43 protein-coding genes (1 of these 43 cut by a window edge) are annotated in these 57,671 nt (G+C 35.1%); 22 read left to right on the top strand and 21 right to left on the bottom strand.

Features of this window, described 5'->3' with window-relative positions:
• Positions 1-40: 40 nt before the first annotated feature.
• Positions 41-1,228 (top strand): serine hydrolase domain-containing protein, encoded by a 1,188-nt coding sequence (locus tag FJOH_RS21795; RefSeq protein ID WP_012026193.1) that lies wholly within the window; start codon positions 41-43, stop codon positions 1,226-1,228.
• Between the two features lie 62 nt (positions 1,229-1,290).
• Here FJOH_RS21795 and FJOH_RS21790 read toward each other — a convergent pair whose 3' ends face one another.
• Both FJOH_RS21790 and FJOH_RS21785 read right to left on the bottom strand, forming a co-directional pair.
• The gene (locus FJOH_RS21790; RefSeq protein ID WP_012026192.1) at positions 1,291-2,694 is read right to left on the bottom strand and encodes a DUF1254 domain-containing protein; all 1,404 of its coding nucleotides are present in this window, start codon (positions 2,692-2,694) and stop codon (positions 1,291-1,293) included.
• 272 nt (positions 2,695-2,966) lie between these two features.
• Positions 2,967-4,007 (bottom strand): GntR family transcriptional regulator, encoded by a 1,041-nt coding sequence (locus tag FJOH_RS21785; RefSeq protein WP_012026191.1) that lies wholly within the window; start codon positions 4,005-4,007, stop codon positions 2,967-2,969.
• A 393-nt stretch (positions 4,008-4,400) separates the two neighbouring features.
• Between FJOH_RS21785 and rhaT the strand changes: the two genes are divergently transcribed.
• From rhaT to FJOH_RS21740, 9 genes are all read left to right on the top strand, one after another.
• Positions 4,401-5,450 (top strand): L-rhamnose/proton symporter RhaT, encoded by a 1,050-nt coding sequence (rhaT, locus tag FJOH_RS21780; RefSeq protein ID WP_012026190.1) that lies wholly within the window; start codon positions 4,401-4,403, stop codon positions 5,448-5,450.
• Between the two features lie 27 nt (positions 5,451-5,477).
• On the top strand, positions 5,478-7,619 hold the full coding sequence (locus tag FJOH_RS21775) for a bifunctional rhamnulose-1-phosphate aldolase/short-chain dehydrogenase (RefSeq protein WP_012026189.1): 2,142 nt from the start codon (positions 5,478-5,480) through the stop codon (positions 7,617-7,619).
• A gap of 314 nt (positions 7,620-7,933) precedes the next feature.
• Positions 7,934-9,208 carry a TIM barrel protein gene (locus FJOH_RS21770; RefSeq protein WP_012026188.1) on the top strand — a complete coding sequence of 425 codons (1,275 nt, stop codon included), beginning with the start codon at positions 7,934-7,936 and terminating at the stop codon, positions 9,206-9,208.
• A gap of 86 nt (positions 9,209-9,294) precedes the next feature.
• Positions 9,295-10,656, top strand: coding sequence for an FGGY-family carbohydrate kinase (locus tag FJOH_RS21765; RefSeq protein ID WP_012026187.1), 1,362 nt, complete (start codon positions 9,295-9,297; stop codon positions 10,654-10,656).
• 98 nt (positions 10,657-10,754) lie between these two features.
• A complete protein-coding gene (locus FJOH_RS21760) occupies positions 10,755-11,495 on the top strand; it encodes a (Fe-S)-binding protein (RefSeq protein ID WP_012026186.1) in 741 nt (246 codons plus the stop codon).
• 165 nt (positions 11,496-11,660) lie between these two features.
• Complete coding sequence (locus tag FJOH_RS21755) at positions 11,661-13,064, top strand: lactate utilization protein B (RefSeq protein ID WP_012026185.1); 1,404 nt, start codon at positions 11,661-11,663, stop codon at positions 13,062-13,064.
• Positions 13,054-13,641: a LutC/YkgG family protein gene (locus tag FJOH_RS21750; RefSeq protein ID WP_012026184.1), complete on the top strand. Its 588-nt coding sequence runs from the start codon at positions 13,054-13,056 to the stop codon at positions 13,639-13,641. The genes FJOH_RS21755 and FJOH_RS21750 overlap by 11 nt, the downstream gene beginning before the upstream one ends.
• Positions 13,642-13,952: 311 nt before the next feature.
• Positions 13,953-14,396 carry a hypothetical protein gene (locus FJOH_RS21745; protein WP_012026183.1) on the top strand — a complete coding sequence of 148 codons (444 nt, stop codon included), beginning with the start codon at positions 13,953-13,955 and terminating at the stop codon, positions 14,394-14,396.
• Between the two features lie 197 nt (positions 14,397-14,593).
• Positions 14,594-14,983 carry a helix-turn-helix transcriptional regulator gene (locus tag FJOH_RS21740; protein WP_012026182.1) on the top strand — a complete coding sequence of 130 codons (390 nt, stop codon included), beginning with the start codon at positions 14,594-14,596 and terminating at the stop codon, positions 14,981-14,983.
• A 42-nt stretch (positions 14,984-15,025) separates the two neighbouring features.
• Here FJOH_RS21740 and FJOH_RS21735 read toward each other — a convergent pair whose 3' ends face one another.
• Positions 15,026-15,358, bottom strand: coding sequence for a YegP family protein (locus FJOH_RS21735; RefSeq protein WP_012026181.1), 333 nt, complete (start codon positions 15,356-15,358; stop codon positions 15,026-15,028).
• Positions 15,359-15,547: 189 nt separating this feature from the next.
• Between FJOH_RS21735 and FJOH_RS21730 the strand changes: the two genes are divergently transcribed.
• From FJOH_RS21730 to FJOH_RS21720, 3 genes are all read left to right on the top strand, one after another.
• The gene (locus FJOH_RS21730; protein WP_012026180.1) at positions 15,548-16,033 is read left to right on the top strand and encodes a copper resistance protein NlpE; all 486 of its coding nucleotides are present in this window, start codon (positions 15,548-15,550) and stop codon (positions 16,031-16,033) included.
• 112 nt (positions 16,034-16,145) lie between these two features.
• Positions 16,146-17,285: an XdhC family protein gene (locus FJOH_RS21725; protein WP_012026179.1), complete on the top strand. Its 1,140-nt coding sequence runs from the start codon at positions 16,146-16,148 to the stop codon at positions 17,283-17,285.
• A complete protein-coding gene (locus tag FJOH_RS21720; protein ID WP_012026178.1) occupies positions 17,263-17,877 on the top strand; it encodes a nucleotidyltransferase family protein in 615 nt (204 codons plus the stop codon). The genes FJOH_RS21725 and FJOH_RS21720 overlap by 23 nt, the downstream gene beginning before the upstream one ends.
• A 47-nt stretch (positions 17,878-17,924) precedes the next feature.
• On the opposite strand, the gene FJOH_RS21715 is transcribed toward FJOH_RS21720, so the two are convergent.
• On the bottom strand, positions 17,925-19,073 hold the full coding sequence (locus tag FJOH_RS21715; protein ID WP_012026177.1) for a cysteine desulfurase family protein: 1,149 nt from the start codon (positions 19,071-19,073) through the stop codon (positions 17,925-17,927).
• A gap of 333 nt (positions 19,074-19,406) precedes the next feature.
• Between FJOH_RS21715 and FJOH_RS21710 the strand changes: the two genes are divergently transcribed.
• Genes FJOH_RS21710 through FJOH_RS21700 form a run of 3 tightly spaced genes read left to right on the top strand, consistent with a single transcriptional unit; the run spans position 19,407 to position 23,232 of the window.
• Positions 19,407-20,045, top strand: coding sequence for a (2Fe-2S)-binding protein (locus FJOH_RS21710; protein ID WP_044047992.1), 639 nt, complete (start codon positions 19,407-19,409; stop codon positions 20,043-20,045).
• Positions 20,042-21,022 (top strand): FAD binding domain-containing protein, encoded by a 981-nt coding sequence (locus tag FJOH_RS21705; RefSeq protein WP_012026175.1) that lies wholly within the window; start codon positions 20,042-20,044, stop codon positions 21,020-21,022. Before FJOH_RS21710 ends, FJOH_RS21705 begins: the two co-directional genes overlap by 4 nt.
• Before the next feature lie 8 nt (positions 21,023-21,030).
• The gene (locus FJOH_RS21700) at positions 21,031-23,232 is read left to right on the top strand and encodes a xanthine dehydrogenase family protein molybdopterin-binding subunit (protein WP_012026174.1); all 2,202 of its coding nucleotides are present in this window, start codon (positions 21,031-21,033) and stop codon (positions 23,230-23,232) included.
• Positions 23,233-23,388: 156 nt separating this feature from the next.
• On the opposite strand, the gene FJOH_RS21695 is transcribed toward FJOH_RS21700, so the two are convergent.
• The 11 genes from FJOH_RS21695 to FJOH_RS21645 all read right to left on the bottom strand — a co-directional run bounded on the left by FJOH_RS21695 (position 23,389) and on the right by FJOH_RS21645 (position 43,484).
• On the bottom strand, positions 23,389-23,952 hold the full coding sequence (locus tag FJOH_RS21695; RefSeq protein ID WP_012026173.1) for a DUF2911 domain-containing protein: 564 nt from the start codon (positions 23,950-23,952) through the stop codon (positions 23,389-23,391).
• A 155-nt stretch (positions 23,953-24,107) separates the two neighbouring features.
• Positions 24,108-25,904 (bottom strand): glycoside hydrolase family 2 protein, encoded by a 1,797-nt coding sequence (locus tag FJOH_RS21690; RefSeq protein ID WP_012026172.1) that lies wholly within the window; start codon positions 25,902-25,904, stop codon positions 24,108-24,110.
• A gap of 199 nt (positions 25,905-26,103) precedes the next feature.
• Positions 26,104-28,428, bottom strand: coding sequence for a glycoside hydrolase family 2 protein (locus FJOH_RS21685; protein WP_235023059.1), 2,325 nt, complete (start codon positions 28,426-28,428; stop codon positions 26,104-26,106).
• 160 nt (positions 28,429-28,588) lie between these two features.
• Complete coding sequence (locus tag FJOH_RS21680) at positions 28,589-29,779, bottom strand: glycoside hydrolase family 88 protein (protein WP_012026170.1); 1,191 nt, start codon at positions 29,777-29,779, stop codon at positions 28,589-28,591.
• Positions 29,780-30,048: 269 nt separating this feature from the next.
• A complete protein-coding gene (locus tag FJOH_RS21675; RefSeq protein WP_012026169.1) occupies positions 30,049-31,569 on the bottom strand; it encodes a RagB/SusD family nutrient uptake outer membrane protein in 1,521 nt (506 codons plus the stop codon).
• A 15-nt stretch (positions 31,570-31,584) separates the two neighbouring features.
• Positions 31,585-34,587, bottom strand: coding sequence for a SusC/RagA family TonB-linked outer membrane protein (locus FJOH_RS21670; protein WP_012026168.1), 3,003 nt, complete (start codon positions 34,585-34,587; stop codon positions 31,585-31,587).
• Between the two features lie 215 nt (positions 34,588-34,802).
• Complete coding sequence (locus FJOH_RS21665; protein ID WP_044047991.1) at positions 34,803-38,894, bottom strand: two-component regulator propeller domain-containing protein; 4,092 nt, start codon at positions 38,892-38,894, stop codon at positions 34,803-34,805.
• A 254-nt stretch (positions 38,895-39,148) separates the two neighbouring features.
• A complete protein-coding gene (locus tag FJOH_RS21660; RefSeq protein WP_012026166.1) occupies positions 39,149-40,783 on the bottom strand; it encodes a hypothetical protein in 1,635 nt (544 codons plus the stop codon).
• Between the two features lie 142 nt (positions 40,784-40,925).
• Positions 40,926-42,110 carry a mannonate dehydratase gene (gene uxuA / locus FJOH_RS21655; protein ID WP_012026165.1) on the bottom strand — a complete coding sequence of 395 codons (1,185 nt, stop codon included), beginning with the start codon at positions 42,108-42,110 and terminating at the stop codon, positions 40,926-40,928.
• Between the two features lie 30 nt (positions 42,111-42,140).
• Entirely contained in the window at positions 42,141-42,953 is an 813-nt protein-coding gene (locus tag FJOH_RS21650) for an SDR family oxidoreductase (RefSeq protein ID WP_012026164.1), read from the bottom strand.
• An 81-nt stretch (positions 42,954-43,034) separates the two neighbouring features.
• Positions 43,035-43,484: a YhcH/YjgK/YiaL family protein gene (locus FJOH_RS21645; RefSeq protein WP_012026163.1), complete on the bottom strand. Its 450-nt coding sequence runs from the start codon at positions 43,482-43,484 to the stop codon at positions 43,035-43,037.
• Positions 43,485-43,719: 235 nt separating this feature from the next.
• Between FJOH_RS21645 and FJOH_RS21640 the strand changes: the two genes are divergently transcribed.
• Positions 43,720-44,718: a LacI family DNA-binding transcriptional regulator gene (locus FJOH_RS21640; protein ID WP_012026162.1), complete on the top strand. Its 999-nt coding sequence runs from the start codon at positions 43,720-43,722 to the stop codon at positions 44,716-44,718.
• Positions 44,719-44,814: 96 nt separating this feature from the next.
• On the opposite strand, the gene FJOH_RS21635 is transcribed toward FJOH_RS21640, so the two are convergent.
• Positions 44,815-45,984 carry a DUF4861 family protein gene (locus tag FJOH_RS21635; protein ID WP_012026161.1) on the bottom strand — a complete coding sequence of 390 codons (1,170 nt, stop codon included), beginning with the start codon at positions 45,982-45,984 and terminating at the stop codon, positions 44,815-44,817.
• A 186-nt stretch (positions 45,985-46,170) separates the two neighbouring features.
• On the opposite strand from FJOH_RS21635, the gene FJOH_RS21630 reads away from it, so the two are divergent.
• The 3 genes from FJOH_RS21630 (at position 46,171) to FJOH_RS21620 (ending at position 48,354) form a co-directional block, all read left to right on the top strand.
• Positions 46,171-47,091, top strand: coding sequence for a YybH family protein (locus tag FJOH_RS21630; protein ID WP_012026160.1), 921 nt, complete (start codon positions 46,171-46,173; stop codon positions 47,089-47,091).
• Between the two features lie 65 nt (positions 47,092-47,156).
• The gene (locus FJOH_RS21625; protein ID WP_012026159.1) at positions 47,157-47,621 is read left to right on the top strand and encodes an NUDIX domain-containing protein; all 465 of its coding nucleotides are present in this window, start codon (positions 47,157-47,159) and stop codon (positions 47,619-47,621) included.
• Between the two features lie 94 nt (positions 47,622-47,715).
• Positions 47,716-48,354 (top strand): HAD family hydrolase, encoded by a 639-nt coding sequence (locus FJOH_RS21620; RefSeq protein WP_012026158.1) that lies wholly within the window; start codon positions 47,716-47,718, stop codon positions 48,352-48,354.
• Positions 48,355-48,429: 75 nt separating this feature from the next.
• On the opposite strand, the gene FJOH_RS21615 is transcribed toward FJOH_RS21620, so the two are convergent.
• From FJOH_RS21615 to FJOH_RS21595, 5 genes are all read right to left on the bottom strand, one after another.
• Complete coding sequence (locus FJOH_RS21615; protein WP_012026157.1) at positions 48,430-49,368, bottom strand: ring-cleaving dioxygenase; 939 nt, start codon at positions 49,366-49,368, stop codon at positions 48,430-48,432.
• Between the two features lie 253 nt (positions 49,369-49,621).
• A complete protein-coding gene (locus FJOH_RS21610) occupies positions 49,622-49,972 on the bottom strand; it encodes a cupin domain-containing protein (RefSeq protein ID WP_012026156.1) in 351 nt (116 codons plus the stop codon).
• Positions 49,972-50,592, bottom strand: coding sequence for an alpha/beta hydrolase (locus tag FJOH_RS21605; RefSeq protein WP_012026155.1), 621 nt, complete (start codon positions 50,590-50,592; stop codon positions 49,972-49,974). The genes FJOH_RS21610 and FJOH_RS21605 overlap by 1 nt, the downstream gene beginning before the upstream one ends.
• 13 nt (positions 50,593-50,605) lie before the next feature.
• Positions 50,606-50,902 (bottom strand): GNAT family N-acetyltransferase, encoded by a 297-nt coding sequence (locus FJOH_RS21600; RefSeq protein WP_012026154.1) that lies wholly within the window; start codon positions 50,900-50,902, stop codon positions 50,606-50,608.
• Positions 50,903-50,992: 90 nt separating this feature from the next.
• On the bottom strand, positions 50,993-51,808 hold the full coding sequence (locus tag FJOH_RS21595) for an alpha/beta fold hydrolase (protein ID WP_012026153.1): 816 nt from the start codon (positions 51,806-51,808) through the stop codon (positions 50,993-50,995).
• Between the two features lie 616 nt (positions 51,809-52,424).
• Here FJOH_RS21595 and FJOH_RS21590 point away from each other — a divergent pair.
• Together FJOH_RS21590 and FJOH_RS21585 are read left to right on the top strand one after the other, a co-directional pair.
• Positions 52,425-55,355 carry a triple tyrosine motif-containing protein gene (locus FJOH_RS21590; protein WP_012026152.1) on the top strand — a complete coding sequence of 977 codons (2,931 nt, stop codon included), beginning with the start codon at positions 52,425-52,427 and terminating at the stop codon, positions 55,353-55,355.
• 436 nt (positions 55,356-55,791) lie between these two features.
• Positions 55,792-57,671, top strand: partial view of a family 16 glycosylhydrolase gene (locus tag FJOH_RS21585; RefSeq protein ID WP_012026151.1) — the 5' portion only. It continues 2,071 nt past the right edge of the window; the window shows 1,880 of its 3,951 coding nt (coding positions 1-1,880); the start codon lies at positions 55,792-55,794; its stop codon lies off the right edge, out of view.

Genomic DNA, 57,671 nt, shown 5'->3' with positions numbered 1-57,671 from the left:
CGCACAGTAAATAGTAAACAGCAATATAATAAAACTGAATATGAAACACTTTTTCTTACTTATTTTTTTTGCAGGCATTTTTGGTGTTCACTCACAAAATGCAGCTTTGATTAAAAGGCTTGACGGAAGCACTATTTCCCAGGACAGCTTAACATCGGCCATAAAATATCTTATGAATAAAGCCGATGTAAAAGGACTTGCCATTACGGTTTTTAATTCTAAAAAACCGGTTTATATGAATGCCTTCGGCTTTAGCGATGTCGAAAATAATAAAAAATTAGATCTGCATACCAATTTATACGGAGCTTCTTTTAGCAAAGCAGTATTTGCTGTTGTAGTTATGAAACTGGTTGACGAAGGTGTAATTAGTTTAGACAAACCTTTGCAAAGCTATCTTCCAAAATCAATTTACGAGTATGAACCTAAAGTATGGCACGAAGATTTTAAAGAATTAAAAGATTATCCCGAATACACTAAAATTACAGCCAGAATGTGTCTGGACCACACAACCGGACTTCCTAACTGGCGCTGGTTTGAATCTGACGAAAAATTACGCATTAAGTTTGAACCGGGAAGCCGTTACAGTTATTCTGGAGAAGGATTGACATATCTTCAGGTAGTTTTAGAAAAAATAACCAGAAAACCTTTAGAAGAACTTGCTCAGGAAAGAGTGTTTAAACCTTTGGGAATGACAGCTTCCAGCTACAAATGGCAGGAAAAATTTGAGAAAGATTATGCGTACGGATATGATGAAGAAGGAAAAAAACAGGAAAAAGACAAAGACAATGCGCCAAGAGGAGCAGGAACACTGGAAACTACTATTGAAGATTACAGTAAATTTTTAACTGCTATCCTGAATAAAAAAATACTAAGTTCAAAATCATACAAAGAATTGTTTAGTCCGCAGATTCGTATTCATTCTAAAAACCAATTTGGACCCGGCGCGTTAGAAGACGGTAATTGGTATGACAATCTCGAACTTTCATACGGTTTAGGCTGGGGACTCGTAAAATCACCTTACGGACCAGGAGCATTTAAAGAAGGGCAGGGTTCTGGGTTTCAGAATTACAGTATCGTATTTCCAGATAAAGGAATTGGAATGCTTATAATGTCAAACAGCTACAGCACAGGAAAAATAATTAAATACCTGTTAGAAACAGGAATTCAGGACAAATACACACCATGGGAATGGGATCAGTATATTCCTTATGATAAAGTGATTAAATAAGAGCTTTTAAAAAAGTAAAAAGCCTGAAATTTTAATATTTCAGGCTTTTTTATGGACATATATTATTTGACAATTTCTGGCAATGGCATTTTCCATGAACCATTTATTACTTTTTCATTTGGACCGTAAATTCGAATAACAAAATTAAAGTTTTCATTTTTAGGAGTCGGAAGCCAGTTACTCTCTTTATCTTTTCCCGGTGAAGAAGCCTGCAGGTAAATAATTAAATCTCCATTTGACTCATATTTTAAGCCTTTTGATTTGTTGCCTATCGAATATCTCGAAATTGGATTTCGAACCAATAAGCGTTTAGGAAGATTATACATGGTTATGCTCCAAAAATATTTCGCCTCAGGAAGCTGGTTTTTACTGAATTTTAAAATATAATTTTTATTTCCGGCTAAAGGCTGGTTATCTTTATCAACAGCGCTTCCGGTATAAACAGCTTCTTCTTTCGTGTTTCCGTAAATTCCGGCTGCAGCGGCAATGGCACGGTTCATATAATTGTTTTCAAGAGCTTTTCTTGTACCAAACAGATTTCCGAAATCTCTAAGATTAGTAACTCCGGATTCTAGTTCTTTTTTGGCTTCGATAATTCCTTTTTCGATAGCTATTATAGTCTCAGGAGAATATTTTGAACTGTCAAAACGTTTGCCCGGAATAATCCCAATTTTAGCAAAACGTTCCCGAAGTTTCGTTTCACTGCTGTCTACGTTTGCATATTGTAATAATGCGTTTAAAACATTGATAAACTCAGGCGTACTGTAATCATCTTCTTTCCAGACAGGAAGCGGTAAATCATACTTTTTAACTTGTGGGACCGGCTGTTTTGTATATTCATGAAGCGGCATTAATTTATACTGTTCTTGTATTTTTTTTAGATTTGACACATCCTCTGGAGAATGAAGCTGTGTACGGCCGACAAGAAAAATTAAGTTGGTTTCAGATTTTAATACTTTATTAATGCCTTTTGGAGTTTCACCTTTCCAGTCAGGACCAGCGATAAGATATTTTCCTGGATTATTTCCTGACACGCGCGACCCAAGATATTCAAAATTAAAGGTATAAAGATCTACAAACTGCATAACATAATATCTGTTTTCCTCAACTTTTGGAAGCTCAATTACAACTGGCTCATCAGAAACATTTAATGACGCCATCGAATAAGGGGTATCATTATTTATCGTAACAACCAATGTGTCAGATGGTGTAGCACTCATAGCAATGTTTTTGAATTTATTAAAACCAACAAATTCTCCGGATTGTTTATTGAGGGCAGTAGCATAAATCATTTTATAATTGTAAAAAACAGGATAACCGTAAATCCATGCTTCTTTTGCAATGGCTGTTACAGAATCGGGTGAAACAGAGTTATCTGCCGTATTTGTTTTATCTAAAGGAGTTTCTTTTTTGCAGGCCGTAGTGATTAAAAATACGATTACTGCCAGGAAAATGATTTTTTTCATAATTCAATGGATTAATTGTACAAAAGAATCGTCTGGTATTTTTAAAGGGCTTAAAATTAACTTTTTAAGAAAAAACTTATGCTTTACAAAGAGCAAATATGGTTGCAAATTATAATATGAAACCATTTCATAAACAACATAAAAAAAGGCTTTAGCCAAAACGGTAAAGTTTGACTAAAGCCTTTTATTTGACTTTAATATAATCGATAAAAAAACGCAGTGCCTTAGTATCTTAGAACCTTAGTACCTTAGTATCTTAGCATTTCAGTACCTCAAATAGAATTTCTGTCAATAAAATTAAACGGTACTTTAAAATGTCCTTTTTCTTTATTCAAAATAAGCCTTGCTGCAGTTTCTCCCATTATATTAAAATCAGTAGACATAACCGTTATGCCCAGCAATTCTTTTAAAGGTGTATCGTTATAAGAGATAACGCCGATATCTTTTCCTAAAACAAACTCTTCATCGCGAATCTGCTTCATTAAATTCACCAGATCAGATTCTTCAATGGTAATAAACAGATCTCCTTTTTTTAGAATCATATCGTCGTAAACTTCACTTAAAATCTCAAAATTGATTTCGTGTTCAACACAGAATTTCCTGAATCCGTGGAGGATTCTTCTCGGATATGGATAAACTGCTTTATCCGGATAAACTAAAATAAGACGTTTGTATTTGGCTATTTTTTCTAAACCTTCTTTTAATGCATTGTAAATGTCGTTTTCAAAATCCTGATAGATTTTAATAACATCATCTCCCGTTCCCAGTTTTATATTATCCAGAATTACCAGCTTTTCCTGCGGAATTCTTTTAATGGCGTCTACAACTTCATCTGTAAAACTTAAATGTTTCAGTTCATCGGTTTTAAAATGGGTTGTTATAACATAATAATCATAAGCGCCTTCAAACTTGTCGAGAATATTTAAAAAGAGCGTTTCATCACAATGATAAATTTGAAGATCGACATGCGCATTAGCTCCTAAAGTGTTAATAAAAGCACTGTAGGTTTTCATTTTATACGAGCTCAATTTATTGGTCAAAAACAAAATATTGACTTTAGACTCCAGTTTTGTTCTCGTAATATAATATCCTTTTCCTCTAATTGAAGAAATGATTTTTCGTTCTTTTAAAATATTATAAGCTTTTTCAACCGTATCACGAGACATATAAAACTCCTCGCTGAAACTGTTTATAGAGGGAATTTTTTGATTTATTTTTAAATTTCCGTTAGCAATATTCTGCAAAATCGAGTCTACAATCTGTTTGTATTTTGGAACCCTCGAATCTTCGTCTATTTTAATTAATTTAATCATGCTTGTATGTTGCAAATTGGATTCATGAGAAACATGCAGCCAATTTTTTTAATTGTATTTTTTAAAAAAGCAAACTTGAAAAAACGCTTTATGTGTTGATTTTGCTACTTTCCTTACAAAAAAGATAAATTAAATAAAGGCTTACTTTATTTTCAGGCACTTAGGTTAATTTAATATTAAATTATCGGAAATATAATTACGAAATCGATTGCTAAAATAGGGTTTTTTAATTTATTTTTCCAATATAAACCAATCGTTCTTTGCAATTAGTGCGCATTTTTAACATAAAATACACAAATCATAAAGGATAGTACAGGACAGTTTTAATTTTTACATTATATTATTTTACAAAACCAAACTAACTATCACAATTAACCAAAAACAAATTATTAAATGGAATCATTATTAGGAATCATTTTTCATTCTATCGGAGGATTTTCTTCAGGTAGTTTTTATATGCCTTTTAAAAAAGTTAAAGATTGGGCTTGGGAAAGTTACTGGCTTGTGGGCGGTTTCTTTTCTTGGTTAATTGTACCGCCGATTGCGGCTTATTTAACGATTCCAAATTTTACAGAAATTATCATTGCCGCTTCACCTGCAATTAAATCCTTTACTTTTTTAATGGGATTAATTTGGGGAATTGGCGGACTTACTTATGGTCTTGGCGTTCGCTACTTAGGAATGTCTTTAGGAAATTCAATTACATTAGGATTTTGTTCTGCATTTGGAGCTTTAGTTCCTTCAATTTATTATGATATTGTTCCAACAGAAGGAAAAATTTCATTTACACACATGCTTTCTACTTCTGGCGGACAGCTGGTTTTATTTGGAGTTGTAGTATATCTTATAGGTATTGCTATTTCTGGAAAAGCTGGAATGCTGAAAGAAAAGGATTTTGCAACAGGTCATGAAGATAAGGACAAAGACTTCAATTTGGTAAAAGGTTTAATTGTAGCTGTAATTTCAGGAATTTTAAGTTCATTTTTTAATTACGGAATCGAAGCCGGAAAACCAATGGCAGAACATGCTATAGTAAATGGTGCAAATCCGTTATTCCAAAACAACGTAACCTATGTTGTACTGCTTTGGGGAGGATTAACAACCAATTTTATCTGGTGTCTTTATTTAAACTTTAAAAATAAAACAATTAAAAACTATACCGATAAATCTACTCCAATTACTAAAAACGTTTTGTTTTCTGCACTTGCCGGAACGATGTGGTTTTTACAGTTTTTCTTTTACGGAATGGGAGAGAGCAAACTAGGGAATGGTGCCAGTTCATGGATTCTGCACATGGCAACCATCATTTTAACTGCAAACTTTTGGGGTTTTTATTTAAAAGAATGGAAAGGAGTTTCGAAAAAAACATTAAGAACTTTTTTCTGGGGAATCGGGCTTATTATGCTTGCGATCATTTTGGTAGGAATTGGTAACTCATTATAAATAATACAAGAAATAATTATAAAGTATATGTCGAATACAAAAACAATTAATACAAATTTTAAGCACGTAAGCTACCTTTGGGATGATGCTAAAGCCGCAGAACTATCGGGAGATGAAGTAGCGCTTTTCATTTATCGTTCTAATTTATTAGGAGCCGATTTAAGACTGACAAACTATGGAGGAGGAAATACTTCTGTAAAAATTACTGATAAAGATCCTTTAACAGGAGCAAGCTCAGAAGTTATGTGGATTAAAGGTTCTGGAGGAGATATTGGAACTTTAACAAAATCTGGCTGTGCGGCTTTGTACTTAGACAGACTTCGTAATCTTGAAAATGTTTACAGAGGAATTGAGTTTGAAGATGAAATGGTAGAATTGTTCAACCACTGTATTTTCGATTTAGCTTCAAAAGCACCTTCTATCGATACACCTTTACACGGTTTTCTTCCATTCAAACATATCGATCACTTGCATCCTGATGCGGCAATTGCAATTGCTGCTGCAAAAGACGGAGCAAAAATTACTGAAGAATTATTTGACGGAGAAATTGGCTGGGTAGGCTGGCAGCGTCCGGGCTTTGACTTAGGACTTCAGTTAAGAAGCTGTTTAGAAGAAGCTGAAAAGAAAGGCAAAAAACTAAGAGGAATCATGTTAGGTTCTCACGGTTTATTTACCTGGGGAGATACAGCATACGAAAGCTACATCAACACATTAGAAGTAATCGAAAAATGTGCTGAATATTTAGAAAGCAACTACGGAAAAAAACGTCCGGTTTTTGGAGGACAAAAAATTGAAAGTCTTCCAGAAGCAGATAGAAAATTAAAAGCTGCAAAAGTGGCTCCAATTTTAAGAGGTTTCTGTTCATCAGAACGTCAAATGATTGGACATTATACAGATGATGCAAGAGTATTGGAATTTATCAATTCTAATGATCTTTCAAAATTAGCTCCATTAGGAACATCTTGTCCGGATCACTTTTTAAGAACTAAAATCAGCCCGCTGGTTTTAGAATTAGATCCAAACGAAGATTTATCAGATGTTGATGCGGTTAAAGCAAAACTGGCTCCGGCTTTTGAAGCTTACCGCGCAATGTACAAAGACTATTATAATGCCTGCAAGAAATCAAATTCTCCTGCAATGCGTGACCCAAATCCGGTTGTGATTTTATATCCTGGAGTGGGAATGTTCACTTTTGCAAAAGATAAAACAATGGCACGTCTGGCATCAGAATATTATGTAAATGCAGTAAACGTTATGAAAGGCGCTGAAGCCGTTTCAGAATATACTTCACTGCCTCATCAGGAAGCTTTTGATATTGAATATTGGTTATTAGAAGAAGCAAAATTACAACGCATGCCAAAACCAAAAGCATTGTCTGGAAGAGTAGCTCTTATTACAGGTTCTGCGGGTGGAATTGGGAAAGCTATCGCTAAAAAATTCGCTCAGGAAGGTGCTTGTGTTGTAATCAATGATATCAACGAAGAGCGTTTAGAAGGTGCATCTGCTGAGTTTGTTAAAGCATTTGGTAAAGATGCAGTTTCAAGCACTTTATTAAATGTTACTGACGAAGCAAGTACAGAAAAAGCATTGGACGAAGCTTCTTTAGCTTTTGGAGGTGTTGACATTGTAGTAAACAATGCCGGAATCAGTATTTCGAAATCTATTGCAGAACATACTCTGGAAGAATGGGACAGATTATACGATATCTTGGTTAAAGGACAATTTATTGTTTCTAAAGCCGGAATCGAAGTAATGCGTAAACAAGGTTTTGGAGGTGATATCGTAAATATCGTTTCTAAAAATGCTGTTGTGGCTGGTCCAAATAACCCTGGTTATGGTTCAGCAAAAGCTGCACAGGCGCACTTAACACGTTTAATGGCTGCAGAACTTGGAGCTGATAAAATTCGTGTAAATACAGTAAATCCTGATGCTGTAATTTCAGACTCAAATATTTGGTCTGGAGGATGGGCAGAAGGCCGTGCAAAAGCATACGGAGTTACAGTAGAAGAACTTCCGGCTTATTATGCAAAACGTACGTTATTAAACGAAATCATATTGCCGGATGATATTGCAAATGCTTGTTTTGCTTTTGTTGGAGGTTTACTTGGTAAATCTACAGGAAATGCGCTAAACGTAGACGGCGGTGTTGCAATGGGCTTTTATAGATAAAAATTATTTAAGTTTTTTTATAAGTTTGTTTAAGCAAAAGTGGTTTTTTGTGGTCTAACGTTCGATATTTCGAGCGTTAGATTTTTTTTAGACATAACATTTTGCACACAGACCAGAATATCCAAAAATAAAGTTAAACAAAGAGTTTAGGAATATAATTTAACCAGTTCAGAATTATTTGCGCCACATATATTTTTACTTGAAATAAAGGAGTAAAAATGCCTAAATTACGCAATCGATTTTTTTATGTGTTAAAAACACACGAATAAAGTTAAATTGCATATCTTGTAAACGCTATTAAAATATAAAGTATTATGATAATCGGATCAAACCATATTGAATCTCATAACGAGGGATTATTAAAAAAACACCAAAATAAATTGGTTTTTACAGCATCAGAAATTGATAATACAGAGGCGATTATCCAAAAATTAATCGACTTTCAAATTGCTATTCCATCTTGGGCTTTAGGAACAGGAGGAACAAGATTTGGACGTTTTGCAGGCGGAGGAGAACCTCGTTCAATCGAAGAAAAAATCGAAGATGTTGGATTACTTCACAAATTAAACAGCGCTTCGGGAGCAATTTCGCTTCATATTCCGTGGGATATTCCGCAAGATTACAAAGCTATTAAAGCACTTGCAGCACAGCACAATTTAAAATTTGACGCCATGAACTCGAATACATTTCAGGATCAGGCAGACTCAGAACATACTTATAAGTACGGTTCATTACAAAACGTAAACAAAGCAGTCCGCAAACAGGCGATTGCACACAATATAGAAGTTATTAAACACGGAATCGAATTAGGATCTGAGTCATTAACAATCTGGCTTGCCGATGGTTCTAACTTTCCGGGGCAATTAAACTTTAGAAAAGCATATCAAAATACATTAGAAAGTTTAGAAGAAATCTACGATGCCCTGCCTTCAAACTGGAAATTATTTTTAGAATACAAATGTGCTGAGCCTAACTTTTATTCAACGACCGTAGCAGATTGGGGGCAGTCTTACTCGTATGTTAAAAAGTTAGGCGATAAAGCGCAGACATTAGTCGATTTAGGACACCACCTGCCAAATGCCAATATCGAGCAGATTGTTTCCTTATTATTAATGGAAAACAAACTGGGCGGATTCCACTTTAACGATTCAAAATACGGCGATGACGATTTAACTGCCGGAGCTTTAAAACCTTATCAGTTATTTTTGATTTTCAATGAATTGGTTGAAGGAATGGACGCAAGAGGAATGAACCACGCCAAAGATTTAGGCTGGATGATCGACGCATCACACAACATCAAAGATCCGTTAGAAGATTTGCTGCAGTCTGTAGAAGCTATTATGATTGCTTATGCACAAGCACTTTCTGTAGACAGAAAAGCATTAGAAAAAGCACAAGAAGAAAATGATGTGGTAAAAGCACAGGAAATTCTTCAAAATGCTTTCCGTACAGACGTTCGCGCATTAGTTGCTGAGGCACGTTTACGTTCTGGTGCAGCTTTAAATCCGGTAGAATTGTACAGAAACCTTTCTGTAAGAAAAAATCTAATTGGAGAAAGAGGATTAAAAACATTGGCAACAGGACTATAAGTTATGAATGTGAGTTGTGAATTATGAGTTAATAAAAAGACTGAACAAAAATCACAATTCACAACTTACAATTTACAATTAAAAAAATGAATGTAGTTGCAATTTTTGATATTGGTAAAACAAACAAAAAAGTATTTTTATTTGACGAAAACTATAGAATTGTCTGGGAAAAATCAGTTAATTTCGACGAAACAGTCGACGAAGACGGTTTTCCCTGCGAAGATATAGAATTGCTTAAAAACTGGATTTTTGAGCGTTTAGAAGAAATAAAAGCTTTAACCAATTATGTTTTAAAAGCCATCAATTTCAGCACTTATGGTGCAAGTTTTGTCTACATTGATAAAGAAGGAAAAGTTTTAACTCCTCTGTATAATTATTTAAAAGATTATCCGGAGGATTTAAAAAATGACTTTTACAATAAATACAAAGGAAAAGAAGCATTTGCTGTAAAAACAGCTTCTCCGGTTTTGGGAAGTTTAAATTCAGGAATGCAGATTTACCGTTTAAAAGAAGAAAAACCAGAATTATTTGAAAAGGTAGAATATTGTTTACACCTGCCTCAATTTTTGAGTTTTCTTTTAACCAATGAAGCTTATACCGATATTACAAGCGTAGGCTGTCATACCAATCTTTGGAATTTCAAAAAAATGAAATACCATAAATGGCTCAAAAGCGAAGGTATTTCAAATAAAATTCCGCCGTTTTATTATGGAAAAGATGTTATAAAAACAAAAGAAGGTCTGGCAGTAGGAGCAGGGCTTCACGATAGTTCATCGGCCATTATTCCGTATACCATAAACTTTACAGAACCGTTTGTATTATTATCTACAGGAACCTGGAGTATTTCCTTAAATCCGTTTAATAACAAAGCACTGACTTTTGAAGAACTGCAAAATGATTGTTTATGCTATTTGCAATACACAGAAAAGCCTGTAAAAGCAGCAAGACTTTTTGCAGGAAACGAACACGAAGTACAAACCAAACGTTTAGCAGAACATTTTAACGTTCCAGTTGATACATACAAAGAAGTTTACTTTGATAAAAACATCGTATCAAATTTAAGAGCTTTAAATTTCCAGATTATTTACCCTAAAAAGTATAATTTTGATATACTGAAAGAATGCCCTTTTCAAAAAAGAGACCTTTCGACATTTAAAAGCTACGAAACTGCCTACCATCAATTAATGCTGGATTTGGTAGAACAACAAGTATTTTCAACTAATTTAGTCATTCATAACAGTCCGGTAAAGAAAATTTTTGTAGACGGAGGTTTCAGCAAAAATTCTATTTTCATGAATTTACTGGCAGAAGCATTCCCGGATGTAGAAGTTTACGCCGCATCAATGGCACAGGCAAGTGCTTTGGGAGCTGCATTGGCCATTCACCAAAACTGGAATCCTAAACCAATCCAGAATGACTTAATTGATTTGAAATTTTACAAACATTAAAATGTATGCCGCAGATTACAGCAGATTTAATTTTAGAAAATCTGCAAGTGTCGGTTTAATCTGTCAAACCTGCGGACAAAAAATAAAAAAAATAAAAAATGAAAATCGGGCTATTTATACCGTGTTATGTCGATCAGTTTTACCCAAAAGTGGGTATTGCGACATACGAGCTTTTGCAGAAATTAGGCTGTGAAGTTTATTTTCCGATGGGACAGACCTGTTGCGGCCAGCCAATGGCAAACAGTGGTTATGCGCACTTAACAAAAGGCTGTGATACCAATTTTATAGCTAATTTTACCGGATTCGATTACATCGTATGTCCTTCCGGAAGCTGTGTTCTGCATGTAAAAGACCATTTACATGACGAAAAACAGGAAGAAAAAGCAACAGCAATTCGAAACACAGTTTATGAACTGACAGAATTTATAACTGATGTTTTAAAAATTGATCACATTGACGGAAGATTTCCTTATAAAGTAGGAATGCACGTAAGCTGTCACGGACAACGCGGTTTAAAACTTTCGCAGATGTCAGAACTAAACGCACCGTTTTTCTCAAAACCAGAGCAATTGCTCCATAGTATTAAAGATCTTGATTTGGTTGCTTTAATGAGAAAAGACGAATGCTGCGGTTTTGGAGGAACATTTTGTGTTACCGAAGAAGCCGTTTCTGTAAAAATGGGACAAGACCGAATTAAAGATCACGAAAGTCACGATGTAGATTATATTACAGGAGGCGACATGTCCTGCTTAATGCATTTAGATGGAATTTTAAAAAGGCAAAAAAGCAGAATTAAAACCATCCATATTGCTGAAATATTAAATTCACTCGAAAACTAAAAATAGATGTTAAGTATAAAATTTAACCGCAAAGTTCACAAAGTTTTACGCAAGGTTCGCAAAGTTAATTTTGATTCTTGCGTACCTTGCGTTTTTTTCTTTGCGCACTTTGCGGTTAAATAAACCATTATAAACATTTCAAAATTGACTTTTAAATAATTAAAAATGTCATCAGAAAAAATAACACCGCACAGCGAAGCCGCAACAAAATTCAACAAAGATGTGGAACGTGTCAACTGGCATGACGAAACACTTTGGTTTGTTCGTGCGAAACGCGATAAAGCAGCTCATAATATTGATGACTGGGAGCTTCTTCGTGAAACGGCTTCAAGAATAAAAGCCAATGTACTTTCAAATATTCACGATTATTTAGTAGAATTTGAGGCTAATGCCCAAAGAAACGGAATCATCGTACATTGGGCGGCCGATGCAAAAGAACACAACGAAATAGTGCATTCGATCATGGCAAAACATGATGTAAAGCAAATGGTGAAATCAAAATCGATGCTTACAGAAGAATGCCATTTAAACGATTATTTAGCCGAAAAAGGCATAGAAGTTATCGACTCAGATTTAGGCGAATACATTGTACAGCTTCGTAAAGAACCGCCAAGTCATATTGTACTGCCTGCCATTCACCTTAAAAAAGAAGATGTAAGTGAAACTTTTCACGAACATCTTGGAACCGAAAAAGGCAATTTTAACCCGCAGTACTTAACAGAATCTGCCCGTCATAGTTTAAGAAATACTTTCCTGACCAGAAAAGCAGCTTTAACCGGAGTAAATTTTGCAGTGGCAGAAACCGGAGAATTTGTGGTCTGCACCAACGAAGGAAATGCCGATATGGGCGCACATTTAGCCGATGTTCATATCGCCTGTATGGGATTTGAAAAACTCATTCCGCAGCGAAAACATCTAGGCGTTTTCCTTAGATTATTAGCAAGAAGTGCTACAGGACAGCCTATAACTACTTTTTCTAGTCATTTTAAGAAACCAAGAGACGGAAAAGAACTTCATATTGTAATTGTCGACAACGGCAGAAGCAAACAGTTAGGACGCGAAGATTTTAGAAATTCACTAAAATGTATTCGCTGTGGCGCCTGCATGAATACATGCCCTGTTTACAGACGAAGCGGCGGGCATAGTTATCATAATGCGGTTGCGGGACCAATTGGTTCTATTCTGGCACCCAACTTAGATATGAGCAAAAATGCCGATCTGCCTTTTGCCAGTACGCTTTGCGGTTCCTGTACCAATGTTTGTCCGGTAAAAATTGATATTCACGATCAATTGTACAAATGGCGTCAGGTTTTGGTAAAAGACGGCTATACGCCAAAAGCAAAAACCATAGCCATGAAAACGATGGCAACAGTTTTGGCCAATCCAACGATTTTTAATATTGCAGGAAAATCAGGAAGATTTGTAATGAAAAATGTTCCGGCAATGGTAAATAATAAAATGAACAAATGGTACGACCAGCGCGAAATGCCAGACGTACCGCAGGAATCTTTTAGAGAATGGTACAAGAAAAATTCGAGAGAATCTAAAACAAAAGACAATGAGCAGTAAAGCCGAAATTTTAAACAGAATAAAAGCGAATCAGCCTGATTTGGTTACGGAACTGCCGGATTTAAATCTTTTAGGTTCCGAGAATTTTGATACACTCGAAACTTATAAAACGGTTTTAAAAGGAATTGGCGGAGATCCGGTTGAAGTATCAAACTATCAGGAAATCATCGATTATATAAAAGCAAATTATAATCTTCAAAAAAGATTAATTACAACACTCCCGGAACTTTCAGAAATTGCTTCTTTAGACTGGAACAATGTCGATCCGCATTCGCTTCAGGATGTTGAGCTTACAGTTATAAAAGCACATTTTGGAGTTGCAGAAAACAGCGGACTCTGGGTAACAGATGATATTTTAGGACAGCGTGTTTCGCCTTTTATTGCACAGTATTTAGCAATAATTGTTCACAAAAATGATATTGTTAGAACCATGCAGCAAGCTTATGAAAGAATAGGGAATCAGGAATATGGTTTCGGGACTTTTATTGCAGGACCATCAAAAACGGCAGATATCGAACAATCGTTAGTTTTAGGTGCGCATGGAGCTAGAGGACTAATTGTTTTTTTATTAGATTAGAGAAAAATAAATTTTATAGAAAAAGAGGACTGCTAAGTCCTCTTTTTTATTTTCAATATATAGGGAAAATCTCAAATGAGAGAAGTAAAATATAAGTAAAAAAATACAAATAGAATTAATTACAACCTATGGTTATATTCTATAAGCTGGTTTGTAAGAAAAAAAAGGTGATTATGCGTAATATTGTGAAATGATGTGTTCATAAATTTAAGCATCTCCAAAAACATTTTTTTTAAGCCTAAGACAAATTCTGATAAGAGTCTCCCAAAACTTTTCTTAGAATTTTGTGTTTTTAATTATTTAGTATTATTATGTTCATTTCCCTTACCCATGATCAAGTGCAGTTTTGCTACGGATCAAAAAAATGGCAGTACAGTTTTAACGAAATTGTAGAACTTGGACTGCTCAAAAAAAAGAGAACCTACCTCTTTGTAAATGCAGCTTTTATTGCAGTCACCATTTTAGCCTATTACTGCATGATTTTTACCAATTTAATGGAACTCTATTATGTAATACCCGCTTTATTGTGTTACACTTTTTTAAGTATTATGCGATTTAACAACAATACAGAGTTCGATTATTTCGTTATTGTAAAAGATATCTACCGAAAAGAAACCAAAATAAAAATAAATGCTCAGGATCGCCCGGCGATTGGCAAGCAGATCGACAACTACCTAAATTTTGAGTTTAACCGAATTTTAGAGAAACAAAAAAACAGACATTACAATGAATCGATTATTGAACAATGTTTCTAATTACGATTTAGCGTTTATTGTTATTGCTCTGGTCTATGGTTATATAACTATAATTAGAAAAAAATAAACAATCAGGCTTCATTTCTCACCTACAATTGAAGCAGTATTTAGATTCCAAAATAAAAGTTATAGCTGCAATACCCCTAAGTTTAGTAGCGGCTGTTTCAGCTATATACGCCCTTACCCAAATCAAACTTATGGCAACTTCAATAAAAAGTAAAATAAAAAGCATTAGAGAGTTAAAAAATTATACTCAGGAATATATGGCAGATCAACTTGGTGTCACGCAGGCAGGTTATAGTAAAATTGAAAAAGGAAAAACCATTTTATCTTACGTCAAATTAGTTGAAATTGCGAAGATTTTAGAAGTTAGTGTAGAAGATATTATTAGTTTCGACAGTCAGAGATATTTCAACAATTTTAATACCGTAAAAGGAAACAGCAACAACGGAAATATATTAATTAATTCTAATAATGGAGAAGCCTTAAAGGAACTCTATGAAGATAAAATAAAACTTCTGGAAAAGCTTTTAAACAAAACCGAGGAAGAATTAAACCGATATAAAAAGAAATTCGGTCAATTATAACAAAAAAACGAGGCTTAAGAGCCTCGTTTTTTTATTATATTTTTAAGATGTCTGATCATCAACAGCTGCATCCGGAGCATTTTTCTTAACAGATTCGATTCCGTTTTCTCTGGCAGAAACGCTTTCATACACTTCGCTAGCTCCTATAATCTGGCCGTTGCTAGCTTTTAAATTAAAATAAGGTTTACCATTTTTCGCTTCTTTTCTGTCATAACGATTATCATCCTGCGAGTTTGTTTTTACAGATTCAATTCCGTTTGTGCAGGCCGCTTTAGTTGTATAGCCTTCACTTGTTAAAATTGTCTGGCCGTTGCCAGCTTTCAAATTAAATTGAAATTCACCATTGGTTCTTTTGGTAATTACAAATTTTCCCATGTAGTTTTATTTTAAGTTAACTATAAATATTTTGCTATTGATAAAAATACAAAACTTGATGACATAAATGATATTGTAAGAAAAAATTATCGTTTTTAATTTGTTAAGTATTAGGCCTGAGAATAGAAGCTTTTGAATAATAACGTAAGAAAATTTGGTATATTTGAAAGAATAATAAATCTAAAGAACATGAAAAATTTAGTTATTTTATTAGCAGTTGCAATTCAGTTAACGTCTTGTAATTCGAAAAAAAAGGAAGATGAAATTGTAAAAACCGAAACAGATACAACAGCCGTAAAAACCGAAAACACTGCTGTTGCAAATGTTTTGGTATACGAAGGTTTACTGCCTTGTGCAGATTGCAGCGGTATTCAGACAGTTCTAAAAATTGATCTTGGAAACGGAACAATGGAAGACCAAAAGTTTGAATTATCCAGCATCTATAAAGGAAAATCACCCGAAAAAGAGTTTGTAGAGAAAGGAAATTTCAACACCGAAAGAGGCCTGGAAAGTGATCCAAACGGCACAACTTTTATTCTAAATTGGGACAAACCAGCCGAGAAACAAATTTATTACGGCTATTTTAGTTCAGATACCAAAAAGATTTATATGCTCGACCGAAGCAAAAAAATAATAAAATCGAAACTCAATTATTCCTTAGAACTTAAGAAATAACAAAGCCCGATTTTTAAATTCAAAATATTATAAACTTAAACACACTCGTTAAGTTTATAATATTTTTTTATTTTTAAAGTATGAAAGCGTCATCAATTCTAATTTCTTTTTGATGAACATTATTTTTATGAAAGAAATCAGCGAAATTCTCAAAGCCTATTCACAAGCAAAATCGGAAGGAAAAAAAACAGCTTTGGCTACAGTCGTTAAAGTTGAAGGATCTTCGTACCGACAGCCCGGTGCGCGCATGCTTGTTACCGAAGACGGCCAGCTTACAGGAGCAATAAGCGGAGGCTGTCTGGAAGGAGATGCACTGCGAAAAGCACTGCTTTCCATTAATCAAAAACAAAATAAACTCATTACTTATAATACCAATAATGAAGATGATATTGAATTAGGATTGCAGCTTGGATGCAACGGAATTGTACATATTTTGTTTGAATATATAAATGATGAAATCCCTAATAATCCCATTCAGCTTTTACAACAACTGGAATTAGAAAGAAAAGAAGCCGTAATAGTTACTGTTTTTTCTCTAAAAAGAAATGCCCATCAAATAGGAACGGCATTATTTTTTAGAAAAGAAAGTCCCGTATTAAGCTGTAACAATGATATTCCAGATCTAATTTCTGATGTAAATGAAGTAATGCAGACCAAAACTTCTGCAGTAAAAAAACTTCCGGGAGAAAACAGTACCGAAGCCCTGATAGAATACATAAAACCTGTTATTTCGCTCGTTATTGCCGGAGCAGGAAACGATGTGCAGCCTTTAGTAAAAATGGCTTCAATTTTGGGCTGGAAAGTTATTATTGGCGACGGCCGCGCTACTCACGCTGTATCAAAACGTTTTCCAAAAGCAGATAAAGTAAATGCCGTAAAACCAGAACAGTTTTTAGAAGATATTCTAATCGACGATCAAACCTATTTTGTTTTAATGACACACAATTACAAATACGATTTAGCGGTTTTGAAAATGCTTTTTGAAACCAGCTGTCAGTACATTGGAATCCTCGGCCCCAAAACCAAACTGCAGCGAATGCTCAATGATCTTCAAAATGAAGGAATAAAAATCAGCGAAGAACAATTAAAACGCATTTACAGCCCAATTGGATTAGATATTGGAGCCGAAACTTCTGAAGAAATTGCTTTATCAATTGTTTCAGAAATAAAAGCCTTTGCCACAGGAAAAACCGGAACTTCCCTGAAATTCAAAACCGGAAAAATTCACGATGAAATTCATTATGGAGAATAAATTTCACAATAAAACCGGTATTGTAATTTTAGCCGCCGGCAGTTCTTCCAGATTAGGACGTCCGAAACAATTGCTGCAATACAACCAATCAACACTTTTAAAAAACACAATTTCAGAAGCTTTAAAAGTACCGGATTCATTTTTGATTGTTATAACAGGATCAAACAGCAAAATCATAGAAAAAGAACTTCTTTCCTTTGATGTCACAATTTGTTTTAATGAAGATTGGGAAACCGGAATGGCATCATCAATAGTAAAAGGACTTAATGAATTACTGCATTTAAATCCCAATTGTGAACAATGCATTTTTGCAGTCTGCGACCAGCCTTTTGTGACTAGTTTTATTTTTGAAAATCTTATAAACGAATATCATAAAACAGGAAAAGGAATTACGGCTTCGGCATATTCTGAAACTGTGGGAACACCCGTTTTATTCCACAAAAAGTACTTTAAAGAGTTACAGGATTTAAAAGGGCAGGAAGGGGCAAAGAAACTTATTAAAAAATATTTTGAAGATACAGCTTCAATTCCTTTTGAAAAAGGCAGTATCGATATTGATACTGAAGAAGATTACAATAAGCTTATTTTTTGAGAGGGGCAAAGGAGCAAAGGTTGAATTAATTGAGGCTTAATAAAAACTTAGCGTTTTAGAGACAAAACTAATTGCTCAGCTGAAGTCAAAATACGTTCAACAGCAATGTCAATTTCTTCTTCCGTAGTAAATCTTCCCAGACTAAAACGAATCGAACTCAAAGCTTCTTCATCAGACAATCCCATTGCTTTTAAAACATGTGAAGGCTCAGAAGTAACCGCCGAACACGACGCTCCATTCGAAACCGAGATATTCCCCAAAGCCATAATTAACTGTTCTGAATTTACCCCGGGAAAACAAATATTTGTGGTATTGTAAATTCGGTTCTGAATATTTCCGTTTACAAAAGAACCTTTAAATTGCAATAACCCTTTTTCTAATGCATTTCGAAGTCTTTCAATTCTGATTTTATCATTTTCTAATTCGTTGACAGCTATTTCTGCTGCTTTTCCTAAACCAATAATTCCGGGAACATTCAGTGTACCGCTTCGCAGTTTTTTCTGATGTCCGCCGCCAGTAATCTGAGGAAGCAGTTTTATTTTGGCTTTCGCCGAAAGATACAAAGCACCAATTCCTTTTGGTCCGTAAAATTTATGAGCAGACATTGTTAAAAGATCAATTCCCAAAGCTTTTACATCAATAGAAATTTTTCCAACAGCCTGGGTAGTATCACACAAAAAAAGAACATTTTTGCGTTTTAAAATAGCAGAAATTTTACTGACATTTTGTATGACACCTGTTTCGTTATTAGAAAACATTCCAATGAAAACCAGTGTTTTATCTGTAACAGTTTCATTTAAAAGATTAAGATCTAAAAGCCCGTCACGTTCAACAGGAAGATAGCTGGCATTAAAGCCGATACTTTCCATAAAGTGGCAAGTTTCAAGAACTGCTTTATGTTCTGTTTCAAGAGTAACAATATGTTTGCGTTCTTGATCAGCCAGACCTTTTATTGCCAAATTGATTGCCTCAGTTGCTCCAGAAGTAAAAATAATTTCTTCTGCATCAGCATTTATTAAATCAGCAGTTTGCCACGCAGCATTTTCAATTGCTTCCTTAACCGTTAATCCTGCAATATGCTGACTTGTAGAATTGGCATATAAATCTGTAAAATAAGGAAGCATAGCTTCGAGAACGCGTTCATCAACACGGGTTGTGGCATTATTGTCCAGATAAATATTTTGCTGCTGCGGCATAAATAAAAACTTAGTCTTGTAAAAGTACAATTTTCAATGTAAAAACAAATGTGCATAATTTTTCTTAACCGAAGGACGCTAAGATTTGTATAAGCTGGATTTTTACAAAAACGCAAAGTTCGCAAAGCTTCATCTACACAAAGCTTTGCGAACTTTGCGTTTTTTATAGATGATAAAGAGAAAAAACTTTGCGCTCTTTGCGGTTAAATCTCAAAGCGAAATTGTAATTATTCTAAATAAGAGTAATGTTTGAATTTCATAACTTTTTGTGGATTAAGATTGTTAAATTTGTTAGAATACCCAAGTGATTTTGCTAATTTAAAGATAGATAGAATGGCTTCTAAAAAAACAAATCCGAATACGGCTGCAGAAAATGACTCAAATTCCCGTCGTGACTTTATAAAGAAATCGGGACTTTTTACTGCTCTGGCCTTTACACCGCCTTCGCTGGTAATGGCTTCAGAGAATAAATGGGATGAAAAAATAGCGGAGTATTTAGAAACAGTACCGCTTTCTATCGAGGTAAACGGCAAAAAACACAATCTTAACATAGAACCAAGAACTACTTTACTGGATTTGTTAAGAGAGCAGTTACAGCTTACAGGAACCAAAAAAGGCTGTGACCACGGGCAATGCGGTGCATGTACAGTTCACGTAAACGGAACAAGAATTTTGTCGTGCCTGACTCTGGCATCCATGCAGCAAAATGCACAGGTAACCACAATCGAAGGACTTTCAAAAGGAAAAAAACTGCACCCAATGCAGGAAGCTTTTATCAAACATGACGGTTTTCAGTGCGGTTATTGCACGCCGGGACAAATCATGTCGGGAATTGCCTGTATCAAAGAAGGCCACGCCAACAGCAGAGAAGAAATCAGTGAATATATGAGTGGCAATATCTGCCGTTGCGGCGCTTACCACAACATTGTTGATGCCATAACCGAAATGAAGGAAGGAGGGAAGGAACTATGAAAAACTTTCAAATAATTAGAGCATTATCATCAGGTTCGGCGGTAACCAATATCAGCAAAGAAAAAGAAGCGATGTTTATTGCGGGAGGAACCAATCTGGTTGATTTAATGAAAAAAAATGTTGTGGCGCCGGATAAACTGGTTGACATTAACGGACTGGATCTTAAAAAAATAGAATTTTTAAAAGGAAAAGTTTCGATAGGCGCTTTGGCAAAAAACAGTCAGGTTGCCGAAGATGCATCTATAAAAGAAAAATATCCTTTGCTGTCTTTAGCTTTAGCGGCGGGAGCATCGCAGCAAATCAGACACATGGCTACAGTTGGAGGTAATATGTTACAAAAAACAAGATGCTCTTATTATTACAATACTGATATGCCTTGTAATAAAAGAACACCAAAAAGCGGCTGTGGCGCGATTGGAGGTTCAAACAGAATGTCGGCTGTTTTTGGAGCTTCAGACAGTTGTATAGCTGTTCATCCAAGCGATATGTGTGTGGCTTTGGCAGCATTAGATGCACAGGTTTTGGTAGAAGGACCAAAAGGCAAACGACAAATTAAGTTTACAGATTTTCATCGACTGCCGGGAAATACGCCCGAAAAAGACAATACTTTGGATAATAAAGAATTGATTACCTCAGTTGAAATTCCGGATAATAATTTCACTAAAAATGTACATTATTTAAAAGTTCGTGACAGAACAAGTTATGCCTTTGCATTGGTTTCGGTTGCTGTGGCTTTAGATATAAAAAATAATACCATAAATGATGTTAGACTGGCTATGGGCGGTGTAGCACATAAACCATGGCGATTAACAGAAGCAGAGGAATTTCTGAAAGGAAAAACAATTTCAGAAGAAATATTTAGACAAGCGGCCAATTTATCAATGAAAGGCGCAAGAGGATACGGTGATAATGATTTTAAGATTACACTTGGAGCCAATGCCATAACAGAAGCACTTACTATAGCAGCATCAAAATAATTAGAATTATGAGCAAGACAAGTAATATTAATAGAGTTGACGGATTTGCTAAAGTAACGGGTTCAGCAACTTATTCGGCAGAATATAAAACGGCTGGTGTTGTCTACGCCTGTTTGGTGGGAAGCACGATTGCAAAAGGAAGAATCAAAACCATAGATACAAAAAAAGCCGAATGGGCGCCGGGAGTTTTGGCGGTTATTACGCATTTAAATGTAGATAAACCTGTAGGTTACGAAAAAGTAAAAGACAAACATAATTTTGGTCAGCCTTTGCAGATTTTCAAAGACGATTCGGTTTTGTATTATGATCAGCCAATCGCTTTAGTTATTGCCGATACTTTTGAACGTATGCAATATGCTGCGAGTTTAATTAAAGCCGATTATTTTAAAGAAGAACATTCGACTGAACTAAAAAAAGCAGCTGATAAAGAGAAAAAAGTCGAAACAGATAAAGGAAATGATTACCATCGCGGTGAACATGACGGATATAAAAATGCAGAGGTAATTTTAGAAGCCGAGTACACCATTCCAACAGAAGTGCATAACCCAATGGAACTGGCCAATATTATTGCCAAATGGGACGGAAATAAGCCTGTTTTATATACTAAAAGCCAAGGTGTTGAAGGAACGCGTAAAAGTGTGGCTGGAGTTTTTGGAGTTTCAATTGAAGATGTTGAGGTACATTCTGAATATCTTGGTGGTGCATTCGGTATGGGATTACACACCTGGCCGTATGAAATTGCAGCCTTAATTGGTTCTAAAAAATTAAATCGTCCGGTAAAATTAGTTTTACACCGCGAGCAGATGTTTACCAATGTAGGTTTCAGACCTTATACGATTCAGAAAATGGGTCTTGGCGCAACAAAAGCCGGAAAACTTACTGGCTTAACGCACGAAGCCGTTGCCATGACATCTAGCTACGAGGATTTTATGGAAGGAACCGTAAACATGTCTCGATTTATTTATGATTGTGCCAATGTTTCGACTCGTTATAGAATTGTGCCTTTGGATACCTGCACACCAATTTGGATGCGCGGCCCGGGTGAAGCGACAGGTTCTTTTGCCTTAGAATGTGCCATGGATGAACTGGCGCATAAATTAAATATGGACCCGATTGAATTTCGAAAGCTGAATTATGCCGAGAAAGATTTGGAACAAAATAAACCATGGAGCAGTAAATATCTTCTGGAATGTTACGAAGGCGGAATGGAGCGCATTGGCTGGAAAAACCGTAAAAATGAACCGGGTTCTGTGAAAGAAGGAAACTGGCTGGTTGGCTACGGAATGGGAACGGGAACTTTTGGCTGTTATAGAAGCCCGACTTCTGTAAAAGCAAAATTTTTACCAGATGGAAATTTAGTACTGCAATGCAGTGTAAATGATATGGGACCCGGGACAGCAACCATGATGACGGCGATTGGAGCTGAAATCACAGGTCTTCCTGCCGAGAATGTCATCATTGAAATGGGAAAAAGCGGATTACCAAAAGGTCCTACGCAGGGCGGATCGGCTACGACTTCGTCTGTTGGTTCTGCAGTGCATGATTCTTGTAATTTACTAGTTAGTAAAGTATTGGAATTGGCAGCGCAAAATCCAACTTTTAAGGGAATCGCCATTACGGATTTAACTTTTGAAAATGGTTTAATTTCTTCTAAAAAAGACAAAACAAAAACGCTTGCTTTAACTTCTTTACTAACCGTTAATAAATTAGAAGGATTAGAAGTTGAAAATCTCTCAAAGGGAGCAGAAGAAGCGAAGAAATATTCTATTTATTCGTTTTCAGTTCATTTTGTAAAAGTATTAGTGAATCTGAATTTAGGGAAAATACGATTGGCACACGTGGTTTCTTGTGCTGATATTGGAACGGTTATTAATCAAAAAACATCAGCTGGACAAATGTTTGGCGGTGCAGTAGGAGGTATCGGGATGGGATTAATGGAAGCATTAGAAATCGATCATCGTTTCGGACGTCCGATCAATAACAATTTTGCAGATTATCATGTTCCCGTAAATGCTGATATTGAAAAGCAGGAAGTTTTCTTCGTCAATAAAAAAGATCCAATCAGCAACCCAATGGGAACAAAAGGTCTTGGGGAAACAGCTTTAGTCGGAATGGCGCCTGCCATTGCAAATGCCGTTTTTAACGCCACCGGAAAACGTGTACGGGATTTACCGATTAGGTTGGATAAAATTATAGAAACTGTTGTTTAAATTTTTAGCCACAAATTACACGAATTTGCACTAATTTTTTTCTTCCAATTGATGATTTAAATTTGTGAAAATTCGTGTAATTCGCGGCAAAAAAAAAGTCGCAAAGCTTAAAAAAACTTTGCGACTTTGTGCCTTCGTGGCATATATCACTAAAACTTATTTTATCGTAATTGGTAATTCAACCGTTGTTTTATCCCATCCAATAACAAGGTTTGCTATGTTACCTTGAGTTGTAAAAGCAATAGATAAAGCTTCGATAGTTTCATTTACTGGTTTAACAGGAACAGAAACTCTTACCACATCTTTGCTTTCGTCATAAGCATAACCACCCCATAAATCCAATTCTTTATTGATAATGATAGTCCATTTGTCTTTTTCTGGAATAGCAAATAAACTGTAGTATCCAGCAGGTATTTTTTTACCGCCAATTGTTACGTCTTTGTAGAATTTGATTTCTGTATTTTCGTTAGCACCAACTCTCCAGATTTCTCCAAATTTTACAACATCACCAAAAATAGTTCTTCCTTTTGCTGAAGGTCTTGCATAAATAACTTTGACAACCGGATTTGGATTATCTGTTTTTTTAAACTTAACCGCTTTGTTTGGGAAATAAGAAATATCAACAGGGCTATTGTCTAATGGAGCAAATTTCACCACGTCTTGTGCCTGAACTGTAAAGGCAGCAAACAAGGTAACTGCCATTAAATAAAATTTTTTCATAGGATTACAATTTTTTAGAATAACTACAAAGTAAGTTAATAATGAAGAAAAATCATATAATTTACAGTCGGTTTTTTGTTAATGAATTGGTAATACTCTTTATTCTTTCTTCTACATTCTTTCCTCTTCACTCTTCACTCATTACTCTTTACTAATTACTCTTTGCTCTTCTTCAAGTACCAATCCTGCATAATATAAAAAGCTTTTTTCTTTTCACCGTCATTTGAAATTAAACCTTTACGGTTGTAACCGTCCTGAATTCCCGGAAGTAATCTTTTTGGAGATCTAAAATCGACCAGAATCCAAGGACTTGTACCGCTTAGATGCGGGATTTTTTCAATCATTTTTAAATTCTGAATATATAGGTATTCCTGATATTCCTCAGTCCAGCGCTCATTTTTTTCTCCATGAAAACCAGCTTTCGCATCACCGCCAAATTCAGAAACAACAATAGGTTTATTATATTTCGATTTCCATGTTATTTTCTCAGCATCTTCTAAATTACCGCCGTACCAGCCTAAATATTGATTGAAAGCCACAACATCTAAAACTTCACCAATTGGATCATCAATAGTTTCTTTTTTTGTTAATAAAGCAGCGCTGATTAATCTCGTATTGTCTAATGATCTCGTGTGTGATGCTAAATTTTTGATGAAAGTATTTCTGGCTTCAGAAATTGGTGTTTCATTTGCCATTGACCAAATAATAATACTGGCTCTGTTTTTATCTCTTGTAATAGAAGTAGTTAATTGATCTTCGGCATTTTGATACGTGTTTTTGTTTGTAAATTCTACAGTCCAGTATACTGGAATTTCTTCCCAAACCATTATTCCCATTTTATCAGCTTCGCGAATGATGTTTTCGTTATGCGGATAATGTGCCAGACGAACATAATTACATCCCATTTCTTTTGCCCAGTTTAATAAACGCAAAGCATCTTCAACAGAATTAGCGCGGCCGCCTTTGGCATTTTCTTCGTGAATTGAAATTCCTCTTAAGAAAACAGGTTTTCCATTAAGCAGAATTTTATCTTCGTTTGTTTCGATAGTTCTAAAACCAATTTGATCTTTTAATTTTTGTCCGTTAAAGTCAATCGTTACATCATATAATTTCGGACTTTCAGGCGACCAATACGAGATTTTTTTCGCAGGAATTTCGAAATTTAAAATTCCCTGAGCATCCGCTTTTCCTTTAAAATTGATTTTTAATTCAGGAATAGAAATCGAAATATTATTTTGTGAAGCATCAAAATTATTGATTTTAATAAAACCGGAAATAACCGATTTATTGCCTTTTTTCAGCTGAATAGTATAATCTTCCACAAAAGAAGCTTCTTCTTCAATTAAAGTCACATCGCGCGTAATGCCTCCGTAATTCCACCAGTCAGTATTAACAGTCGGCACATCTTCTTTATGGCGTGTATTATCCACTTTTATTACCAAATAATTGCCTTTTGGCTGTACAATCGAAGTTACTTCATAATTAAATGGTGTAAAGCCGCCTTCATGTGTGCCGAGTTTTTTTCCGTTTAAATACACATCAGCTTTATAATTAATGGCTCCTAAGTATAAAAACAGACGTTTTTTATCTTTTAAATTATAATCAAATGATTTTTTAAACCAAACATTTCCTTCGTAATATTTCAGCTCCGCAACCTGCGAATTCCAATCGCTTGGGATATTAATTGTGGGCGATTTATCAAAATCATATTCTACCAGTTCCTGTTTATTTTGAGTATGATAATTACTAAAAAATGCCCCTTTTGCCGGTTTTTCATTTTTATCGTATTGATCTAAGTGAAAGCTGTAAAAACCCGTTTGATACGGATCGATAATATAATTCCAAACTCCGTTTAAAGAAGTTGTGTTTCGGTTTGGTACATTGGAGATTAAATTTTGTGCAAATCCTAGAATAGAAGAAGTTAGGAGTAATGCAGTTAATAGTTTTTTCATTTTTGGTATTAATTTGTATTTGTTTGTACTTGCCACGGAGATTTTTATTTATAGCCGCAGATTATAAGGATTAAAATGATTTTGTTTCACGCAGATTTAAAAAGATTTAAGCAGATCAAAATTAAATCTGCTCAATCTGCAAAATCTGCGTGAAACATAAAACTTAGCACCTTAGTCCCTTAGCAGCTTAGAACCTTTTTTACTCAACTGGAATCTTCAAATATTCTCCTTTAAAGCTTTGGTTCAAAGCCGTCATTTCGATTGGATTATTAGAACCATCAGGAATAACTTCTATAGAAGCTTTTCCATTTGCCATTTTTATGGATTCGCTTCCGGTTGGTGTTCCTTGATTTTTTAGTGTTTTTCCTCCCTTTAAACATTGAAAATAAACACTCGCTTCATAATCCAGACAGCGCAAATTATTATTGTCAACTGCAATTGCGGTTACCAGATAATTGCCGTTTTTCAGCTTTTCTGATGATAATTGTAATGAAACCGCCGTATCATTTTTATTAAAACGATAATTAACTTTCAGCGTATCAGAAACCGTTTTTCCTTCTTTCGTTTTTCCAACAGCAATTAGAACATTTTCACCTTTTGTAAAATTGACATCCCAAGTTAAGCCATTTGCCGGATAGAGAGAAAGATTTCGCTGTTTTTCTCCTAATGATTTTCCGTTATGAGATAAAGTTACTTTATCACAGTTACTGAAAACACTGATCGTTCTCGCTGTATTTTCAGGTCCCTGACGCTCTGTCCAGGTATGCGATTCAATATAAGTGAAAGGTTCTTTTGCCCAATAACTTTTAAAAACATAATACGCATCTTTCGGAATTCCGTTTCGATCAGTAAGTCCTTTTTGATTCATGTACGGAATATCATCTTCCGGACGTAACGGCGTTGCAAAATCCTTAAATGCCCATTGTACATTACCCACAAACGCCGGGTCATTCTCGGATATATGCAAATGCCAGTCAAATAAATCGACTATATAATTTTCGCTCCAATCGCCAATTTGAGCAATGTTTGCAACTTTAGTCTGAACAATCGCTTCTTCCCAGCCTTCAGCTTTAATCACATTTTCACCCGTAACCGGATTTTCACTGTGACGGCCTACATGGCTGTCTCCGCCATATTCAGCATGAATAAAATGCTTGTATTCTTTTTTATAAACGTTAATTGCTTTTTGATAACTTTTGTAACTTCCAGAATACCATCCTGACCAGATTGACGGCGAGAAAACATCTACAATATGAGAACCTTCATAATATTTTCTAATAGCCGTTTTTCTTGTAGGATCGAGTTTATGAGCGATGTCATTTAATTCAGTTAAAAACACATTTGTTTTTTCTGGATTATCACCATCAGGAAAATCAGGAAGCCAGTTCATTTCGTTTCCTAAAGACCAGATAATAATACTTGGATGATTGTAATTTTGGTCGATAATCTCGGCCAGCATATTTTTAGTATTGGTTTTCCAAACCTCATTACCAATACCGCCGCGACACCAGGGAAGTTCATCCCAAACCAATAAACCTAACTCGTCGCAGGCTTTATAAACTTCGGGATCTTGCGGATAATGGGCTAAACGGACAAAATTTGCACCCATTTCTTTTATTGATTTCATATCTGCCCAATGCTGTTCGTTGCTCATGGCAGCGCCAACTCCGGCTTGTTCTTCATGACGGTGTGTACCGCGAATAAGCAGACGTTTTCCGTTAAGGTAAAATGGACCATGATCTTTAAATTCAAACCATCTAAAACCTACTTTTTCCGCAACGCTGTCTTTAATTTGATTTTTTTCAGATAAAACAGCGGTCAGTTTGTATAAATTCGGATTTTCTGTATCCCAAAGTTCTGGGTTTTTGATATTTTCAAAAGTGATGGTCGAATTTTTATCAGTAACAGGAATTGTTTTGCTTGCTATTTTTTTGCCTTTCGGATTTTTTAAAGTAACCGTCAATGATAAGTCTTTTGAATTATCTGGATTTACAAAAGAAGAAACAATTTGCACCGAAGCTTTTTTAGCAGAAACTTCCGGAGTTGTAATCTTTATATTCTCGATATGATTTTTGTATTTTGAAACCAGCCAGACATCGCGCGTGATACCGCCGTAAATAAAGAAATCACTTTTTTGAGACGGGATAATTTCGATATCATAACTATTGTCCACACGAACAAAAATCTCATTATTTCCTTCCTTAATCAAATTTGTAATATCGATTGAAAAACCAATATATCCGCCAATATGTGATCCGGCTTCTTTACCGTTTACATAAACTTTGGTCGTTACGTTTGATCCTTCAAAGTATAAGGAATAAACCTTGTTTTTGTCGATCTGTGTGATATTTAATTTTTTTTGATACCAGCTTGCATCGCGCCTGTACCCCGGAACTAAATCGGTTGCATCTTCGGCATTCCAGGTATGCGGTAAGTTCAGAGAAACCCAGTTAGAAGCTTTTTGCGCTTCGGTAAGGTTTGGAGTATGATTTTCTAAATAAAGCCAGTTGTCGTTAATATTCATCTTTGTCTGAGCAAAACTGCTGCTCAGACAAATCTGAAAAAAAACAAAAAGCGCAAAAATTGAAAAAGTTTTATTCGTTTTATTCATAGTTACAAAGGTTCATAGTTACAAAGGTTCAAAGGTTTTTCTGGCTCAAAGGTTCAAAGATTAAAAACCTTTGTTACTTTGAACCTTTGAGCCTTTGCACCTTTATTAATGCTTCCAGAAAATAGTAATCGGCGTAGATTATTGGTTCGTCAATTTCGTCATGTTTCGGCCAGTTTCCGGTACTGTGATCAAATAAAAACGGCGCTTTGATTTTAGTATCTAGAACATATTTGTCGGTTTGTACCGAAGCCATCAGCTTATCGGCGAAAGCCAAATAACTATTATTTTGGGTATAGCCGTATAACTCATATAGTGCAGATGCCATAACCATTGCAGCCGAAACATCTCGTGCCGCATTTGGAATACTTGGATCTTTAAAATCCCAATACGGAATTCCATCTTCCGGAAGGTTTTTATTGGTCATAAAAAACTTTGCTGTTCCTTCGGCTTGTTTTAAATAGGCCGGATCTTTGGTATATCGGTATGACATTGTAAATCCGTAAACTGCCCAAGCCTGACCGCGAGCCCAAACCGAATCGTCGTTATAACCCTGAAGTGTGGTTTTCTTTCTAACTTCACCAGTATTTGGATTATAATCGATAACGTGGTAACATGAATTGTCTTCTCTAAACTGATTTTTCAATGTTGTATTAGCGTGTTTAACAGCAACGTCACGGTATTTTGGATTTCCTGATATTTTAGATGCTTCAAAAAGCAGTTCCAGATTCATCATATTGTCGATGATTACCGGATAATCCCAAATTTCCTTGTTGAAATCCCAAGAACGAATTGAACCCACTTTTGGATTAAACCTTGTGCATAAAGTTTCGGCGCCTTTAACAATTACGGCTTCATAGTCTTTCTTGTTTTCCACTTTCAGCGCTTCTCCAAAACTGCAAAACACTTTAAAACCTACGTCATGCGAATTACTATTAACACTTTCCTTTTTACTGAAAGGAGTCCATTTTTGAGCTTGTTCTTTGTATTTAGAATCGCCTGTAAGACGGTATAACTGCCAAAGGTTTCCGGCAAAAAAACCGCTGGTCCAGTCTCTCGACGGTACTTTGCGAATCTCAAGGGTTTTAATATTCATACTTCTCGGCATCGACATAGAATCGACTGGATAATCGAGGAGCATTTTGTAACGCGTTTCAAGTAAATTATTTGTCGCCGTTGTACTTTTTGTTTGAGGATTAACCCCAGATTTGCATGCTGTTGCAAGCGATGCAAACCCAAGGATTAAAATGAAACTAACTTTATTCATATTACTAATTAATCTTTATTTTTAGTTTCTATACTAAAATGTTATACGCGGATTGTACGGATTCTCTATCGTAGTCCTGATAGTTATCAGGAGCTGATTTTGCATGGATTTTTTTATTTCACGCAGATTTAAAAGATTTTGGCAGATAAAGCGGATTAAAAAAAACAATTTTAATCAGCTTAAATCTTTTTAAATCTGCGTGAAACCTAATTATACGCAACGTGATTAAAAAATCCGTTCATCCGCGTTCAATACTAATTGTGTTAAAATTAATAACCAGGATTATTTGGTTTTAAATTTGGGTTAATAGCCAATTCTGTTCCTGGTAACGGCCATAAATAATCTTTGTTTGGATCGAAATTAGCGTGCGGTTCTAAACCAGACGGACCAAAAACTTCTAAACCAATTTTAAGTCTTTTAATATCGTACCATCTTACATATTCAAATGCCAGTTCTAATCTTCTTTCGTCAATAACCATTTTTCTAAAATCGGCCTGAGAAAGTCCCGGAGTTACGTTTGCCGGAAAAGAAACCAGTTTTCCAGCTTTGTTTCTGGCTCTGGCACGAACACGGTTTACATAACCATCTGCTTCTGTAGTTCCCGGAGTGATTTCGTTTAATGCTTCTGCAGCTGTTAATAAAACTTCGGCAAAACGCATTGTAATGTAGTTGTGCTGAGAAGTTCTTCCGTTAGCACCTGCTTTTCCCGGAAAACGGAAATATTTGGCAATATGCGGACGCGGCGCTTTTTCGTTGTCGCTTGAAGGATAAACCTGTAAAGCACCGCCCGGACCAGTTTTCTTTCTAATAATGGTATCAAAACTTACTGCTCTTCTGTAATCTCTTTGATCCCAGGTATTAAATACTTTTAAGGAAGGAACTGCAACCGAGAATCCTTGCCCGTAACTATAACTGTCATCTTTTAAAGATCCTGTAAAAAACGCGGTATAATCCTGGCCGTAATTTCCTGATGTTAAGTTGTTAAAATCAACTGTAAAAAGCGGTTCTTTTAAAGATGCCGTTTTTGTAGCGTTAAATAAATCCTGAAAATCAGCATCTAAACCTAAACCAAATTTTGTTTCGTTTGTAATTACATATTTAGCTTCGTCGTATGCTTTCTGGAAATTTCCTAAAGTCAGGTAAACAGATGCTAAATATCCAGCCGCGGTGCCTTTACCCGGAACAGCTTTTACTTTTGGTTTATCTTCAAGCCATTGTTTTGCAAATTCTAAATCGGCAATGATTTTTGGATATACATCTGCTTCTTTGGTTTTGCTCATAGAATTGATCTGAGAAACATCGTTTACGACAAAATCAATGTAGGGAATGTCTCCAAAAAGACGCACTAAATGATAATATGTAAATGCTCTTGCAAAATAAGCCTGAGCTACAATTGCGTTAACTTTTGCAGGATCTCCCGGTGTTTTTTTAGCACCTTCAATTGCCTGATTAGCGGCTGTAATGATAACATACGATTGCGGCCAAAAGTTTGCTACAAGCGCGTTGGTATCATTCATAGACATATCGTTTACATCGATACGCGCAGCCTGAGTTGTTCTGTCGCCAATATCGGCCATGTCATCGCGAAGCATTAAAGCAATTGTAAATTCTCTTCCCCAGTAATTATTATGGGCAATGTTTGCAAAAGCACCATTTACAGCGGCCTGCAAATCGTCTGTATTGTTAAAGAAGTTCGCCGGACGAATAATTCCTACCGGTTTTTCTTCCAGATCAGAACAGCTGAAAAAAGCGAGTGTTCCGAAGCAAAGAAAAGCTATATATTTTTTCATGATAGTTGTGTTAGATTAAAATTTTAAATTGAATCCTGCTGTAAATGTTCTTACGTTTGGATATCCTCCATAATCCAATCCTAAATTGGTATTACTTCTTGAGTTGGTATCGTTTAGGTAATTCGTTTCAGGATCTGAACCCGGATAATTGGTAATTGTCCAAAGGTTTTGCGCACTGATGTAGAAACGAACTTTGCTTAATCCTAATTTCGAAACCACTTTTTCATCTAAACTATATCCTAAAGAAACATTTTTCAAGCGGATGTAACTTCCATCATAAACAAATCTTGAAGTGATTCTTTTCGTTCTTGCTGCGTTTGCCGGAACATTTGTATCCGTATTAGTAGGCGTCCAGGCATCTAAAACCTCAGTTGTAGCATTATTGTTTCCAGAAGCCAGTTCCATTAAAGTATAGTTCAGGATTTGATTTCCTTGTGAACCCTGAAAGAAAATATTCAGATCCAGATTTTTATAGGTAAAATCATTGTTGAAACCAAAAATGAAATCAGGATTTGGATTTCCGATAATTGTTTTATCCTGAGAATCCAGTTTTCCGTCGCCGTTTACATCTCTGAATTTTTCACCTCCCGGAGCAGTTTCAAAGTTTCCTGGTAAAACCGTTTCTCCCTGCTGGATTACGCCATCATAAATAAATCCGAAGAAAGATCCAACTGGCTGTCCAACTCTTAAAATCTGAGATTCAGTTGCTAAGAAATGACCCGGAGCAGAATTGATTAAAAGATCTTTGTTATCTGCTAATTTTAATACTTTGTTTTTGTTTGAAGAAATATTAAAGTTTGTCGACCATGTAAAATCAGGACCCGTAAAGTTTCTGGAAGTGATACCCAATTCCCATCCTTTATTTTCTAATTCGCCCACGTTTTGAAGCTGAGAAGCAATTCCTGAAACTCCCGGAAGAGGTCTGTTAAACAATAAATCTTTAGTAATCGTTTTATAATAATCGGCAGTAATGCTGATTCTGTTATCAAATAAACCTAAATCAATACCATAATCCTGCTGATACGAGGTTTCCCATTTTAAGTTTGGATTATCAAGTGAAGTTAACTGCACAGCATTTGTAATCACGTCACCGCTTACATAATAAATTTCAGAAAATCTGGAAAGAGTAGAGTAGGCGCCAATTGAAGGATTTCCTGTTGCTCCATAGCTAGCTCTTAACTTAAGGTTTGAAACCGTTTTACTGTCTTTTAAGAAATTTTCTTTACCAATATTCCATCCAACAGCTCCAGAAGGGAAAGTTCCGTATTTGTAGTTTTGGCTAAAGCTTGAAGAACCATCTCGTCTGGCAGTAAACGTAAACAGATATTTATCGTCGTAATCAAAGTTTAACCTTCCAAAAGCAGAAATTAATTCTGTTTCAGATAAACCTGAATCTGGTTTTAAGAAAACAGTTCCGGCACCCAGATTTCTATACGAATTGGTATTGGTTAAAAATCCTCTGGAAGCGGCATACGAATTTTCGTTTTTGTTTTTTTGGTATGAATATCCGGCCAAAACTGTTAACATACCTTTTGAGATCACTTCACGTTTAAAAGTCAGATAATTTTCTGTAAGGAAAGAAGAAAATCTGGTATTGTTTACAGAAGCTTCTCCTTTGATATTTTTTCCGGCAATTAAAGTAGACGGAATAAATCTTCCGGTCTGCGAGTTATTATCGGTTAGACCTAATGTTGTTTTAAAGTCAAGGTCTTTTGTAATTTGATACTGCGCAAAGAAATTATTTCGGTTTACAATAGAAACAGTTTCCAGAATATTTTCCATAGCTGTTGCATACGGATTGTCAATATCATCTCCAATTGGAGCGGTTGTGGTATAAGTACCGTCTTCATTATAAATTCCTTTATCCGGCATAAAACGATAGGCTGCCGCAATTACACCCGCAGCTCCTGTTCCTCCGGCACCAGTCTGGCTTATGATTCCTTCTTTGTTCTGTTTGCTGGTAAAAGTATTTAAACCCACTTTTAATTTAGGAGACAAATCGGCCTCAAGATTACTTACAATGGTATATCTGTCAATTCCAGAATTGATTACAACTCCGTTTTGATTAAAATAAGTTCCAGATACATAATATCTCACATTTTCAGATCCGCCTGAAAAAGACAGCTGCGTATTCGAAATCATTCCGTCGCGATAAATTACATCCTGCCAGTCTGTATTTGCCGGACCTTGTGTATGCGTTGTAAAACTTTTACGGTAAGCTGCAAACTGATCGGCATTTAATAAATGCAGTTTGTTATTTACAGATTGTACTGAAGTCGAATTACTGAATTCAATTACTGGTTTTCCAACTTTTCCTTTTTTGGTAGTTACCATAATAACCCCGTTTGAACCTCTTGAACCGTAAATTGCAGTCGCCGAAGCATCTTTTAAAACTTCAATCGAAGCAATATCCTGCGGAGCCGGCATAGAAACACCTGCAAAACCATCAACCACAACAAGCGCATCACCGCTTGCATTGATAGAAGTTCCCCCGCGAACCCTTATTTTTACAGGAGCGCCCGGTTCACCGCCGTTATTGGTCATTACAGAAACACCCGCCGCACGGCCTTGTAAAGCCTGTTCTGCATTTAAAACAGGAAAAGAGGTTAGTTCTTTTGCCGTTACAGAAGATATAGATCCTGTAATGTCACTTTTTTTACGGGTTCCGTAACCTACTACAATAACTTCATCAAGTGCTTTTGTATCTGGTTTTAAACTTACATTGATAATACTTTTGGTTCCAACCGGAATTTCTACAGTTTGAAACCCGACAAAATTGAAAACTAAAACAGCATTTTTTTCTCCTACAATTACAGTGTAATTTCCATCCATATCAGCTGTTGCTCCAACAGACGAATTTTTAATATAGACATTAGCACCAGGAAGTCCAAGCAAATCTTCGCTCGAAGTGATTTTTCCAGTCACTTTTCGTTCCTGTGCGTGCATCACAATATTTACCAGTAAAAAAGATACCAGTAAACACCATTTAAACGATTTGATTTTTCGGTCTGTACACATTCATTTTTTGGTTTTAAAGGTTAATGTTAGATAAAGTAGAAAAGCAATAAACTCATTCCGATTATGATAATGACAAACAAAATTTGCAGTAATAAGAAGTTTGTTTTTTTGATTTTCATATCGCAAATGTATACGCCGAAAACGATATAGAAATACAAAAAAGGGTATCCAATAATACAGATACCCTTTTTTAACCCTTTAAAACAGTGGATTTTTTAAATTATGACCGAAGATTTATAAAATTTGTCGGAGTATTGTGACGGAGTTTCTCCGTACTTTTTCTGAAAGCATTTGCTAAAGTATTTCGGATTGTTGAAACCGACTTTATAACTGATTTCTGAAACGGTTAATTTGTTTTGTTCTAATAATTGAGCCGCACGTTTTAACCTGATTTCATGAATAAACTCATTTGGCGTGCAATTCGTCCAAGCTTTGATTTTTAGAAATAACATCGTTCGGCTTACGCCCAGTTCTGAACAGAAAAACGGAATGTCAAATTGTTCGTTAGAAATGTTTTCTTCCACAATTTTAAATGCCTTTTTCAATAATTCTTCATCCAGAGAAGAAACCGTGATTTCTGACGGAATAAAACTATCCTCGCTTGAAAACTTGATTTTTAAACGTTCAGTTGTGTTCAGAAGGTTTTTAACGCGAAGCCTGAATTCCATTAAATTGAATGGTTTACTGATGTAATCATCGGCACCGCTTTCCAGTCCTTCAAATTTATAAACCAATGAAGATCTGGAAGTCAGCAAAATTACCGGAATATGGCTGGTTTTGATGTTCTCTTTGATTTTTGAACACAATTCAGTTCCCACCATTTCTGGCATAATAACGTCGCTTATAATTAAATTTGGAACAAACTTTAAAGCTTTTTCTAAAGCAATTTTTCCATTTTCAGCTTCTATAATGTTATAATCTTTTTTGAGAAGGTTTTTCATGAACTTTCTCAAAACCTTATGATCTTCAACAATTAAAATAGTCTGCTTTTCTTCGTTTACAATTAAATCTTCGATGTCTTCATGTTCAGTAATTTCCGAAGGTTCTAATTGAGCGGCATATTGTTCAATATCATCACTGATTTTAAAATCAGGTATAATTTCGCTGTCCAGAAGATGCTCGCGTCCAAGCGGTAACGTTACTTTAAAAATAACGCCTCCAGTGGCTTTGTTTGTAACGTCGATTTTTCCTTTATGCAGTTCCACAATGTTTTTTACGATTGAAAGCCCAATTCCGGTGCCTTTATTGTAATTTTTTTGAACCTGATTGTGCGTTGGAACTTCAAAAAACAAATCAAAAATTTTATCGATATGTTCTTCTGAGATTCCTACGCCAGAATCTTCGACAGCAATAAACAGATTCTGCTGGTCGTGATTGATTTTAATTTTAATCGAACCGCCTTTTGGAGTATATCTAAAAGCATTTGATATCAAATTGTAAAACACACGCTCGAGTTTGTAACGGTCAAAATAAACCAGAATTTCTTCGTTTTCGGTTTCAAAACTATAATCGTAACCGCCGTCTTTAGCATATTCAATAAACGACAAAAAGATTTCTTTGGTAAATTTTACAATATTTCCGTTTGCAGATTCCAGCGTAACCTGATGATTTTCCAGTTTTCTAAAATCCATTAAACGGTTAATCAGACTCAGTAAATGATTCGCGCTTCCTTCAATAACCAGAAGTTTTTTATACATTTCATTGGTTCCGTTATAATCGGCCAGAATTTGCTGTAACGGACCTAAAATAAGGGTCAAAGGCGTTCTGAATTCATGTGAAATATTGGTAAAGAAATCCAGTTTTAATTTGTTGTTTTCTTCAATTCGCTGCGTTTCCAAATATTCCAGTTCAAGTTTTTGTTTCAGTCTGGCTTTCGATTTCATAATCCAGATTAAACCGCATAAGCCCAAACCAATCACGATTCCGTACAATAAAAATGCCCAGATACTGCGCCACGGAGCCGGATTTACAATTACCGTTAAAGTAGTTGGAGTTTGATTCCATACTCCGTCATTATTTGCGCCGCGGACTTCAAATGTATAAGTTCCAGGATTTTGAATTGCAAAATTGGCTTCGCTGTTTTTAGTTGTCGTCCAGTTATTTTCTAAACCAGTTAAACGATAACTGTATTGGTTGTTTTTTGATCGAATGTAATTTGGAATCGCAAAACTAATCGAGAAATTCGCTTTGTCATAATCCAGAGTAATGGTGTTGGTAAAACCAATGCTCTGCTCTAAAATGCCGTCTTTATCATGCGCATTTACGGTTTCGTTTTTAATTTTTAAATTAGTAATTAAAACCTGAGGTGCATAATTGTTTAAGGAAATTTTGGCTGCATCAAAAAACGTTGCGCCCGAAGGACTTCCGAAATAAAATTGATTTGATCCTAATTTTAAAGCCGAATTATCATTAAATTCATTACTTGCCAAACCGTCTTTTTGGTCATAAATTACAACCGTCTTTTTAATTGTACTGTATTTAATAATTCCCTGATTTGTACTGATCCAAAGGTTTTTATCGTCATCTTCTAAAATAGAGTGGATAGAAGTAATGATGGTATTTCCGATTCTAAGATTGATTTGGCTGAATTTTTTTCCATCAAAATAATACAAACCTTTTGCTTTTGTTCCAACCCAGATTTTATTTTGAGAATCCTCAAACAAAGTCAGAATATCATCACCGGACAAAGAAGAGTGGTTGTAAAAGAAATGCTGTATCGTATATTTTTTAGGATTGAAATTTCGAAGTGAAATACGATTCAAACCATTTTGTGTTCCCAGCCAGATTGAATTTTGTTTATCGATTAAAATACTGCGAACCATATTATTGGTCAGGAAAACGGGTTTAGTGTTGTCATTGCCAATAATCTCAAATTTTTTGTTCTCGGTATCGTAACGAATTAAGCCTTTTCCAAAAGTTCCAATCCATAAAATTTTATTTTCTGCTTTAAGCGAATAAACACCGCTTTCCTTTAAAAATTCGGTTAAGTCAGGAGTAATTCTGTTGTCTTCAATTCGTTTCGAAACCGTATTGTAAGCTGATAATCCTTTTGAAAAAGTTCCAAACCATAAAATATGATCGTCAGAAAGACACATTGCTTTGATATCATTTTTATTGGTTTGTCCGGTTTTGCTGTTGATGTAGCTTACAGCTTCGGTATTTTTATTGAAAATTGTAATTCCGCCGCCTTCAGTTCCAAAATAAATATTCTGGTTTTTATCTGAAATAATAGAACTCACGACATCAAAACTCATCGGAATCTTTTTCGAATTTTGATTGTAGTTGGAGAAATTTACGTTTGAAATATCCCAAAGGTTTACGCCTTTGTAATAACAGCCAATCCAGATCGACCCTTTTTTATCCATAAAAACCGACTTTACTTTGTCGATTCCGTTGTTGTTATTGGTATTGTTAATTTTCTGCAGACTTTTATCTTGTCCCAAAATATAAATTCCGTCGTAAGCTCCAATCCACAAAGAACCTTGGTTGTCAATTACTAATGAGCGGATATCAGTATTTATTTCGCGGTATTTTTCGGCTGATAAAAAAGAAACAAAAGATTTTTGTTTTTGATCAAATTTTAAAAGTCCTTTGTTTTTTGTTCCCACCCATAAACTGCCGTCTTTTTCTTCGATTACCGATTGTACGTTTAATAAATCAGACGCATTTAACTGATAATTTTTAAAACTTAATTTTCCGTTTTTTCGACTAGTTAACTGACACAGTCCTTTTGTTGTTCCAATCCAGACAGCTCCATTTTTGGTTTTTATAATGCTTAAAATATTATTACTTGGAAGAGTAGAAGCATCATCATCTGAATGAAAAACTGAAGTAAACAATCCCGATTTTTTGTTGTAAATCGTTAGTCCTTTTGAAGTTCCAAACCACATTTCGGCGCCAATTTCCTTAATACTCCAAACAGCATTATTGCTTATTGTATGATTGGTTTTGGTATGAAGATATCTTGTAAAACGATTTGAAACAGGATCGTAACAGTTTAGTCCATTGTAAGTTCCTACCCAGATTTTTCCCGAGTTGTCTTCTTCAATTGCTAAAATATCATTGTTGCTGATTGAATATTTATTAGAAGCTTCATTCCTGAAAATAGTAAATCGGCTGCCATCGTATTTATTTAGACCATCGCGGGTTCCAAACCACATCTGCCCAAATTTATCCTGATGAATGGCAATAACAGAACTCTGCGAAAGTCCGTCTGTAGTAGAAAAGTTTTTAAGTCGGTATTTATTTTGGGAAAACAAATTCCCGGAAACAAAGACAAATAATAAAAGAGCTATTTTAAGTTTCATAGCGCACAGATTTATGTTGTGAATTGAGTTTCTCGCAGAGTAGCAAAAGTTTTCTTTTTTAATTTTCCCTTTGCGACTTAGCGGCTTTGCGAGATTAATTTTTAAACACATAGAAACATAGATTTTTCTTTTTATAAACAAGACTTTAAAAAAACTAGTTTTTCACACATAGCTTTCACGCAAAACCTATGATTTTTTATGCAAGTGAAACGCCTTTTTACGCTCTTAAAAGCTATGTTTCTATGTGTTTAAATTTATTTTTTCAAACGTTTATTTAATTGATAATCATACAGCGAAGGAATCTTCTCAATTGGCATGTTTAAAAATTCAATGTAGGGATCAATGTCGTATTTGATTTCAAATTTTGCATTTCCGTGAACACCAATAATTCTGGCTAAAGCGCCGTCTTTCATTCCGTACAATAAAACGGGTTTTGATGTATCTGGATTTTCAACCTGAACATTTAAATTCCAAAAAGTACTGAAAGGTCCGTGAGAAGGTTTCCAGTAATCAGCGCCTCCGCCGCCAAACAATGCGTAACTATTGTTTTTATTGGCTTTTACATGAACCGTAATATTATCAAATAAATTTTGATGATTGGCTCCCGAGTGCTGATCTAAAACAGGATCTGTAAATATTTCACAGTTTTGATAGACATTTTTAGTAGCAAAAGTGTTGAAACTTAATGGGTGAACGGCAGAATTGTAAATTTTCAAATTCTTAACCAAAATATTATGTACACCGCCTAATGTTACCGTGTAATGCGATAAATGCGATCCATCGGTTGTAATATCCTGAATGGTAACGTTAGAAACTTCTTCGGCAAGAATGCCGCTGTCTGCATTTGTGATTTTGACATCTTTAACCCAGCTGTTAAAAAGACGCGTCAGGAAAATACCGTTATTTCCGGGTTCAACATGATGCGCGACTCTGGGAATATCAGGAAAGGTAAAACGAAGATGTTCGATTCCAACTTCATTTAAATGTTTCCATTCGACTAATTGCGCCTGATAACTTGGTTTTATTGAAATGGTTAAAGGTGTTTTTAAAGTGATTTTAGAGCCAGAGATTTTGGTTATTTCAACCTGCTGTCTCACAATAGGAAGTTTGGGAAATTTCCAATGATGTGAACCTGGTTTTACTTTAGCTCCCTGATATAGATCGTTGATAATTTCGCCGTTTTCGCCGTCTTTATTAAACAATTGCAGTTCTACAACATCACCAACTTTCAATCCTTTTACATCCGAAACCGTAATAATATGTTCGCCCATTTTCCCTGAACTGACTTTCGCCAACGGACTGGATTCTGGTTCATATTTATCCAAATACGATTTTACACGTTCGCCTGGAACCTGCGTCCAGATAAAACCCCCTGACCATGCATATTGTGAAAAAGGAAGATCAATATTGTTTTCTGGCTCGCGTTGTCTTTTATCAAAAGTGGTTAAGTATTCGCGAAGTTCAGCCAAAACTTCAGAATCTTTAAGATACATCATGGGTCTTGGGCAGTAAATTTCGGTTCCGTTTTCGTTAGAACCAGCGCCTCGAAGCACAAAATTGCTTCGTTCGATATATAAAATATCGCTTAAAATAATTCGTCCTGCCGGCAATTGCAGAATTACATTTCCTTCAACAGCATTTGCTGCTTTAAAGGCTTTTAAAAGTGCTTTTGAATCGTCTAATTCGTCATTGGCTTTTACTCCAAAATCTGCAGCGTTAATAATTTTTCCGGCAGTTTCAGGAATTGGGCTTTCGCCGAAATGATAGCCTGCATAACTAAAATCCGGAAGATAATTAGTTTTGGGTGAAGTAATAATTTTTGGTATTTCCTGCGCCAATATGGTATTCATAAAAAAGCCACAGGAGATAATAATGGCTTGGCGAATCATGGTTTGTGGTTTTTGTGGTTAGTTAGTTTTTTGTTTGATTTTGCCGCCAACGCGCTAAGGCACGAAGTTTTTTTAGCCACAGATTAAAAGGATTAAAAAAAATAAAAAACTTTGGGTCTCAGCGCCTTGGTGTCAAAACCAATTATAAAGATCGTTTGATCCCTAATTCCAGTCCGCGCAGTTCTGCCAGTCCTCTTAAACGGCCGATAGCAGAATAACCCGGATTTGTTTTTTTCTTTAAATCATCCAGCATTTGGTGTCCGTGATCCGGACGCATTGGTAATTTGCTGTTATTTCTTTTTTCAACTTCAAGAATTGCTTTTACAACTTCGTACATATCAACGTCGCCTTCCAAGTGATTGGCTTCATAAAAACTTCCTTCTTCGTCGCGTTGTGTGCTTCTTAAATGGATGAAATTCATTTTATCGCCATGACGTCTTACAATTCCCGGTAAATCATTATCGGCACGAACACCGTAAGAACCTGTACACATTGTAAACCCGTTTGATTTAGAAGGAGCAGCGTTCATTAACTCGATCAAATCTTCTTCGGTACTTACAACTCTTGGCAGGCCTAAAATTGGGTAAGGAGGATCGTCTGGATGAATTGCCATTAAAACGCCTTTGCTTTCTGCAACCGGAACAATTTCTTTTAAAAAATGAAAAAGATTATTCTTTAAAGCCTGTCTGTCAATATGATTGTAAGCACTTAAGGTTACTAAGAAATCTTCAACCGTATACGCTTCTTCGGCACCCGGAAGTCCGGCAAGAATGTTCTGCTGCAATTTAACTTTATCTTCGGCAGTCATCGCCTCAAAATAGCTTTTTGCTTTTTGTTTTTGTTCATCAGAATATTCGTTTTCGGCACCTGGTCTTTTTAAAATGAACAATTCAAAAGCTGCAAATGCATTTATATCAAAACGAAGTGCTTTTGATCCGTCTTCAACGGTATAGGATAAATCAGTTCTTGACCAGTCTAAAACAGGCATGAAATTATAACACACACATTTGATACCGCATAAAGCCAGATTACGAATGCTTTCTTTATAATTTTCAATGTATTGAATGTAATTTCCAGTCTGTTTTTTAATGTCTTCATGAACCGGAATACTTTCTACAACTGACCACGTTAATCCCGAAGCACCTTTTTTAGGATCGCCGTCCTGATGTTCGATTTCAACTTTTCTTTTGATAATTTCATCAATACTCCAAACTTCTCCGTTTGGAATATGGTGTAAAGCTGTTACAATTCCGGTTGCTCCGGTTTGTGCAATATCTTGTAAAGAAACAGGATCATTTGGTCCGAACCATCTTAATGTTTGTTCCATTTTGTATTATGTTGTTTTGTGAGTTAGTTTTTAGATACTTGTTGCAGCAAAACCGCCGTCAACTTTTAAGATAGTTCCTGTTACGAATTTTGACATATCGCTGCATAAAAACAAAAGTGCACCATCAATATCTTCTGGAGTTCCAAATCTTCCCATTGGCGTGTGATCGATGATTTTTTCACCTCTTGGAGTTAATTTTCCTTCCGGAGTTAATAATAAAGCACGATTTTGTTCTCCAATGAAAAAACCTGGTGAAATAGCGTTTACACGAATTCCTTCACCATATTTTTGGGCTAATTCAACTGCCATCCATTGCGTGAAATTATCAATCGCCGCTTTTGAAGCCGAATAACCTACAACTCTCGTTAAAGGTCTTTGTGCCGAAGCAGATGAAATATTAATGATATTTCCTTGTTTTTGTTTAGCAAATAACTCTGCAAAAACCTGAGTAGGAAGCATGGTTCCAATGATATTCAAATCGATTACTTTTTGTAAATCATCGCTTTTCATATCATAAACTGCCTGATCTGGCTGGATAGTCGCTCCGGGCATATTTCCGCCGGCTGCGTTAATCAAAATATCAAGACGTCCGTATTTTTCAACAATAAAATCTCTTACTTTTTCTACTTCTTCTTTATTTAAAACATTGGCCTGAACCGCAAAACCTTGTCCGCCGTTTGCTTCAAGAGTTTTTACAGTGCTTTCGGCTTTTTCAAGTGACTGCGAAACGATTCCCACAATAACACCTTGTTTTGCTAATACATTTGCAAAATTGCTTCCTAAAACTCCGGCACCTCCCGTAATCAGAGCAATTTTTCCTTTTAAATTGAATATTGAATCCATTTTTTAGTTTAAATTTTCAATACTTTAAAATCCCAAATTCCAATTTGGAAAATAAAGTATGGTTATGGTTTAGTTTACTATTTAAATTTTTACTTTAAAAACAAGTTTTTTCAGAAAACCTTCGCCAATCATGGCTGCGTGAACATCTTCTGGATATAAAATCGCAAATTGTTTTTCCTGAAGTTCAAAAAACATATCTGGTTTATCATGAAAAAAACGAACGTCTTTTTCATCGCTGTAATCTCCATTTGGGCTTATGCATTTTTCTCTTGGTTTCCATGCAAAAGTTTCCGGACCTTGTATCGAAATCTGAATGTCAATGTTTTTGTCATGGCATTCAAATCCTTTTATACTTTCTTCTCTCGAACTTCCGTCGCCGTGTATTACGATTAATTTTAAACCTTCGCTTATTTCAATAACGCCGGCTTCAAGACTGGCAATATCGGTTTGGTTTACATATTCAAAAGCTTTTTGAAAATTAGGATGCAGTCTGTAGTATTTTGCTGCATTATGTACTGAATCTATTATCATTTGGTTTAAGTTTATCTTGATTATTAAGGCGTATTTTGAATAAAGAATACAAAAAAATAAAATTATTTTTACAATTTGTGTAATTTTACGTGTACGCACACGGTATTTTACAAATGTATGTAAATTGTGATGTAAAACAACTTATTTTTGCTAAAAAAATATAATTTTACAAAGGAGCTTTTATTATTTTAACTTAAAAAGAATCAATATCATAACAATTAAAAAAATAGCCGAATTGGCAAATGTTTCTCCCGGAACTATTGACAGGATTATTCATAAACGCGGACAGGTGGCTCAGGAAACTGTAGACAAGGTTAATGCGATTATTGAAGAGTTTGGTTATAAGCGAAATATCCTGGCTAGTAATCTGGCTTTAAACAAAAAATTTCATTTTGCGGTTTTTCTTCCTAAGTCCGAAACTTTGGAATATTGGCAGAGCCAGACGGACGGAATCGAAAAAGCGGCTTTGGAATTTGGTAAATTCGGGATTGTATTGGATTATTTCTTTTACGATTATAATCTGGCTTCTTTTAAGGAATCTGTCAAAAAAGTAATGGAATTTGACTGCGATGGTTTGTTGTTTGCGCCTATTTTTTATGAAGATTCGGTTCGGTTTTTAAAAGATTACGAAAGCAAAAACATTCCGATTGTAATGATCGATTCGAATATTTCTGAAGAAAATGAACACGCTTATGTGGGTCAAAATGCTTTTCAGAGTGGTTATTTAGCCGGAAGGCTCATCAGCTTTGCCGTTAAAAATGAAAGGCATGTTTTGATTTTTAAAATTACCCGCGAAATCGAAAGTACATCAGTTTATCAGCAGAGAATTAAAGGATTTTATTCGTATTTTAAAGATCACGATGAATTGACGAATTTTAATTTTTCAGAATTCACCTTAAAAGATTCCGGAATCGACCAGCTGAATCTTGAAATGTTTTCTGGGGTAAACAGCATTTTTGTACCCAATTCGCGAGCGTATATTGTGGCCGAATTTTTAGAAAAGAACAATATAAAAGGTGTTCGAATTATTGGTTTTGATTTACTTAAGGAAAATATAGAATATCTAAATAAAGGCGTTATTGATTTTTTAATTAATCAAAGACCCGAAGATCAGGGTTATATGGGAATTAATTATTTGTATAAAAAACTGGTGCTGCAGGAAGATACAGAACGCACACATTATATTCCGCTTGAGATTATTTTAAAAGAAAATTATTTTCCTGCTAAGAAGTGATTTAATCTAAACCACAGATTTTACGGATTAGGCAGGTTTATTTTAAAATAAGCTGCATCAATCCGTTTCATCCGTAAAATCTGCGGGTAATGATTATTATTTCTTAATCTTCACAATCAATGGATTATTGATTTTTTCTGCAAAAGAACTTAGATATTTTTCCCATTCTTGTTTGGTTTGAAACGGACTTCCTTTTTTCCATCCAAAACCAACATAATAGACGGCTTTATTGTTTTTTACAGCAATGTTTCCATAAAGATTGCTTAAATCTTTTTCATCTGTTACATGATGGTCAAAACTCAGCAAAGTGTTTTTTGGAGCCACTAAACCAGTTCCTATTTCAGAATCATCAATAGGTTCCCAATAGCTTAACCAGCCTTCTTTTAAATTAGTTCCAATTGTTCCTTTTTTATCATGAAGTGTTAATCCGGCAGCAATTTCCTTAGTTCCTGTAATATTGATTTCAAAGCGCGAAAGCTGGCTTCCGTAATCTAAACTGATTAATTTTGATTCGGTTATTTTATTTCCTTTGGCGTCCCAGTCAGCATAAGTTAAAATAAAACTCGTTCTGATTGGACCGGTCGTAATCGTTTTCCAGCTGATGAAATTTTTCGAGAAATAATACTTTCCGTCGACTTTTACTGCAATTCCGCCCACACCGCGGCTGTCTCCAACATGAAAATTATCCAGACCTTCACCAGTATCTTTATGATACGTTCCTGTTCCGTTAGTGGCTTTTTCATACCATTTGTTGATAATTGGATAATCGACTCTTTTCAGCCACGCATCAATGCCGCTTGTTAAAGTACCTCCGGGAATTTTATCCTCGACCATTTTTTGAGCCACAGGACCATAAGTTCTAAAAGCGACTTTGTTGTTTTCCCAGGCATAATCGTCTGTACGTTCCGGAACAAAGCGTGAATAGCAGCTAATTTCTTTTGAAGCTGAAGGATTCGTACCAGCTAAAACTTCAAAATCTTGTTTAGAAGATGCTTTGATCTTTGGCTGAAACAACAAAACATCTGCCGTTCCGTCTCCGTCATTGTCTACAGTCTGGGTTTCTAAAAATGAATTACTGCCAAGATCTTTAACGGCATAATTTTCAAGTTTTGAATTGGCTGTTAATCCAAGAATTTTTTTTGTTAGTTCTACAGTTTCAAATTCTCTGTCGGTTTTTAAATTATTGCTGATCGTAATAATTTTATTTTGAGACTGAACTGTAAAAGTTCCTGCCAGAATTGCGATTGATAAAAAATGTTTTTTCACAATATGAATATTTTAAATTTCTGCTTTTTTTTATTTCATAAAAATACGAATCTAAAAGATTGTTTAAATCCATAAATAGGGTAATAATGTACAAGTGTTTGATAATGAATTTCATATAAAATGTTTTTTAACAGATTATGATTCTTTTCTTTACATTTAATGAATCAATTTTAATACTCTAAAAAGATGAAAAAGAGATATTTATCAATGGTTGTTTTTCTGTTGGTTGTAATCAATTCCTGGGCACAGCTAAAAAGTTCAGATGAGTTAAAAGAAAAACTAAAAACAATAAACAGCCAGATTGCCGATTCTTTCTTGCGAAAAGATTTTAGTGTTACTACCAATTTGTACGATGATAACGAACCGGTTTGTATGCCTGAATATCATAAAGCTTTGTATACAAAAGAAGATATTAAATCCTATTATCAGCAATGGCTTTCAAAATTTACAATCAATAGTTATAAAAGAGATATTTACGAAATTCAACAAATAGGCAATTATGCCGTCGAAACAGGGACTTTTAATATTCATTCAACAAATGAAAACGGTGCTGTTTTAGCTTATGATGGAAAATATCTGAATGTATGGAAGGTTGAGAAAAATGGAAAACTCATTCTGGAGTCAGAAATCTGGGGAGCCAATAAAGCGATTGACGGTTCTAATTTTGCCTCTATAAAAACGAAAGAAAGTGAAATACCAAAACCTAAAATAAATAAAACTCTAGAAACTGAAGTTGGTAAACGAAATGAACGCATTGCCGAATTAGTCTCGAAAAGGGAAGGTGAAAAACACGCTGTAGAATTTTTTACAAAAGATGCCATATATCTTACTTATGATGCACCAATGTTTGTTGGAATGGAAAACATTAAACCTTATTTTGAAGAACATGAAAAGCCAAATGGAGTTTCGATTGATTCAATATCTATTAAGGCAGGCAAAATGATTCCTATTAAGAATTTTGTTATTGAATACGGTTATTATTATGTAGATGTTTCCTGGGACAATAAAAAGGGAAGGGCCATTGTAACGGGAAAAAGCACCAACGTTTGGAAAAGCGATGAAAATGGCATTTTAATGTTGTTCCGCCAAATGGTAAATCATAACTAAATAGTTAAGATTGAAAAAGAATGACGATATTTATACAGTAAGATTAAAAAACAAACAGTAATTGTATGAAACAGAGCGCCGGAATATTAGCATATAAATTTGTAGATAAAACCATTTTTTTCTTTTTGGTTCATCCAGGCGGTCCGTTTTGGAAAAATAAAGATTTAGAAAGCTGGTCAATTCCAAAAGGAGAATTTACTATTGAAGAAGATCCGTTAGAAGCTGCTAAACGAGAATTTGAGGAAGAAACGGGTTTTAAAGTCGATGGAGATTTTATTAAACTTGAATATGTAAAATTGAAATCGGGTAAAATGGTTCATGCATGGGCTGTTGAATTTGAGCTCGATGAATCTTTGATTAAAAGCAATGACTTTGAAATGGAATGGCCTCCAAAATCCGGTAAACTTCAAAGTTTTCCTGAAGTAGACAAAGGCGAATGGTTTCAAACTGCCGAAGCCATAAAGAAAATAAATCCAGCACAGGCTGATTTTATTGTTCAGATGGTTTCTAAAATTTCATCTTCACTTTAAAGCACAATAACGGCTTTGCAAAATAATTTTTGTACTTTCCATTTTGGTTTACCGCTAATAGTATAAAGCGGTTCTAAAAAGTAAATTAAAAATTATGAATGTAAAATGTATTATTTTCGATTGTGACGGAGTTTTGGTTGATACTGAGAAAATTGGCAACGGAATACTGCTGGCAATGGCTCAGGAACACGGATTCGAAATGGAACTCGAAGATGCATACCGATATTTTAACGGTCGAAATTTAAAAGATTGTTTTCGTCATATTGAAGAAGCAATTGACCAGAAACTGCCTGAAAATTTTGAAACAGAATATCGCGAGAAAAGTTTTGAAGCTTTTAAAACACAGGTAAAACCTATGAAAGGCATTGAAGATTTTATTGCAAAATTAAAAATTCCGTATTGTGTGGCATCAAGCGGACCTGTCGAAAAAATCCGTTTGAATCTTGAAGTGTCGGGGTTGATCGACAAATTCGAAAATAAAATATTCAGTTCGTATCAAATTGGCAGCTGGAAACCAGAACCGGGAATTTTTCTGCAGGCCGCTCAGCAAATGGGTTTTGAAGTAAAAGACTGTATTGTGATAGAAGACAGTAAAGCAGGAGTAAAGGCAGGTGTAAGCGGAGGTTTTAAAGTATACGGTTTTGTTAATGGTTTTAATAACGAAGATTTAGAAGAAGAAGGAGCCATTTTATTTGACAGCTACGAAGAATTGAGTAAAATGCTGTCAATTTAATTTTAGAAAATAATCTATAAAAAAAGCTGTCCTTTTTGAGGACAGCTTTACATTAGTTGTGTTGTAGTTTAATAATTAATTTATTTTAACCAAATGAGCTTCAATTGCTGCTCTTTGTGGTTCGTATTGTGCCGGAAGTTTTAAGTTTTGGCCTAATTCTTCTAAGCTTTCGTCTACTGTAAATCCAGGATTATCGGTAGCGATTTCAAATAAAACACCTCCCGGTTCTCTAAAATATAAAGAGTGGAAATACTGTCTGTCAATTTGTGGTGTAATAGACAATCCGTATGCTTCGACTTTTTCACGGAAGTGCATTAATATTTCATCGTTTTTTACACGAAATGCTACGTGGTGAACCGTTCCGTTGGCATTTAAACCGCGTTTTTCATCCGCTAATTCAACCAAGTCAACAATAGCAGCATTTTCTACAGCATCTGTTGCATAACGGTAACGGTTTACGTCCTGATCGATCAGTTTGTAACCAAATATTTCAGTTAAAACTGCTGCTGTTGGTTTAATATGGTTTAAAGTCAAAGTAATGTTATGAAAACCTTTTGTTGCCACATCAGCTTTTACTTCGTCAGTTTCCCAGGCTTTTCTGTTATCGTCTGTTTTAGATTCGATTAACTCCAATTTCAATCCGTCCGGATCTAAGAAAGTCAGGTATTTTTCTCCAAATTTTTCAGCAGGTTTATTGTAAATTACATTATACTGCTCAAAACGTTTCTGCCAGAAATCAAGACTTCCTTTTGGAACAGAATAACCAATTTCTGTAGCCATTCCAGAACCTTTTCTGCCTTGCTGAATTCCTTCTCCCCAAGGGAAAAAAGTTAAGATGGTTCCTGCGCTTCCCACTTCGTCGCCAAAGTAAAAATGGTACGTTCCCGGATCGTCAAAATTCACTGTTTTTTTGATGAATCTTAATCCTAATATTTTTGAATAAAAGTTAAAGTTGCGTTTAGCGTCACCTGCAATTGCAGTAATATGGTGTAAGCCTAAAATTTTATTTTCCATGGTATTTTTTATATTAAATTGTTGTTTGATTTTTCTTTTACAAATTTACGTCTACTCTGTCTGTTAATCGATTAACCTAGATTAAGAAAGAACTGAGAACCATATTTTGCCGCTGTTTTTTAGTTTTTTTCTGCAGCGGCAATAGTTTTAAAACAGGGAATAGAAATGTATTCTGAAAACAGCAAATCTGCTATCAGTGTTTTTTTGCTGTGACTAAAAACTAATCACAGCAGATTATAAGATGTTGATGAATTTATAATTTGATAAATATTGACTTCCTTAGTTTAGGCTCAATATTTTTTGTTTTGTGTCCTTTTCCTGTAGTGTCTTCTACTAATAGAATTGAACCGGTATTGAATGTTCTTTTTTCTCCTAATGAAGTTTCAATTTCTACACCGCCTTCCAGTAAAACAATATACTGACGGTTTGGTGCATTATGAAAATCGTAATCATAAGAAGGACTGACTTCTCTAAAAACGATAGATTTTACGGGTTCGTCATCAGATAAAAATCCGATATCGCCGTTGTTTTTTAACGGAACTTCAAAGTCTTCAAAATGACTTTCTCCATTTGCATCGCTGTAAACGCGAGTTATCGCAATCATTATTTTTTATTGAAAATTAATGCATTGGCACAATTTATTTCATCCTGACTAATGGTATGTCCCATATTTGGGTAGATTTTTTTAGTAACATCTGCGCCCAATTTTGTCATAAGCGCTTCGGTATCATTTACTCTTTCTACGGGAACATGAAAATCAGGATCACTTGTTCCTATAAAAACTGGTGTGTTTTCGAAGTTTCCTGAATAATGATTTTCATAAACCTGATCGCCAATTAATCCGCCTGTAAAAGCAACGATTCCGCCATATTTTGAGGCATTTCGTGTTGTAAATTCCAAAGCAAGACAAGCACCCTGCGAAAACCCTAAGAAATAGATGTTTTCTTTCTCGATTCCGTTTTGCTGCACCGCTACTACAACCTGATGAATTGCTTCTAATGATTTTGAAAAAGAGGGTTCATTTTCGTTTAAAGGAGCTAAAAACGAATACGGATACCAGGTTCTGTTTTCTGCCTGAGGCGCAACCAGAGCAAAATCGTCGACCTTAAGATGTCTGGCAATCGAAAGGATATCATGAGCACCGGCACCACGGCCGTGAATCATAATTAAAGCTTTTTTAGCTTCATTTAAAGGTACACCGTCTGTTAAAATTTCTGTATTCATAACTATTCTGTTTTTAAGATTGTTTCTGCCAGATATCTTCATATTCATCCGGATGTCTTTTAAATTGAGCGTGAACGTAAGGACAAAGCGGTAAAACTTTTAAATTATTGGCACGAACATAAGAAACCATTTCTTCTAAAAGTTTCTTAGCATAACCTTTTCCTTCACCTTCGGGTTCAACTCCTGTATGGTAAACTGTCAGCAGGCCGGGTTTAATGCTTACTGTCATTTCGCCTAATTTTTTATCATCAACATACAAATTAAAACTGCCGTGGTTTTTTTCGTTTAATTCTAATTTTATTATTTCCATAGTATTTTGAATGTGTGCTTGTTTGTAATTTTTAAGAGAGAAAATTAAACTGCCTGTAATTATAATTCTTTACAGGCAGTCTGTATTGATTTATTTTATAAAAGCCAGAATATCGTTGTTGATTGTTTCAGCATTTATAGTCGGCATACCGTGAGAGAATCCCGGATAAGAAATTAATTTTCCGTTTTTCAATAGTTTTGCCGCTCTTGGTGCCTGTGCATAAGGTACAATCTGATCGTCTTCTCCGTGTAATACAAGTACCGGAATGTCTAAACTTTTTAAATCTTCTGTAAAATCTGATTCAGAAAAGGCTTTAATTCCTTCATAATGTGCTAAAACAGAACCCATCATTCCCTGACGCCACCAGTTGTGTTTAATACCTTCCTGAACAGTTTGTCCTTCGCGGTTCCATCCGTAAAATGCGGTAGGGAAATCATAAAAATACTGTGCTCTGTTAAAACCTGTTCCTTGTCTGATTTCATCAAAAACTGACAATGGCACACCTTCAGGATTAGACTCGTTTTGAATCATTATTGGAGTAACTGCACTGATGATTACTGCTTTTGCAATACGTCCTTTTCCGTATTTTGCTGCGTAACGAATTACTTCACCGCCTCCAGTTGAATGACCAACGTGAATTGCATCTTTTAAATTTAAAGCTTCAGTTAATTCAGCAATGTCAGATGCATAAGTTTCCATGTTGTTTCCTTCAGAACTCTGGCCAGAACGTCCGTGTCCACGGCGATCGTGTGCAATTACTCTGTATCCTTTTTGAAGAAAAAACATCATTTGTGCATCCCAATCATCGCTTGATAAAGGCCATCCGTGATGAAAAACAATTGGCTGTCCAGTTCCCCAATCCTTGTAATAAATTTCTGTTCCGTCGTTTACTGCAAATGTGCTCATGATTTTAAGTTTTTAAGATTACTATTATTTGTTATTTTGATTTTAAATTCTAATTAAATTTTTCTTTTTAACATTTAACGTTCTCGATGTTTAATGTTGTTATGATTATGATGCAAATTTATTACAGCACTAAATGTTTATCGATTAACCTAGATTAAGAAGTAAAAAAAGCTTTAAAATTTTTGTTTTTGTAATCAGTAAGTTACTAGTTTGTTTGTTTTTAATTTGTTGATTTTAAGATTTGTATAATAAATTTAAAGCTTTTTTATTTATAAATCTTTTTTAATTGTGTTACGATTGAATTACTTTTTATCTTAATAATTGTATTTAATACGTTTTTCAGCCTTAGTTCAATCGAAAAAATTTAAAGAAGGTTTGAGGTTTTAATTTATTGGTTTTTAGTATTCTTAATAACAAATGCAATTTGTTACATTAAAATAAATTTTTATATATTTGGATTTCGACATTCATTTTTTTAATCTATTAATAATGCTGAATTGTTAATAGAGATTAAGTAAAACTGAATTTTTTGCATAGAGAATGACTTTTCCCAAAGAGGCATTTTTTGAAGCTGTGATTCCCAAAAATCACAAACTAACCTACAGACAGAAACAAAATGACGAAATTTATAATTAGATTTTTAGTTTTATTAGTATCACTTATTTCTCCGGTTGTTATTTCTCAAATTAAAAAAATCGGTGTTCCGTTTATTACCAGCTATAGTCCCAAAATGTATAAAGCGGCTTCTGAAAACTGGGATGTTATTCAGGATTCAAAAGGCATGATGTTTTTTGCCAATCATTTTGGAATTATGCAGTTTGATGGTGTTCGATGGAGTATTATTACCCAGCCGGAAAACCGCAGTATGGTTCGCTCTCTTGCTATTGATAAAGATGATAAAATGTATGCAGGCGCACAGGGCGATTTTGGTTATGTTATTCAATTATCAAACGGTCAGTACAGATATACATCTTTAGTAAAACTGCTTCCTGCTTCGGCTGGAAACTTTGGAGATGTTGTTCATACCGTTATACGAGATAATGAAGTCATTTTTTTTTCTCATGAAGCTATTTTTATCTACAAAAACAATAAAATCAAGGTTTTAAAGTCAAAATATAATTTTGATGATTTTTTTGAAACAGGTAATGAAATCTATGTTTCTGATAATGGCAAAGGATTATTGCAGCTAAAAAACGATGCTTTGGTTCCGTTTCCAGACGGACAGAAGTTTGCCGGAATGAAGATTAGAAAGATTTTTAAAACTCCAAAAGGTCTTTTATTGTTTACCCAAAAAGAAGGACTTTTTTTATATGCCGATAAACAGATAAAACCTTTTATAACGGAAGCAGATTATTTGCTGAAGCAGAATCAGATTTCAACCGGAATTCAATTTTCAGATGGTTATTTCGGAATTGGTACACGTCAGTCCGGTTTGATAGTTGTAGATAGTGAAGGACATTTAATTCAGCATATCAATAAACAAATTGGACTTCAAAATGATTATGTAACTAGTTTTAAAGTTGATAGAGAAGGAAACTTATGGGTCATGCTCAAAGAAGGAATTTCACTCATTCAGATTTCTTCGCCGTTGTCGAGAGTTTTAGATTCTTCAAATTCTGAAACCAAAATATACTGCAGCCAGATTTATCAAAATAAATTGTATATCGCTACAGATAATGGTTTGTTCTGGCTTGACTGGCAGGCGTATAAAAACGGTAAACGAGATAATATTCATTTTCAGCATATTCAAGGAATGTCTGAAAATGTTTGGAATATCGGCGTTTTTGGAAATTCGCTTTTGGCTTTTGAAAAAAACGGAATATTTGAAGTTTCAGGAAATTCAGCCAGAATCCTGGCAAAAATAGACGGCGTATGGCAGGGAATTCTTGTTCCCAATCATCCAGACTTACTGCTTGCGGGCGGTTATACCGGATTGTATCTTTTAAAAAATATAAACGGCAGCTGGGTGTATCAGCATAAATTAAAAGGATTTGAAGAAAGCAGCCGTGTAATAGAAACCGATGCAAATAATGCTATATGGATTGCTCACGGTTACAAAGGCATTTTTAAAATTAAACTTAATGAGGCATTTGATGCAGTTTCTGATGTTCAGTTTTATAATCAAAAAAATGGTTTTCCTTCAAGCTTGTTTCTTAATACTTTTAAAATCGATAATCAAATTCTTTTTGGAACAACTAAAGGTGTTTACAAACAAAATCCTGTTTCAAAGAAAATGTTACCGGATCCGGTTTTCAAAAAATATCTTGGACTTGAGAATCATATCCGCCTTTTGAAACAAGACAGTCAAAAGAATATCTGGTACATTTCTGGAGAAAATACAGGAAAAATGACCAAAAAAGCGAATAATACGTTTGATGTTGAAGAACTGCCTTTTAGAAAGCTTCGTTATTTGTATGTTCCGGGTTTTGAGAATATTCAGACTACTGCCGGCGGAGACGTGTTTTTTGGAACACAGGATGGCTTAATTCATTACAATGCAGTTAAAAACAAAAAATATCAAACCAAATATAAGGCGGTCATTTCTGAAGTAAAATGTATTATTCCAAAAGACAGTCTGCTGTTTTCAAGCCGATACGATGTGCTTCCTAACAAAAACAAGTCTATTGATGACAAATTATCAGCCGTTTTATCTTATGAGAATAATGCTCTGCATTTTTCTTTTGCCTCACTTTTTTATGATGAAGCCGAAGCTACAAAATATGAATACTGGCTGGAAGGTTTTGAACCAAAATGGTCTGACTGCAGTCTTCAGACAGAAAAGGAATATACTAACCTTCCTGAAAATGAATATGTTTTTCATGTAAGGTCAAAAAACATTTATGATGTGGTAAGTGAAGAAGCTGTTTTTCGTTTTGAAATCTTACCGCCGTGGTACAGAACGATCTGGGCTTATATTTTGTATTTTTTGCTTTACAGTGTAGTAATTTATCTCATTATTAAATACCAAAAAACACTTGCCGGAAGACAGCGCCAGCAGTTAATTCAGGATCAGGAAAAAGAACTGCTTAGAAGCCGCGCTGAACTAAATGAACAGAAACTGACACTAGAACAGCAGAATATGAGTATTATACGCGAAAATCTCGAAGCGACGATTAATCTCAAAAACGCCAAAGTAGCTTCGAGTACTGTAAACCTTATTCATTTAAATGAAATTCTGCTTTCGATAAAAGAACTTATCAGCCAGATTGATAAGAAAAATGAACCGAATGTAAACTTTAGTCTGTTAACCAAAATAAACAAATTAATCGATCACGAGTTGCAGGGAGATAAGCAGTGGAATGAGTTTGAAGAAATCTTTAACCAGCTTCACGATAATTTTATGCAGAGGCTGAAACAAAGTTATCCGGAACTTACACCTCGTGATATGCGTTTGTGTGCTTATCTTCGAATGAACTTTAATACAAAAGAAATTGCACCGCTTTTAGGAATTTCTGTTCGAGGTGTTGAAGATACCAGATACCGTATTCGTAAAAAATTACAGCTCCCGTCTGATACCAACATAACAGAATTTATTCTAAATTTCTAGATTATTATTTAAAAACATAGAAACATAGTTTTACTTTGTCTACAGAAAAGGCGTTTCACTAGTTAAAATGCACATAGCTATGTGTGAAAGCGAGCTTTTTTATACTCTAAAATTAAGAAGCAAGAAGAAAATCTATGTTTCTATGTGTTTAGAATTTTTCAGGCCTTTAAAATCTCCTGTATCTTTTTTTGCAGCCTTTACGAATTAAGAATAACTTCTAAAAAACGGGATTACATCTCGTAAGTAATATCCTAAGTAGTTTTACGCTTTTTTTCTTCAATTTTTTTAAATCACCGTAGTCAAACCGTACTCAAAAATGTAAGTCTAGCCTGATTTATTTGTTAATATTGTCGGATTATTATTAAGATAATAACCTGTTTACTGCAAAATGGGTTTTATTACGGTAATAAACTTTACTAACAAAAAACTAAAAAAAATGAATCAAAATGACTCTTTTTTCGGCCGACCACCGAAAAACAATTTCTCTTATTTCAAATTTTTGGCTGTGGCAGTATTTGTATTGCTTCCGTTTTTAAAAGTTCAGGCACAATGTAAAACATTAGTCTGGTCTGATGAATTTAACGGTACTACAGTCGACTTAACCAAATGGCAGAGTATTTCAGGAAACGGCTGTCCTTCGCTCTGCGGATTCGGAAATGCTGAGGCTCAGCGTTACGATCCAAATCAGGCCACAATTGTAAAAGAAGGAACGAACAGTTACCTAAACATTGAGGCTAAATACCAGCCCAGCGGATCATTTCCGGATCAGCCTTATGCTTCTTCAAAATTAACTACAGAAGGAAAATATTCGCTTAAATACGGAAGGGTTGAAGCTCGTATGAAATTATCAAACGGACAAGGCGCCTGGCCGGCATTCTGGATGCTTCCTGTTAATGGAAACTGGCCGTATACGGGTGAAATTGATATCATGGAAGCCAAACACAGAAACCCGCAGTCTGTAGATGGAACTATTCATTACGACGGAAATGGTTATCATTTTACTGGCAGAAGTTACAGTTCTCCAACAGATTTATCTACGGATTTTCATGTTTATGCTGTAGAATGGGGACCAAATTTTATTAAATGGTTTGTAGATGATGTTTTGTTTCATACCGCTACTCCAAATACGACAGTAAATGGCGGATGGCCTTTTAACGATAGTCAGTTTTATATTATTTTGAATTTGGCTGTAGGAAGTGCAGGTACGCCTTACACAAGCGTTAATGGAGCAGGAGTTCCTCCAGTTCCAGGCGATTTCCCTGCAAAACTTCAGGTAGATTACGTTCGTGTTTATGACGGAAGTTACAAATACGGCGTTGCCGGAGATGCAAAAGTATATCAAAACGAAACAAGTAAAACCTATTCAATAAGCGCTATTGCAGGAGCGGCATATAATTGGACAGTTCCTGCGGGAGCATCCATAACTTCTGGACAGGGAACTAATTCTATAACGGTAAATTGGGGAACAGCAGGCGGCGATGTTTCGGTAACTGCTACAACTTCAGGCTGTACAGCTAATACGTATAAACTGGCTGTAACAACAGAACCTGCCATTCCTGTAGAAAAAATACATGAAGATTTTCAAAGCAATAGAAATGTATTGTATCCTGTAAAAACCGGAGTTTTGACAGAAGCTGTTGCGAATCCTTCTGCAACAGGAATTAATACATCGGCTTTGGTAGGAAGATATGTTCGTAATTCTAGCGAATTGTATGATGTTTTGAATATTAGAAACGTAACGATCACAAACGCGAACGATTATGTTTACGGAAGAAAAAGACTTTCTTTTGATATCTATACTTCGGCGCCTGTTGGAACTAAAATTTCGATGCAGTTAGAAAACAGCAATGTAACAACAGCAACGAACTATCCATCAGGTAGACATAGTGGTTTTAAAGCGACAACAACGGTTCAGAATAAATGGGAAACCATAGAATTTGAATTCGAAAAAATCATTGATCCAAATACAAGTGCTTTGACAATCAATAATGTTGTACTGCTTTTTGAATCCAATTCAAACTCAGGAGCAACCTATTATTTCGATAATTTATTGACAAAAGCGGCACCAGAAAAACCAATTGTTGCCACAGATGTTTTGCAGAACTATGACGGGATCAATAAAATTATAAAAGGAACTACAACGGGAACTTATTCTGTTGTAGCAAATCCGGGTTCAAATTCAGTTAACTCGTCGGCAAACGTGGCGAAATACGTTCGAAATGTAACAGAGCAGTACGATGTACTTTTCTTTAATACACAAACTTCTATTGAAGATGCCGGTTTATTCAAAAACCAAACCAATAAAATCCTGATTGA

The sequence above is a fragment of the Flavobacterium johnsoniae UW101 genome, from assembly GCF_000016645.1.
Classification (GTDB): Bacteria; Bacteroidota; Bacteroidia; order Flavobacteriales; family Flavobacteriaceae; genus Flavobacterium; species Flavobacterium johnsoniae.
This window is presented reverse-complemented; position numbering and strand designations above follow the sequence as displayed.

Coding starts and splice junctions, on each gene's coding strand:
- FJOH_RS21730 (WP_012026180.1), top strand. CDS start 15,548: ATGAAAAATTTAGTTATTTTATTAGCAGTTGCAATTCAGTTAACGTCT.
- FJOH_RS21680 (WP_012026170.1), bottom strand. CDS start 29,779: ATGAATAAAGTTAGTTTCATTTTAATCCTTGGGTTTGCATCGCTTGCA.
- FJOH_RS21675 (WP_012026169.1), bottom strand. CDS start 31,569: ATGAAAAAATATATAGCTTTTCTTTGCTTCGGAACACTCGCTTTTTTC.
- FJOH_RS21725 (WP_012026179.1), top strand. CDS start 16,146: ATGAACATTATTTTTATGAAAGAAATCAGCGAAATTCTCAAAGCCTAT.
- FJOH_RS21710 (WP_044047992.1), top strand. CDS start 19,407: ATGGCTTCTAAAAAAACAAATCCGAATACGGCTGCAGAAAATGACTCA.
- FJOH_RS21795 (WP_012026193.1), top strand. CDS start 41: ATGAAACACTTTTTCTTACTTATTTTTTTTGCAGGCATTTTTGGTGTT.
- FJOH_RS21615 (WP_012026157.1), bottom strand. CDS start 49,368: ATGGAAAATAAAATTTTAGGCTTACACCATATTACTGCAATTGCAGGT.
- uxuA (WP_012026165.1), bottom strand. CDS start 42,110: ATGGAACAAACATTAAGATGGTTCGGACCAAATGATCCTGTTTCTTTA.
- FJOH_RS21590 (WP_012026152.1), top strand. CDS start 52,425: ATGACGAAATTTATAATTAGATTTTTAGTTTTATTAGTATCACTTATT.
- FJOH_RS21595 (WP_012026153.1), bottom strand. CDS start 51,808: ATGAGCACATTTGCAGTAAACGACGGAACAGAAATTTATTACAAGGAT.
- FJOH_RS21695 (WP_012026173.1), bottom strand. CDS start 23,952: ATGAAAAAATTTTATTTAATGGCAGTTACCTTGTTTGCTGCCTTTACA.
- FJOH_RS21745 (WP_012026183.1), top strand. CDS start 13,953: ATGTTCATTTCCCTTACCCATGATCAAGTGCAGTTTTGCTACGGATCA.
- FJOH_RS21790 (WP_012026192.1), bottom strand. CDS start 2,694: ATGAAAAAAATCATTTTCCTGGCAGTAATCGTATTTTTAATCACTACG.
- FJOH_RS21720 (WP_012026178.1), top strand. CDS start 17,263: ATGAAATTCATTATGGAGAATAAATTTCACAATAAAACCGGTATTGTA.
- FJOH_RS21625 (WP_012026159.1), top strand. CDS start 47,157: ATGAAACAGAGCGCCGGAATATTAGCATATAAATTTGTAGATAAAACC.
- FJOH_RS21770 (WP_012026188.1), top strand. CDS start 7,934: ATGATAATCGGATCAAACCATATTGAATCTCATAACGAGGGATTATTA.
- FJOH_RS21665 (WP_044047991.1), bottom strand. CDS start 38,894: ATGAAACTTAAAATAGCTCTTTTATTATTTGTCTTTGTTTCCGGGAAT.
- FJOH_RS21775 (WP_012026189.1), top strand. CDS start 5,478: ATGTCGAATACAAAAACAATTAATACAAATTTTAAGCACGTAAGCTAC.
- FJOH_RS21755 (WP_012026185.1), top strand. CDS start 11,661: ATGTCATCAGAAAAAATAACACCGCACAGCGAAGCCGCAACAAAATTC.
- FJOH_RS21660 (WP_012026166.1), bottom strand. CDS start 40,783: ATGATTCGCCAAGCCATTATTATCTCCTGTGGCTTTTTTATGAATACC.
- FJOH_RS21645 (WP_012026163.1), bottom strand. CDS start 43,484: ATGATAATAGATTCAGTACATAATGCAGCAAAATACTACAGACTGCAT.
- rhaT (WP_012026190.1), top strand. CDS start 4,401: ATGGAATCATTATTAGGAATCATTTTTCATTCTATCGGAGGATTTTCT.
- FJOH_RS21620 (WP_012026158.1), top strand. CDS start 47,716: ATGAATGTAAAATGTATTATTTTCGATTGTGACGGAGTTTTGGTTGAT.
- FJOH_RS21740 (WP_012026182.1), top strand. CDS start 14,594: ATGGCAACTTCAATAAAAAGTAAAATAAAAAGCATTAGAGAGTTAAAA.
- FJOH_RS21765 (WP_012026187.1), top strand. CDS start 9,295: ATGAATGTAGTTGCAATTTTTGATATTGGTAAAACAAACAAAAAAGTA.
- FJOH_RS21600 (WP_012026154.1), bottom strand. CDS start 50,902: ATGGAAATAATAAAATTAGAATTAAACGAAAAAAACCACGGCAGTTTT.
- FJOH_RS21690 (WP_012026172.1), bottom strand. CDS start 25,904: ATGAAAAAACTATTAACTGCATTACTCCTAACTTCTTCTATTCTAGGA.
- FJOH_RS21700 (WP_012026174.1), top strand. CDS start 21,031: ATGAGCAAGACAAGTAATATTAATAGAGTTGACGGATTTGCTAAAGTA.
- FJOH_RS21630 (WP_012026160.1), top strand. CDS start 46,171: ATGAAAAAGAGATATTTATCAATGGTTGTTTTTCTGTTGGTTGTAATC.
- FJOH_RS21715 (WP_012026177.1), bottom strand. CDS start 19,073: ATGCCGCAGCAGCAAAATATTTATCTGGACAATAATGCCACAACCCGT.
- FJOH_RS21750 (WP_012026184.1), top strand. CDS start 13,054: ATGAGCAGTAAAGCCGAAATTTTAAACAGAATAAAAGCGAATCAGCCT.
- FJOH_RS21735 (WP_012026181.1), bottom strand. CDS start 15,358: ATGGGAAAATTTGTAATTACCAAAAGAACCAATGGTGAATTTCAATTT.
- FJOH_RS21685 (WP_235023059.1), bottom strand. CDS start 28,428: ATGAATATTAACGACAACTGGCTTTATTTAGAAAATCATACTCCAAAC.
- FJOH_RS21760 (WP_012026186.1), top strand. CDS start 10,755: ATGAAAATCGGGCTATTTATACCGTGTTATGTCGATCAGTTTTACCCA.
- FJOH_RS21650 (WP_012026164.1), bottom strand. CDS start 42,953: ATGGATTCAATATTCAATTTAAAAGGAAAAATTGCTCTGATTACGGGA.
- FJOH_RS21705 (WP_012026175.1), top strand. CDS start 20,042: ATGAAAAACTTTCAAATAATTAGAGCATTATCATCAGGTTCGGCGGTA.
- FJOH_RS21605 (WP_012026155.1), bottom strand. CDS start 50,592: ATGAATACAGAAATTTTAACAGACGGTGTACCTTTAAATGAAGCTAAA.
- FJOH_RS21785 (WP_012026191.1), bottom strand. CDS start 4,007: ATGATTAAATTAATTAAAATAGACGAAGATTCGAGGGTTCCAAAATAC.
- FJOH_RS21610 (WP_012026156.1), bottom strand. CDS start 49,972: ATGATTGCGATAACTCGCGTTTACAGCGATGCAAATGGAGAAAGTCAT.
- FJOH_RS21670 (WP_012026168.1), bottom strand. CDS start 34,587: ATGTGTACAGACCGAAAAATCAAATCGTTTAAATGGTGTTTACTGGTA.